Source organism: Haloferula luteola (assembly GCF_014201715.1).
GTDB lineage: Bacteria > Verrucomicrobiota > Verrucomicrobiia > Verrucomicrobiales > Akkermansiaceae > Haloferula > Haloferula luteola.
On the sequence record NZ_JACHFD010000012.1, the window covers coordinates 1 to 57,671 of the forward strand.

Genomic DNA, 57,671 nt, shown 5'->3' on the forward strand with positions numbered 1-57,671 from the left:
ACATTCCGAGCTACGATGCGAATGGCAACATCCTCGCTTGGACGGATGGCAGCGGGACGGTGGTGCAGCGGATGGACTACGATCCCTTTGGAAACACGGTGATGGTTGAGAAACTCGCCCCAGCGTCTACCACCAAACTACCAAGCATCGGATTTTCGACGAAATATCAGGATGAGGAGACGGGTCTTTACTACTACGGCTACAGATACTATGACCCGGTGACAGGCAGGTCGCCATCAAGGGATCCGATTGAGGAAGAAGGCGGGGTGAACCTTTATGGGTTCGTGGGGAATGATGGGATGAATAGATTTGATCGACTTGGCCTGCAAACTAATTGGGCTTGGCATGCCAATATGCCATTGTATCCTTCCGCTCCGGAACCTCCTGCTTCGGTTCTCGCCCAGCGCGATATTAATAGTTATTCCAAGGCATTTTCCGGCACGTTAGTAGGGGAAGTTGCCGGAATTAATTTTGCCTTGGCTAAACTTGAAGGCAGGGTCTCTCAGGCTCGATATATTCATTGCGGTATTCTTGCGTTAGGATATGCAACGGCTAACCCGAGTGCTGCTGCGTTAGATTCTAGTGGAACAAAGAAATTGTATATACGACCAAGTGCAGCAAAGAGTTTAATTCTTCATGAATTAGTGCATGCGCATAATGATGCGACCGGCATGGCAATAGCTAATTCGCTTATGGGCGAGGGGATGGCTTATTTGCTGGCATCTAATATGGATATGCTGGATATATATCTAGTAAAACTTGAAAAGGCAATTACGGAGGGCGTTGAGGAAGATGTAATGAGGAATGCTGTAGCATGGTCGTATTTCTGGGAAAGTCGCGAAACATGGAGCTCAACTGGTTGGGACGACACTGTAGTGTCGGGTACCATATTTCCAAAATCATCTTCTGATTTCACGAACCTGAAAGTGTCATTAAGGATTAATTTTTCATGTCAACCCTTAGCGGATGCATTCAATAGAATCCTCGAACTTAGAGATGGTTGCATAAGATTTCAGCGTAATAGTCTGGCTCTTGAGATTGACGGCAACCACAAATTATCATATGACGCAAATATTAAAATTGGAGTTGAATATTAAATTTCGGAAAAGATGAGATTTCTGGTTTTTGCTACATGCTCATTTTCATGTTTGTCATGTAGTGATAAGGAGGAGGTTAGGGTGAATAGACGTCTGAATCTTCAAGTAGCAGAAGCTAAGTTGAAAATGATGGCGCTAGATAATCGTTCCGCTATTTTGGAGATCCCCGAAAATGGTATTCGGTTAGGTGATATGGTGTCCCCTGTTAATGGGGATAGTGATTATTCTGTCGATGGTTCTGATGATTTTTGGGTTATTCGTCGAGGGCATGTGCTGCTCGTGACTCCGGATAAAGAAACGGTTAGTGAGATCATTTTAATCGATGTGTCAAAGTGAGGCTGATCAACGGCGGATCGGAGTAGAAAACCTTGGCCGTTAACATCTCCAAACGTAGGCGATCCGCGTGAGTGAAAGAAAATGCCTGTCAAAGGGGTCAGTGCCGAATGGCACTGGATTAAGCTCGTTTTCGGCCTCGAGGGTGACGGAAAGCCAGCCGGAGTACGGTAGTTGGAGTTGTGAAGCAACAACCCGTCTTGGCCAACTTTCCGTCGCACGTGTTTGCCACCGCCCGCCGCAGGTTTCAAACCGGCATCCGGCGATTGCGGGAGTCTCTGGTTGGCGAGCCGCTGAGCGGATACGCCGTGATGTTCGCCGATGTCCTTCCCACCGCCTTTCTCAAGCGCATCGACCCGACCCGGCGCAACCGGCATTTCGGCCATCTTCCGGTGTTCTGGGCCTGGCTCGCCCAGATCCTTGAGGGCAATGCTTCCTGCTCGAAGGCCATCGGCTTCATTCAGAGCTGGTGCCGCACCCAAGGGTTGCCGGCGCCGTCCAGCGACACAGGTTCCTATTGCAGGGCCCGGCTCAGGCTCTCCGACGCATTCCTCGACCAGGTGGCTCGTCGGGTCGGCGAGACGCTGGCTCGTGGTGAAAGGGATGGCGAACGGCTGCCACCGATTCTAACGATCTGAGGGACATCCCCAACTTTTCGTCCATACTCAGATTCTACCCAGACGGTGGTGCCCCATTTCCATATAACGCCGACGGCCTCTGCAATTCAATCTGACAAGGGATTCTTGCGTAGCATTCATACTCTGAAGAGCCATGAATGCTACGCTACGCAACTGTCATGAAGGCCCGACGGGGCTTCCGACCACGCTTTCTTTGAAGGATCTCCGGCTCGGATGTTTAGCGGAACTGGATCGGCAGAGCTTTTTTGAGGTGTTCGAGTACGGCCTGATGGGCGTCGTCGATCTCTTGGGTTTTGAGGGTCCGGTCGCCAGCACGGTAGAGCATGCGATAGGTGATCGCCTTGCGATCGGCGGCGAGCTTTTCTCCGCTTGGATCGGTGAAGAGGTCGACGCATTCGAAGGAGACGAGGAGTGGCTGCTTCAGTTTGGAGAAGGCCTTTTCAATCTCGGCATTCGCGAGGGTGACGGGTGCGTCGAGTGAGGCGTCGCGTGAGGAGCCCGGGAATTGCGGGAGGTCGGCGATATCGAGGGAGACCGCAGAGAGCTTGCGCAGCTTGGCGAGGTCGAGCTCAGCAACGAACAGAGGGGCTGGGGAATCGAGTTGTCGTTGGCGAGAAGGTTGAACCATCGCAAACGAGCCGATGTTTTGTCCGGCCGCTTGGATGTCGGCTCCGAGGGCGTAATGGGGGCGATCGCGTGGGTTGAGCTGGACGTCGACGCCTGGAACCAGTGCTTGAACGATGGCCTTGAGGTCGAAGAGATCGATCTTCGATGGCTTTTGTGACCAGGCGGCGGGATAGCGTTGGCCGGAGATCAAGAGGGCGAGGCTTTCGGATTCCATGTCCTTGGCCTTGCCTCCGCCAGCATTGCGGAAGAAGCGACCCATCTCGAACAGGCGGAGGCTTTCCGCGCCTTGGCGGAGATTGCGCTGAGCAGAGGCGATGAGGCCGGGGACGAGGCTGGGCCGGAGCACGGCGTGATCTTCGCTGAGAGGCAGCGAAACTCGGATGGTGTCGCCGTCTTGAAGGGGCTTCAATGGCAAGGCATCGGCGAGTTGAGTGTCGGAAATCAGCTTGATGGTCTGGCATTCATGGAAGCCGAGGCCAGCGAGACGTTGCCGCAATTTCATGTCGGCGTCGTAGTCGTGATCCACCGAGCTCGAGGGAACGAAGGTGCCTTGCAAGCGGGACGGTACGGCATCGAGGCCTTTGACGCGGACAATTTCTTCGACGAGGTCGATGTGCCGTTGGAGGTCGGCGCGGAATGCGGGGACCTGCCATGTTCCATCTGAAGTCTTGGTCAGGCCGAGTCGTTCCAGAATGGTGGCGGCTTCAGCGTGGGAGATGGAAGCGCCGGTGAGTTGGTCGAGCCGGGCGAGATCGAGAGCGACAGGCCGGGTGAGCTGAGGGGCTTCACCCGCGGCGGTGGTTTCCCCGACGACGGTGCCACCTGCGAGCTCCGAGATCCATTGGATGGCGAGGGCGGCGGCAGGGAGGACGCCCTCAGGATTCGCGCCGCGCTCAAAGCGATAGGAGGAATCCGAGGAGAGGGCGAGACGGCGGGAGCTGCGGCGGATGCGAGAGGGGGTGAAGTATGCCGATTCTAGGAGCAAATCGGTGGTCGATGTGGTGACTCCACTGTGTTCGCCTCCCATGATGCCTCCCAGAGCGAGGGCGGACCCAGCGGTGTCGGAGATCAGGCAGTCGTCAGGGGTGAGGGAGTAGCTCTCGCCATCCAGCGCAAGGAAGCTTTCGCCCTCGGTGGCTTGGCGGACCACGATGCTGCCGGAAACCTTGGCGGCGTCGAAGGCGTGGAGCGGATGGCCGAGCTCGTGCAGGACGAAATTGGTGATGTCGACGACGTTGTTGATGGGGCGCAATCCGATGGCTTCGAGGCGTTGCTTGAGCCATGCGGGGCTCTCAGTGACGGTGACTCCGGAAATGCGTGTGAGGGTGTAAAAGGGGCAAGCTTCAGGGGCATCGATCCGGACGGCGTCTCCGGTGGCGGTGGCAAGGTCGGGCAGATCGAGTGCGTGGAAGGGCACTTCGAGCAGGGTCGCCATTTCTCGGGCCATGCCGTAGTGGCTGAGGAGATCGGGCCGGTTTGGGGTGACTTCGACTTCGAGGAGGACGTCACTTTCGAACAGGTCCTTGACCGGCCTGCCGATTTCGGCATCGGCGGGGAGGATCATGAGGCCGTCTTCGGCATCGATCAGACCAATCTCGGAGGCGGCGGCGAGCATTCCCTTCGATTCCACGCCACGCATTTTGGTTTCCCCAATGACGAATCCACCGAGGTCTGCGCCAGGGAGGCAGCAGGGAACTTTGTCGCCGACTTTGTAATTTTTGGCACCGCACACGATCTGGCGAAGCACCCCTTCGCCGGCATCGACTTGAGTGACCTTGAGCTTGTCGGCGTTCGGGTGGGGAACGGCTTCTTTGATTTGGGCGACGACGATCCGATCTGACGGGACCCCCTTGATCTCGATGCCTTCGACTTCGACGCCGGCGAAGGTCAGGAGCTTATCGAGTTCGTCGGGCGCCTTGCCCTTGAGGTCGACGTGGGTGGCGAGCCAATTGAGAGAGACGTTCATGGGATGATAGAGTTCACCGCGAAGGAGCAGATTTCGCTAGATTGAAGGAAGCGGTTTGGAAAGTGGGATCGGGCGGTGGATGCCCAGTGGGGTCATCGTTCGGTAGCAATGGACGAGGGACCCAAGAGATCGGCGGGACGGGTTGAGGCAGGGAGCGAGCGGGTGGTGAGGAGTGGGTGGCCGTGGTGCCGTGGGTGGGTCGTCAACGAATCGAGCCCATGTTCTCATGGGGGGAGTCCTTGGGAGGTGTTGGTTGCGGATGGCCTCAGGCAAACTGCCGGAGGAATCTCACATCATTTTCGATGAGGAGGCGGATGTCTTTGATGCCCCAGCGGATCATGGCGAGGCGGTCGAGACCCATTCCGAAGGCGAAGCCGGTGACCTTTTCCGGGGAGAAGGCGTCGTCTTTGCGTCCGGCGTCGATGCTTTCGAAGACAGCAGGATCCACCATGCCGCAGCCAGCGACTTCGATCCACTTGGGGGCTTGGCCTTTGGCGTGGAGTTTGACGTCGATTTCGAAGCTGGGCTCGGTGAAGGGGAAGAAGTGGGGGCGGAAACGAACTTCTGTTTCGGAGCCGAACATTTCGCGGAAGAAGTATTCGAGGGTGCCCTTGAGGTCGCCTAGGGAGACGTCCCGATCGACATAGAGGCCCTCAAGTTGATTGAAAACAGAGAGGTGGGTGGCGTCGATTTCGTCGCGTCGATAGGCGGAGCCGGGAGCGATGATGCGAATAGGCGGCGCTTGGTTCTCCATGGTGCGGATTTGCACGCTGGAGGTGTGGGTGCGGAGCAATTTACCGGAGTCGAAGTAGAAAGTGTCCTTCTCGTTTCGGGCGGGGTGATCGGCTGGGGTGTTGAGGGCGTCGAAGCAGTGGAATTCGTCTTCGATTTCGGGGCCATCGGCGAGGGCGAAGCCCATCCGTCGCAGGACTTCCAATGCCTGATGGCGGATGAGGGTCAGTGGGTGGAGGGAGCCGTGGTGGACGGGGCGGGCAGGGAGCGTGGCATCGATCCCAGCAAGGGCCTGCGCATCGGCGGCATCCTGGAGGGCGGATTGCTTCGTCTCCAGCGCGGCGGTGATGGCGCTTCGGGAGGCATTGAGGAGCTGGCCGATTTCGGCTTTTTGCTCCTTGGGCACATCGCGCATGCCGGCGGAGACTTCGGTCAGGGTCCCTTTTTTCCCAAGGATGCCGACGCGGGCTTCCTCAAGGGTGCGGGCGTCGTCGGCGGCGGCGATGCGGGCGAGGGCTTCGGCCTGGATGGCGTCGATCTTTTCCTTCATGGCAATGCGGGCGGAGGGGATAGCGAGAAGCGGCCGGGAGGTCAAAGCCCGGTTGCGGGTGTTTGGTGCGGGTGGAGAATGGGGCGGAGTGTCTACCAAGCAGAGGATTGGGGGACGAATGCGGGTGCGTCGGGTATGGGGGCGTCGTAGTAGCGGTGAAAGACGGGGCAGGCGGAGCCGGACATGGGGGGGACGAGCCAGGACCAATCGCCAGGCACCGAGCGACCGCAGGATTCCTCATTTTTGAGGTGCTGCATGAATTGGGCTGAGGCGGTGTGGTGATCGACGATGGCGACACCTGCTTCGCGGAAGGAGTGAAGGACGGCGGTATTGAGTTCGACGAGTGCGCGATCTTTCCACAGCATGCGACGGGCAGAGCGGTCGAGGCCCATGCGTTCGGCGATGACGGGGAGAAGGTTGTAGCGATTGACATCGCCGAGATTTCGCGAGCCGATCTCGGTGCCCATGTAATAGCCCGAAAAGGGGGCGGCGGTGAAGCGGTGGCCGTGGCCGACGAGAGCCTGATCGGAGATGACTGGGAGGGCGTGCCACTTGAGCCTGAGGTCGGCGAACCAGGGGAGTTCCGGATGGGTCAGTGGAACTTCGAGTGCGGCGTCGGCCGGGATGTCGAAGAGCTGTGGGGAGTGCCCCGGGGCATCGATGACGAGGGGAAGGAGATCGAAGGCGCTGCGTTGTCGTGGGGGCTGCCAACCCATTTCGAGCACGCGCTGGGTGAAGGCCACTTGAGCGGGGTCCCCAAGAATGGTGGCGTCGCGGGCGAGGTATCCGGCGTAGCGCAGAAGTTGATGGTTCCAAATGCGGATGCCGCGGGCGCCTTCGGGAGTGGCGGCGAAGAGAGTGATGGTCGATCGGATGCGGCCGCCGTTGGTGGCGTAGCGGAGGTGTTCGATGCAGGCTTCGAAGATTTCAGGGGGAGTGATGGCGCTGCGCGCATCGAGGACTTCGAGGGTATTCCAGAACAGACGACCAATGCAGCGCGGGTGGTTGCGCCAAGCTTCGCGGGCGAGCTGGGTGAGGGAGTCGAGGTCGGTCGTCATGGAAGGGAGTCACGAAAAAACGCCGCCCGGAATTCCGGACGGCGTTTTGGGAATCGGAGACCGGTGACCGATCAGGCGGCGGCACCCTTGTTTTCAAGGGCAGCCTTGGCCTGGGCGATGATGGCCGAGAACGCGGCAGCGTCCTGGACAGCCAGGTCAGCGAGGATCTTGCGGTCGGCTTCGATGCCGGCAGCATTGAGACCTTCGATGAAGCGGGAGTAGGTCAGGCCTTCGTTGCGGACGGCAGCGCTGATGCGCTGGATCCACAGGCGGCGGAACTGGCCTTTCCGCTTTTTGCGGTCGCGGTATTCGTAGATGTGGGCCTTGCGGACGGCATCCTTGGCGTAGCGATAAAGCTTCGAGCGGAATCCGCGGAAGCCTTTGGCACGCAGGATCACCCGCTTGCGGCGGGCGCGCGAGGCCGGGCTGTTGGTGGCGCGTGGCATGGTTGCTTGCTGGTTCGGACAGGCCGTTGGTTGATCTTTCCTCCCGCAGTCTCGCTTGTCCGGTCAGTATCCCGAGTTCACGGGATCAGGCTGCGATGGAGGCCGTCCGAGGCGCGGACGGGGGCGTGGTTGTGCCGCGTAGGCGTCAGGTTCAGGCGAAGGGAAGGTTTTCCTTCACGTTTTTGATGTCAGCGTCGGAAACGAGCGTCACCTTACCCAGATGGCGCTTGCGCTTGCGGTTCTTGCATTGGAGCAAGTGCCGCTTGCCTTGTTTGCGACGCAGAACCTTCCCTGAGCCTGTCACCTTAAAACGCTTGGCGACAGCCTTTCGGGTCTTTGCTTTTCCTGCGATCCGTGGCATGGGGCGGCGAAACTAGGAGGCCGCGGGCGGTTGGCAAGGGAAAAGTTGCTTGTTTTGGGAATCGGGAGGTGGGGTGGGAGCGGTTTGCGAGTCCTCAAGGTCGAAGGTTGTCCCTTGATTGAGCATGGGGATGCCTCCTGGGGAGAGGGCGCGGGCGAGCGTTTCTCCGAGGTAGGACTTGGCGGCAGCGACGGCACCGGGGAGATCTCGGCCGAGGGCGAGGAGGGCGGCGAGAGCTGCGGAAAGGGTGCAACCGGTGCCGTGGCTGGCGGCGGTGGTCATTCGCGGCGCGATGAACCATTGGTGAATTCCAGTGCCATGGAGGAGATCGGCGCATTCGGGGCCGTGGAGATGGCCTCCTTTGAGGAGGACGGCGCCCATTCGGAGCTCGTTGGCGAGTTGGATGGCCGCGCGTTCCATGGCGTCGCGATCGGCGATGGACTCGCCGATGAGGAAAGCGGCTTCGTCCAGGTTGGGGGTGAGCAGTTGGCAGCGGGGAAAGAGAGCGTTGCGGTAGGCGTCGATCGCTGATGGCGGAACGAGAGGGGTCCCGGTGGAGGCGATCATGACGGGATCCACGACGAGGGGGATTTCGGGACGGGACGAGAGGCGATTGGCGACGAGTTCGACGATCTCTGCGGTGGGCAGCATTCCGGTTTTGATGGCGGCCACGGGGTAGGTTTCGAGAAGGATGTCCAATTGATCGCGAACCACGGAGAGGGGGAGGGTGTGGACGGAGCGGACTTCTCGGGGGGTTTCCGCGACGATGCAGGTGGGTACGGTGAGGCCGAAGGTGCGGAAGTGTTGGAAGGTTTTAAGGTCGGCCTGGAGGCCTGCACCGGCAGAGCTATCGGAGCCGGCGAGGGTGAGGGTGATGGGAATTTCAGGCATGGGCGGGGAAAAGGGGTGGCCAGGAGGGCGGGTTGCGTTCTAGATATCGGAACGATGCGAGAGTTGAAAAACCTCAAAGTGAAGGTCGACGACGTGGTTTACATGCCTTCGCTAGATGCACCGGCGTCCAAACCCCATCCCTTCGTTTATTTCATTTCGATTCAGAATCAATCGAAGGAGGCGGTGACGATCCTTGGTCGCAAGTGGGTGGTTCGTGAAGGGGAGGAGACGGTAGTAGTGGAAGGAGAGGGAGTGGTTGGGCAGACTCCGATGCTAGGCCCCGGTCAGCAGTTTTCGTATAATAGTTACCATGTGGTCGCGGAAAGCGGCGAGGCCGAAGGGGCATTCTTCGGGGTGACGGAGGGGGGGGAGGCCGTTTTTGTGCGGATACCGCGCTTTGTGCTCGAGCTGCCAAGTTGGGTGGACTGAGCGATTTCAGCGGATTTCCAGCAGTCGATGCATGGGGATGTCGTGAGGCTCGGTGGGGAGGTGATCGACGATGCGGCAGGGAAAAGTGGCGCCCACTCGTTGGGCAGAGGGGGCCAAATGAAGAAGGCGGTCGTAGTAGCCACGGCCACGGCCGAGGCGGGAGCCATCGCGTCCGAAGCCGAGTCCGGGGCAGAGGATGAGATCGAGGTCTGTGGGATCTCCCGGAGCAAGGTCTGGGTGGGGTTCCCGGATGCCAAAGGCACCGATGCGCAGGTCGTCAAGGTGATGGACTTCATGGAAGTGCATTTCCTGACCATCGACCCGTGGAAGATACCAGCGATGGGGGGAGAGGCCGATGAGGGAAGTGAGATCCGGTTCGTCAGGAAGTGCACAGAAAAGGGCGATGCGGCTGGGAGGCAGCGCGGAGAGGTCGCGCTTTAGAGAATCGGCGAGGAGAAGGGAGGTGTCCTGAGGATGGGGGTCATGTTGAGCGCGGAGCCAAGTCCGCCAGGAGCGCTTGTCGGCGTTCGGGCCGGGAGTTGTCGCTTGCATCGGCATGGGGCTCCGGGAATAGGTTGTCGGCGTGTGGAAGTCAGGGCAAATCGCGTTGATCTGCGTGCTGGGCGCGGAGGTGAGCGCTGCGGAACCGGCAAAGTTTTCTTGGAAGGCGCCAGAGATCGGCGCGGGGGTATTCAGTGATGCTTTGGGGATGCTGGCGCAGGAGCGCGAAGAGTATGCCGAGAGTTTGGCGGCCTATGCGGTGAATCGCATCGTGAAAGAGGGGGCATCGGAGGCTTCGTTGGAGGAAGGGCGTCGGTTTATGGCGTTGTCGATGCAGCTGGCGCCGCGCAATCGCCGGGCCGTGGTGGCCAACTACCAGCTGTCTCGTGGCGTTCTGCCGGCAAAGGTGGAGGGTGGTTATGAGCCCGCCGTGTTGTCGAAGTTGTTGCTGACGCGTGCGAGCCTGCTCAAAGAGCAAGGTGGGCCGGAAAATCTGCTGCTTGCCAGGGCGTTCATCGAATTGGCGGCCGATCTCGACCCTCGCAATGACGATGCAGTGTATGCGAGCGAGCTGCAGCGGCTCGATCACGGTCGGGTCCATTGGCAGGAACTGACCGATGGGGGAGCCAAGGTCTCGGGATCGGAACGCCCGGAGAGACCGTGAAAGTCGCTTGGGTTGCGGGTTCAATGCATCGCATGCTTGCCACGCTCCGGGCCGGCCCTAGGCTCCCGCGGACAGGCAATGAAGATCTGGCTCGACGGAGAATTGGTGGATGAGTCCCAGGCGAAGATTTCGGTCTTCGACCACGGGCTTTTGTATGGTGACGGCGTTTTTGAAGGGCTTCGGTTTTACAACCGGAGGATTTTCCGCCTTGAGGAACACATTCGGCGGTTGTTCGACTCCGCCAAGGCCATCGTTCTCGAGATCCCGTGGACTCAGGAAGAAATCTGTGAATTTACGCGGGAAACCGTGCGGGCGAATGCGCTGGATGACGGTTACGTCCGCTTGGTGGTGACGCGTGGATCCGGTGAGCTGGGGTTGAATCCTTACCTCTGCCCGAAGCCGAGCATGTTCATCATTGCCTCGACGATCAAACTCTACCCTGAGGAGAAATACCGCGAAGGCATGGCGCTGGCGACCTGCGCGACGCGTCGGCCGGCTCCCGCCGCGTTGATGCCCCAGGTCAAATCGCTCAATTACCTCAACAACATCATGGCCAAGGTCGAGGCGATCCAGGCTGGAGCGTTGGAAGGCATCATGCTCAATGAGCAAGGGTATGTGGCCGAATGCACCGGCGACAATGTGTTCGTGATTCGCGACGGAAAGATGATCACTCCCCCGGTTTCCGATGGTGCTTTGGATGGCATCACTCGGCAGGTGATTCTGGAATTGGCTCCAAGCTTGGGAATCGAGGTTACGGAGAAATCGGTGACGCGCTATGATCTCTTTACGGCGGACGAAGTCTTTCTGACGGGATCCGCTGCAGAAGTGATTCCGGCATCGAGCTTGGATCGGAGGACGATTGGTTCGGGGTCGATGGGGCCGTGGACAGAGAAATTCATCGCGGCCTTCCGCGAGTTGACGCGCACGACCGGGACGCCGGTGGACTAAGCTTTTCCTAGCCTGGGACCGAATTCGTTTCGCAAATCACGGAGGCGGTCCTAGGTTTTCGCCAAAGAAATGGACTGCGACAAATGTGGCAAACCAGCGAAGGTTCACCTGACTCAGCTTGTCGGCGGTCAGGTGAAGAAAATCGCTTTGTGCAACGAGTGCGCCAAGGAAAGCGGCGTGACGGATCCGGCGGGCTTTGCCTTGGCGGACCTGTTGCTGGCACCCGGCGCTTCGGCAAGTGCGCCAGCGAGTGCGCCTTTGGCACCCCGTCCGCCCACTTCGGGTCGGCAATGTCCGGAATGTGGCTTCACTCTTGAGGATCTTCAGCGGGTGCGGCGCTTCGGATGTGGGACGTGCTATGAGACTTTTCGGCATGAGGTCGATCAAATGATCCGTGGCATGCACAAGGGGCCTGAACATCGGGGCAAGGTTCCGGACGGGCTCTATGAGCAGCAACAGCGACGCCAGCGCCTCGAAGAATTGCGCAATCGACTGGAAGCAGCCGTGGAGGCTGAAAATTACGAAGAAGCGGCGGGGCTCCGGGATCAAATCCGGGAGCTTGAGGGAAGCAGCCCTGAAGCGGAGAAGCAGTCATGATGAGGTTCTCGACATTGATCAAGCATCCTGCGGACTGGATGACGGGGGGCAACGTGGACAATTCCATCGTGCTGACCTCGCGAATCCGCCTGGCGCGGAATTTGGCCCATCATCCATTTCCGGGTTGGGCGCGGAAAGAGCAACGCCAGGAGGTGATGGGGCTGCTGCAGCCGGCGGTGGAGTCCCTCTCGGTGATGAAGGACTGCTTTTCGAAGCAATTGTCTGACCTCGATTCCGTTCACAAACAAGTGATGGTGGAGCGTCATTTGATCAGTCGCGAGCACGCGGCGCGTGGTGAAGGCAGTGCGGCGGTTATCGAACGCAGGCAAAGTTTTGCGATCATGATCAACGAAGAGGATCACCTGCGGATGCAGGCGATTCGCCCCGGGCTTGATCTTCAGCAGGCTTTTTCGACACTATCGGATCTCGACGACAAGCTTGCCGACGAGGTTGAGTACGCCTTCGACGGCCGGTTGGGGTATTTGACCACCTGTCCCACGAATTTGGGGACCGGAATGCGCGCGTCAGCGATGTTGCATCTTCCTGCTTTGGTCTTGAGTGACCAAATCGGTCAGGTGCTTCAAGCCGTGAACAAGATCGGTTTGGCAGTGCGTGGAATTTTCGGAGAAGGCTCCGAATCGTTGGGGCATTTGTTTCAGATTTCGAATCAATCGACGCTCGGAGAGAGCGAACAGGAGATTTTGGACCGCCTCATTCGGGTCATTTCCCAAGTCGAGAAGAACGAGCGCTATGCGCGGGAGAAGTTGCTCGAAGAGGACCCTGACATGGTGAGAGACAAGGTGGGGCGTGCCTACGGGATGCTGCGCCATGCATGGCTGATTTCCTCGAAGGAGGCCTTGGAGCATGTGTCGATGATTCGCCTCGGTGTCGACCTTGGGGCCTTTCCGGAGGACACCGCGCGGATTTGCGACGAATTGCTGATGGATATCCAACCGGCACACTTGCAGCTACATAGTGGGAGGAAGCTTTCTCCTGAGGAGCGTGATGTGATCCGGGGGGAAATTGTCCGCTCCCGGTTGCAAAGCCTCGAAGCCCCTGATACCGGTAGTCTAGAAAATCAAAACAACGGGGAAATCCCGCCACCCGACCTAGGACTCGCATGAATAATTTCACCCCAAGAGCTCAACAGGTCCTCGCACTCGCCCGAAAGGAAGCGGACCGATTCAATCACAGCTATGTGGGCACCGAGCACCTCCTGCTCGGCCTGATCAAGCTCGGCCAAGGTGTGGCCGTGAACGTGCTGGAACGCATGGGACTCGATCTGGAAACCGTCCGCATGGAAGTGGAGAAGGAAGTAGGCACCGGCAACGGCCAAAAGGTCACCGGGACCATTCCCTACACTCCTCGCGTCAAGAAGGTGTTGGCATTGGCCAACAAGGAAGCGAAGGCCCTGAATCATAGCTATGTCGGCACCGAGCACATTTTGCTTGGCTTGCTGCGCGAAGGCGAGGGCGTCGCTGCCCGCGTTCTCCGGCGCATGGAGGTCGACATCCAGCGGACCCGCAATGAGATCCTTGCTGAGATCGATCCGAACTTCAGCCCGGACTCCGAGGATGATGAGGACGATGACGATATGGATGTCTTTGAGGACGAAAGTCCCGAGGCAGAAACGGCCAGCGAAGGGAAGACGAAGACTCCTGCCTTGCGCGCCTTTGGCCGCGATCTGACCAAGCTCGCCAACGATGGCGAACTTGATCCGGTCATCGGACGCCAAGGCGAAATCGAGCGCGTCATCCAGATCTTGTGCCGGCGCACGAAGAACAACCCGGTGCTGATTGGGGAGGCTGGAGTCGGCAAGACTGCGATTGTGGAAGGTCTCGCTCAGGAAATTGCCAGTGGCAATGTGCCGGAGATTCTGCGCGACAAGAAGGTCATCACTCTCGACCTCGCTTTGATGGTCGCGGGGACCAAATACCGTGGTCAGTTCGAAGAGCGGATCAAGGCGGTGATGGATGAAATCAAGAAGGTGAAGAATGTCATTCTCTTCATCGATGAGCTTCACACCATCGTCGGCGCAGGATCGGCGGAAGGGGCGATGGATGCGTCGAATATCATCAAGCCAGCGCTGTCCCGTTCGGAGCTTCAGGTGGTGGGTGCCACCACCTTGAACGAGTATCGCAAATACATCGAAAAGGATGCCGCACTGGAACGTCGTTTCCAGCAAGTCAAGGTCGACGAGCCTTCGGTGGAGGATGCGATCGAGATCATGAAGGGGCTGCAGGAGAAGTATGAAAGCCACCATAAGGCTAAGTATTCCCCGGCAGCCGTGGAAGCTGCGGTGCGCCTGACAGCTCGTTACCTTACCGGTCGCTATCTGCCGGACAAAGCCATCGATGTTCTTGATGAGGCGGGAGCTCGGGCTCGGATTGGACAAATGACCCGTCCGCCCGAGATCAAGGCCTTTGAAGGAAAGATCGAAGAAATCAACCGTGCAAAGATCGCGGCGATTTCGGATCAGGATTTCGAAAAGGCGGCAGCCCTCCGCGATCAGGAAAAGACCGCGAAGAAGGAATTGGAGCAAACCTTGGAGAACTGGCGGACCAGTTCCGAGGAGACCATTGTCGATGTCGGCGAGGATGAAATCATGTCCGTCGTGTCGAAGTGGACCGGAGTTCCGCTGCAACGAATGGAAGAGAAGGAAGCGGAAAAACTGCTGAAGATGGAGAATCAGCTTCAGGGGACCGTGATTGGTCAGGATGAGGCGGTGGTGGCCATTTCCAAGGCATTGCGTCGCTCGCGAGCTGATCTCAAAGATCCGCGTCGCCCGATTGGATCGTTTTTGTTCCTTGGGCCGACGGGGGTCGGCAAGACCTATCTTGCCCGGAATCTTGCCGAATTCATGTTCGGAGATCCAGAAGCACTCATCCAAATCGACATGTCGGAGTACATGGAGAAGTTCACTTCCAGCCGATTGATTGGATCGCCTCCGGGATACGTGGGCTACGAGGAAGGTGGGCAGCTTTCTGAGGCGGTGCGGCGGCGTCCGTATTCCGTGGTGTTGTTCGATGAGATCGAAAAGGCCCACCCGGATGTCATGAACCTGCTTCTCCAGATTCTGGAGGAGGGGATGGTGACGGATTCCCTGGGTCGTAAGATCGATTTTCGCAACACGATCATCATCATGACCTCGAACGTGGGGGCTTCTTCCGTGAAGCGTCAGACTTCGCTGGGCTTCGGAGCCATGTCCGAAGACGAGGCGGATTTCGAGGGAATGAAGGAAAAGATCATTGAGGAAGCGAAGCGCCATTATCGGCCGGAGTTCCTCAATCGGCTCGATGAGCTGGTGGTCTTCCACATGCTCGAGAAGAAGGATCTGGATAAGATCGTCGATCTCGAAGTCGGCAAGTTGCTCAAGCGCCTGCGTGAGAAAGAGATTGCGATGCAGTTGGATGCATCTGCCCGCGATCTGCTGGTGAAGAAGGGTTACGATCCGAGCTATGGTGCGCGTCCGATGCGCCGCGCCGTGGAGCGGTTCCTGGAAGATCCGCTGGCGGAGGCGATCCTGCGCGGTGACGTGAAGGCCGGGGATTCGGTCAAAGTCGTTTGCCTGGAGGGCAAGGAAGAGCTGCAGTTTGAACCGATCGACACGAAAGCCGAGCCGGATGGCGCGAGCGTCTGAAGGTTACCCACCTCATTTCAGCGGGCTTCGGGACACCGGAGCCCGCTTTTTAGTGTGGCGGGAGGGCTTAGTGACGGGGGTCTTCTGAGTCGGCCTCGGGTTGGAGGGGGCGTTTGAGCGCGCGACGGTATCGGGAATTGCGACGTCGGTAGTCCGCAGGAGTCATGTTCATGGTGCTGCGGAATCGGCGTGAGAACGCGCTGTGATCGTAGAAGCCGGTGGCCAAGGCGATCTCCGTGACGCTCATCGACGTGCCTGCAAGGAGCTCGCAGGCTTTGAGAATTCGGAGTTTGAGGGTGTATTGGCGGGGGGAGGTATTGAAGGTGGCGCGAAAGCGGCGTTCCAATTGGCGGGTGGAGATTCCCAGTTTGGAGGCGAGGTCCTTCATGGAGATCGGTTCGGCGAAGTGCTGCTTGAGGTATTCCACGACGCCGCGGAGGTCGAGGTATGGCTGGAGTTCGATCCGGGTCCGCTCGTAGCTGCGCACGACACCACAGAGGCCAATGATGGCTCCGTGGTCATCGCGAAGCGGGATCTTATCGGTGATGAACCATTCAGGGTCGCCGATGCGATTGGGGAATAGTTCGATGATGCCGTTGAGTGGCTGGCCGGACTCAAGAACCCGCAGATCGTCTTGGCGGTATTTCTCTGCCAATTCGAGAGGGAAGAGTTCGCGGTCGGTGAGGCCGATGATTTCCTCGACCTCGGAGTAACCGCATCGATCCAGGAAGGCGCGGTTGGCCGAGATCAGCTGAAGCTTTTCGTTTTTGACGAAGTAAAGGTGATTCGGGAGGTGGTCGAAGATCTTCCGCTCTTCGCCGGCGCCGAGGCGACGGTCCCATGGGGCGGTGGGCTTCTTGGGGTCCATGTCGGTTTTTTCCATAGGATCGGACCCCGAACATACAAGCGGTCGTCGCGACATCTTTCTACAGTGTCTGTCCACGGGAGGCGGTAGGTCCGTTTCCAAACCCATCACGATCATGTCTGAAAAACCCGTTAGAGTGGCGATTGTCGGCCTTGGATTCGGGGCCGAGTTTATTCCGATATACCAGCGGCATCCCGGTGCTGAGATGGTGGCAATTTGCCAGAGGACACAGTCGACTTTGGACGAGGTCGGCGACAAGTTCGGCGTCGCAAAACGCTATCGATCTTACGAGGATCTGTTGGCCGATCCTGAGATCGACGCGGTGCACATCAACACCCCGATTCCGAACCACGCCGAGCAGTCCATTGCAGCGCTTGAGGCGGGCAAGCATGTCGCTTGTACGGTGCCGATGGCGACATCGGTGGAGGATTGCCGGAGGATTGTCGATCTGGTGAAATCAACGGGCCTGCATTACATGATGATGGAAACCGTCGTGTATGCGCGGGAGTTCCTGTTCATGCGCGAGCTCTACTTGAAGGGAGAGTTGGGCAAGTTGCAGTTTCTGAAGGCTTCGCACCAGCAGGACATGGACGGATGGCCGGGGTATTGGCCTGGGTTGCCGCCGATGCACTACGCCACTCACTGTGTCGGGCCGGTGTTGGGACTGGGGCGGAATGAGGCGGAGTATGTGTCCTGTTTTCCTTCCGGCACGATTCGTGAGGAGATGCACGACTGTTACGGGTCGCCATTTGCGGTGGAGACCTGCCATATTCGATTCAAGGACAGTGATTTGTCCGCTCAGGTTTATCGGTCGTTGTTTGATGTGGCTCGCCAGTATCGGGAGTCGTTTGAGGTGTATGGGTCAAAGAAAGCGGTCGAGTGGCCTTTGGTGGAGCACGAGCCGCTGGTCGTCCACACTGCGAAGCGTCCTGAACCGGAGATTCCCGAGCGGGTCGAGTGCCCCGATTTTGGGCATTGGCTGCCGGAGGAAATTGCGCCCTTCACTCGGGGTGGGGTTTATGGCGGTGAGGAGGGCGGAGATCATTTGAGCTTCACTCAGGGTGCGGGGCACGGTGGTTCTCATCCGCATTTGGTGCATCAGTTCGTCGAGTTGCTGCACGGCAGGGGTGAGGGCTACCCGAATGCGGTGCAGTCAGCGAATATCACCTGCACGGGCATTCTCGCCCATGAATCCGCACTCAAGGGCGGGGAGTTGATCCGCCTGCCTGATTTCACTCTTCAATCTTAACCTTCCATTTCGGAACTGTGATGCGAACCAAAATTCTTCGTTGGCTTCTACCTGTGTTGTTGTTGGGAGCTGTCGTGGCGGCAAGCGTCACGGTTCCGCGAGCGGATGAGTCCGGGCGGCGGCTTGAGGTGCTCTTTTTCGGTGCCCCAACCGCCAATCATGCGGCGCACGATCCGATCACTCGATATCGAATTCTCAAAAAGGGGCTGGGTCTGGAGGGCATCAATCTCACCTACCAAGAGAATCCCGCCGAGGTGTTCCAAGCTGACAACCTGAAGCATTTCGACGCCGTCTTGATGTATGGGAATTGGGACAAAGACGGGGCGATGCCCGCGGCTCAACTCAAGGCCTTGATCGATTACGTCGAGGGCGGTGGTGGTTTTCTGCCGATCCACTGCGCATCGGCTTGCTACGGGGCCTCCCCCGAGTTTGTGAAGCTGGTTGGCGCCAAGTTCAAGGAGCACGGTGGGGAAGAGTTCAAGGTGAAGAATGTCGCGCCGAACCACCCGATTTTGAAGGGGCTTGAGGGGTTCAAGGCCTGGGACGAGACGTACGTTCATTCGGACCATGCGGATGATCGCGAAATTCTGCAAAAGCGACAAAACGAGCCGTGGAGTTGGACGCGGACTCAGGGTCAGGGCAGGGTATTTTACACGGCGAGTGGCCATGACCACCGAGTGTGGGATTTGCCGGAGTTTCATGCCTTGCTGAGGAACGCCATCTACTGGTCGGTGGGTCCGGAGAAATACCGGCAGATGCTGCAGCTGAAGGTTCCCAAACCGGGGGACGAGAAAGTTTCTCTTCCAGGGTATCGTGAGCGGGAGGAGATCACTGTGGCTCAGTCGCCGTTGCCGCCTCAGGAGTCGATCAAGCTCGCTCAGGTTCCGGTGGGGATGGAGATCTCGCTGTTTGCCAGTGACCCGGATATTGTGAATCCGATCTTTGTTTCGTGGGATGCCCGAGGTCGAGCCTATGTGATCGAAACGATCGACTACCCCAACAATCTTCAGGCGGGTAATTTAGGGCATGATCGGATCACGATCTGCGAGGACACCAACGGAGATGGGAAAGCCGACCGATTCGTCCGTTTTGCTGAGAAGTTGTCGATCCCCACCTCATTGGTTTTCGTGAATGGAGGGGTGTTGTGTACGAATGGAACCCAGGTTCTTTTCCTCAAGGACACCAATGGCGATGACAAGGCGGATGTCCGCGAGGTGGTGCTGGATGGATTTCACATGGGAGATACCCACGCTGGCGTTTCGAATCTCCGCTACGGCTTCGACGGTTGGCTGTATGCCACTGTGGGGTATTCTGGATTTAAGGGAACCGTGGGCGGGGAGGCCTTCGACTTTGGTCAGGCGGTGTTCCGTTTCCTGCCGGATGGATCGAAGATGGAGTTTTTGCAGAACACGACGAATAACACGTGGGGGTTGGGCTTCACTGAGGAGTTCGATGTGTTGGGTTCGACCGCGAATGCGAATCCCAGTTGGTATGTGTCGTTTCCGCGTGCGGACTACGAGGGTGCTGGATTGGGGCAGGATCGGACCCCGCGAGCCGATGACAATCCCCTGTTCAATCCGATGTCCTTTGACATCCGCCAGGTCGATCAATTCGATCGCTATACTGCGGGAGCAGGGCATGCGGTCTACACGGCGCGACGTTTTCCTGAATCGTATTGGGACAAGGTGGCCTTTGTGTGCGGCCCGACTGGGAAGCTGATTGGTCACTTCGATTTGCGGAAAACGGGGGCCGGGTGGAAAGCGGAGCAATCGCCGAACAATCTTTTTGCCTCGGCGGATGCGTGGTCGTCACCGGTGTGTGCTGAGGTGGGGCCGGATGGCGCCGTATGGGTGTGCGATTGGTACAACCTAATCATCCAACACAATCCGACTCCCAGCCGGGATTCGGCAGGGATCAATGCGAAGACGGGCAAGGGCAATGCCTACCAAACGCCCCTTCGTGACAAACAGCACGGACGGATCTATCGGATTTACCCGAGGGGTTCGCAGGACGATGTGAATCCAGGGCTTGAGGAGGGGAAACCGGAGACGTGGTTTGCGGCGATGGAGCATCCGAATTTGTTGTGGAGGTTGCATGCGCAGCGGCTCATTGCAGAAAGTGGGAAGTCCGATGCTTTTGTCGCTGAATTGGTGCGTGTGGCGCAGACTTCTGCGATCGCAGCGCCCCATGCGCTTTACCTGTTGGGTCAATGGGGTGCGGTGCCGGATGACCTGGCGGAGGCATTGATGAAGTCACCCCATGCGGCAGCGCGACGTGCGGCGATCGCGGTGGGGTCTCCTGCGGCGCTCAAGGCCGTTTTCGGTTCGGAGGAGGTTTCTTTGGAAGGTCGTGAGCTGGCAGAGATGTGGATCGCGATGTCGCGTTCGGCCGCGGATCCCGAGTTAGGTGGGGCGCTTTTTGCGCAGGCGGTGGCGCGACCGGGATTGTTTGCTGATTCGATTTTGGCGGATGCCTGGCGGATTGCTTCGCGGCGTCAGCGGGCGGGAGTTTTGGCGGCGGCGGAGGAAAAGCCGGCGCAGGATGGGGCCCTGCAGGTTCAGATCGAATTGTTGAAGAAGGCGGGAGGGGCTTCTCCGAAGCAGGAGGTGAAGCGCATGTTCAAGCCGGATGCCGCCATTCACGAGCGGGGCAAGGTTGTGTTTTCGCAGACCTGCATCGCCTGCCACGGGTTGGACGGAAAGGGTGTGCCGGGGGCGTTTCCTCCGATCGATGGATCGGACTGGTTGACCGGGGAGGCTGAACTGCCGATTCGCATTGTTTTGCATGGTCTGCAGGGGCCGTTGAAAGTCTCGGGGCAGGAATACAACAGCGTGATGGCTCCATTGGGCGGGAGTTTGAATGACCAACAGATCGCGGATGTGTTGACCTACGTTCGCCAATCTTGGGGCAACGATGCGGCGCCCGTGACGGTGGATGAGGTGTCGAAGGTGCGCGCCGCGACGGCAGATCGGACCTTGCCATGGACTGCGGGCGAGCTCGGTCATTGAACTCCAGAGGGAGAGGTTGGGAGGGGTCGCACACGATGCGGCCACTCCGTTGACAGAGAACGGGTGTGGACGTTTACTTCGTCCGGGATGGCTTGGATTTCGAAAAGTTGGACGGCGGTTGCAGGAGTATTGGTGTCGTCTTGTTTCGGGCCGGCCGGGGGGTGGCGTGCCGAGGTGGCGATGCAGACCTCGCAGCTGGGCTATCGCAATTGGATCGTCATTTCCGAGGCCTCCTTTCCGGCTTTTAGTCGCCACGGTACTCGCCAAATCAATTCGTATGAATCGGTTCCGGTGGTATTGGACGAGGTGCTCAAGACTTTGGAGCAGACTGAACACGTGCGTCCGAAGGTCTACATGACCCGTGAGCTGCGCTCGGTGGACAATGATTTTGCCCCAGGCGTCGACCAGTTGCGGAGTGATTTGGGGACTTCGTTGCACGGTCACGAGGTGATCGAACTGGAGCAGGACTCCCTGATTACCTTGATTCAGGATGCCCAGCGAAGTTTTGATGTGCTGGTGGTCCGTACGAACACGGCATTGCCCTACTCCAGCATCTTCATCGAGTTGGAGCCGGGGTATTGGGATGGGGAATCAGAGACTCGGCTGCGTGACGAAATGAATCGCCAGCGGATGGATCGACTGGCCAGTCCGGTTCGCTGAGTGCATGGTCCGTCCGCCGATGAAGAAGGACGACAAAATCAAGGCGGAGCGCGAAAGTGCCTGGATCGGGGATGCCGTGCTGGCGCTATTTGCCCGGAGCTGGGTGCTGGCCGAGCGTCACAAAATGGACGGGGAATGGTTTACGGCCATGACCTCCAACGATTTCTTGAGTCAATTTGGTCCGCCGACCCAGGTGGAAGCCGGCATCGGTGCCCTCTATCGGGAAGGCGGCTTGGAGGCGGCGTTCGCTTGGATGGAGTCGGAGCTGGTGCCACGCTTTCGGCAGATGATGGCAAAGCGCAGCTGAGGTCCCTGCGGAAAAACCCCCTGAGTTTTCCAAGGAAATCCTGCTTTTGGGGATTGCCTGATAATCAGGAAATATTACATATTCTGCCCGCACAATCGGTCGGAAGGTTGCCGCTAATCAAGGGATCATGGAGAAAGACAAAGGGAAACCGGGGCTGGTCATTGCCTGCGGAGGAACCGGGGGACATTTGTTTCCTGGTCTAGCCGTCGCCGAAGCTTGGACCGCTGCGGGCGGGAGAGTGCTGTTGTTGGTTTCTGAAAAGCCGATCGACCGAGAAGCGTCCCGAAAGTACGACGCCTACCGGTTTGAGACCATTCCGGCATTGCCCAAGCCTGCGACATTTTCGCCAAGGATGCTCCCGTTTTTGGTGAGCGTTTGGAAGACGATTCGAACTTGTCGGGGGTTGCTGAGAAGTTTTCAGGCAGACGCTGTTTTGGGAATGGGGGGGTTCACCTCGTTGCCTCCCGTGGTGGCCGCAAAAAAGGCGGGCATTCCTGCCTTTGTTCACGATTCCAACGCTCTTCCGGGAAAAGCCAATCGGATCACGAGTCGGTGGTGCGATGAAGTGTTTCTGGGGATGGAAGCGGCCCGCTCACATTTTCCGGGAAAGACCTGCGTGGTAACGGGAACACCGGTGAGGAGAGAATTGACCACTTTACCCGAGCGATCCGCGGCGGCGGCGAAATGGGGTCTCGATCCTCATCGGCCGACGCTGTTGGTGATGGGGGGAAGCCAAGGGGCCAGAAAGTTGAATTCGCTGGTGGCGGAAGCTCCGCTCGATGCGGCGGTACAGGTGCTGCACATTGCCGGGCCTGGAGACGAGTCCCGAGTTCAGGAGGAGGTCGGCGAGCGGGAAGGTTATCGGATCGTCGGTTTTTGCGATGATATGGCCTCCGCCTATGCAGTGGCGGATGCGGTGGTTGCCCGATCGGGTGCTTCAAGTCTCACGGAGTTGGCGGATCTTGGATTGCCCTCCTTGTTGGTGCCGTTTCCGTTTGCCGCAGAAGACCATCAGACCGTGAATGCCCGGGTTTTCGAGGAGGCGGGTGCCGCGATTTTGGAGCAGGAGAAGGACCTTGATGGCGCCAAGGTGGCTTCTCTGGTATCGCGAATGTTGGAACCTCAGGAGCGAACTCGAATGGCGAAGGCAGCAAAAAGTCTTTCGATCCCGGATGCCGCAAAGCGGGTTTGCGAAGCCATCGGTGGACTGATGGAGAAAGGGGGAAGCAACCGATGAACGAGTTTTCCCAACGTCTTACGGATTTGTCCCGCCCCTTGCGCGTCCATTTGGTGGGTGTGGCGGGTTCGGGCATGAGCGGCCTGGCCCTCTTGCTTCTGGGGATGGGTCATCGTGTGAGCGGTTCCGACCGCGTGACTTCGGCTGAAACCGAGCGCATGCAGGGTCTGGGATTGCGATTTTCGACGCCTCATACACCTGAGGAAGTCGAAGGGGCTGATGTGGTGGTGTATTCCTCCGCGATCCGTCCTGATAATCCAGCACTGGCTTCGGCTCGTGATCAGGGCATCCGTCTGATGCGTCGCGCAGAGTGCCTCGCAGCCATCCTTCATACCAAAAAGGGGATTGTGGTGAGTGGGACGCACGGCAAGACGACGACCTCGTCGATGGTCGCTCATGCCTTGCGCGAAGCAGCGTTTCAGCCCAGCCATTACGTGGGTGCGGAGATTCCCGTGCTGGGGCAAAATGCTCGCTGGAATGAAGACGGCGACTGGATGGTGGCAGAGGGCGACGAAAGCGACGGCACCCTGGCGCTCTATCAACCTGCCTGTTCGATTGTTCTCAATGTCGAGGCGGAGCACCTCGATCACTATCGCAATCTCGATGAGATCAAGGAGGTCTTCCGAACCCTCATTCATCAAACGAGTGGTCCCGTAGTTTACTGCGCGGCGGATGCAGGGGCCTTCGATGTGTGCTCGCCCCATGTCCGTGCGGTGAGTTACGGTTGGGAGAATGCGGACTACACGGTGGGTGATATTCGCGAGCTGCGTGGGACCACGGCGTTCACCGTATTTTGTAGGGGCCGCAAGTTGGGAGAGGTGGAACTCGGCATTCCAGGGCGCCACAATGTTCTCAATGCCTTGGCGGCTATTGCGACCTGTGATTCGCTGGGGGCCGACTTCCAGTTGGTTTCCCGGGCGCTCAATACCTTTGCAGGTGCCCGGCGGCGGTTCGAGACGAAGTATCTTTCCCGAGCTCTGAGAATTGTCGACGATTACGGGCACCATCCCACAGAGATTGCAGCCACATTGCAGACGGCCCGCCAATTGAAGCCGAAGCGGGTGGTGGTGTTGTTCCAGCCTCATCGATATACCCGAACTCAGGCACTGGCCGATGATTTTGGACGAGTGTTGGCGGAGGCGGATGAGGTATTCGTGACGGATATTTATCCTGCCAGTGAAACGCCAATTCCCGGGGTGACGGGGCAGACGATCGTGGACGCCGTCAAGCGGCATGGCGGGAACGAGGTGGAGTCGGTCCCGGATTTGCAAACGGCTCATCACCGGGTGGGGAACTCTCTGGAGCCGGGGGATTTGCTGATCACCTTGGGTGCCGGGAATGTCCATGAGGCGGGGCGATCGATCGCTCGGGACTTTAAGATTCTGGAGGAAATGGCCGTCGAACTCAAGGGCGGCGAAGTGGAGGCGAAACTCTACGAGCCGATGCGGCGCCATTCGACCATGTTGGTGGGAGGACCCGCCCAGTTTTGGTTGGAACCGCACACCTTTGATGCCTTTGCGAGCGTGGTGAACTATTGCCGCGAGCGAGGCATGGCGATCCGCGTGGTGGGTCGTGGTTCAAATCTTCTGGTGAGAGATGGAGGCATCCGGGGGGCGGTGATTCACCCCAAGGGTGGGCAGTTCGACGAATGCTACGTCAACGAATCGGGGCAGATCGTGGCCGGCGCTGGCGTGCGTTTGAAGAAGCTGGCAGGAGTGGCGCGGTCGGCTGGAATTGGCGGATTTGAGTGGATGGAAGGAATTCCCGGCAACGTTGGCGGTGCGCTGCGCATGAATGCAGGAGCGATGGGAGTGGAAACTTTCCAGCAAGTGGTGCGAATGACTTCCCTCGACGAGGACGGAGAGATTCGCACGCGCGAGCGTGGTGAGATCGAAGTCCATTATCGCAACGTCCCCGAACTGCGTCGGAACTTTGCTTTGCAGGCGGTCTTTGCGGGCGTGCCCGACTCGGCGGATCAGATCGATGAGCGCTGGGAAGCATCGCGGTTGAAACGGCGTTCATCGCAGCCATTGGCGGCAAGTGCCGGGTGTATTTTCAAGAATCCGTCTGAAATTCCTGCAGGGATGTTGGTCGATCAGCTCGGTTTCAAAGGCCGTGGAGAAGGCAAGGCAGAGGTTTCGTTGGAGCACGGAAACTTCATCGTCAACCGCGGAGGTGCGACGGCCGCGGAGGTTCTCGCTGTGATCGAAAATATCCGCCGCGAGGCGCGCGAGAAGCGCGGAATCGAGTTGGAAACTGAGGTCAAGGTGATCGGGGAAGACGAGTATACTTTTTGAAATGCCATGAGCGATGCATTGATGATACAAGGCACGGTTGCTGTTCTGATGGGCGGTCCCGGTTCGGAGCGGGAGGTCTCACTGGCCTCGGGGAAAGCGGTGGCGAAAGCACTGCGTGATGGCGGCGTGGAGGTGGTGGAGGTCGACGTGAAAGGTCCCGAATTCGAGCTGCCTGTGGGCTGTGTGCTCGCGTTCAACTTGATTCATGGAACTTTCGGTGAGGATGGTGATCTGCAGGCTGAACTGGAAAAACGGGGAATTCCGTACACCGGAGCAGGTAGGGAAAGCAGTCGCATCGCCTTCGACAAACATCTCGCGAAGGAGAAGTTCGTTGCAGCGGGCGTGCCCACACCCGCCTCAGAGACCGTGAATATTGCCCGGGGGGAGAGGCCGGGGATGGCGCTGCCGTATGTGGTGAAGTCTCCCTGCCAGGGCTCGAGTGTCGGCGTCTACATCGTCAAAACTCCTGAACAGGCTGAAGCCGCCTTTGCAGATGTTTCCCAGTATGGGGACCTGGCATTGGTGGAGGCCTTCGTCACGGGCCGCGAGTTGACCGTGGGCATTTTCGACGATGCCGCCTTGCCGGTGGTGGAGATCGTGCCTCCCGATGGCGTGTATGACATGGCAAGCAAGTATCCCTGGCTGAGTGGCGCCCAAGGGAGCCAGTACTTTTGCCCGGCCGCGTTGGACGAGGCGACGACCCTGCGGGTCCAGGCGGCAGCTTTGGCGGCACATCGGGCCCTTGGTGTGGAGATCTACAGTCGGGTTGATGTGTTGTTGGACGGCGATGGGGAGCCATTCGTGCTGGAGGCCAACACCATTCCTGGAATGACGGAAACGAGCCTGCTCCCGAAGTCCGCCGCCGCAGCGGGTCTTGATTTTGGCACCCTTTGTCTGCGCATTGGCGAGCGCAGCCTCGCGCTTGGAGCCAGGTGCTGAATGCCGCTATTCACGAAGTCATGTTTCGTCGACGCACATCCAAAATTCGTAAGCGCCACCAGGTGAAGGTGCTGCGCGCGAACGTGATGTCGCCGAAGATTTTTTGGTTCGATTTCAAGCAGGCGCTGTTTTCCGGATTCCGGTGGCTCTCGTTTGCGGGATTGTTGGTCGCTGCTGGCTGGGGCATCTGGCAGGGCATTCAGCGCGGGTTGTTCGAGAATCCCGAGTTCCGGTTGCGTCGTTTGACGATGAACGAGAACACGGCGCTCAGTGATGAGCGGTTGCTGACGGTGACGGGCATCGACCTTGATGGGAGTCTGTTTGACTGCCGTCCTCGTGAAATCCGTGAGAAGATTCTTTCGCTTCCCGAGGTGCTTTCGGCGCGGGTGACGCGACAATTTCCAGGGAGCCTCGATATTCAGGTGACGGCACGACAACCTGCGGTGTGGGTGGCCTGTTCGGAGCTGGACATTGCGCCGCGCGATCCCGTGACGGGATTGTTGGTGGATTCCCAGGGGATGATGTTTCCCTGCACGGCGGCGATGTGGGAATCGGCGAGCCAACTTCCGGTGATTCAACTGGAAGAAGAGGGGTTTTCACTGGAGGGGGGAATGAAGGTGAAGAATGAGAGCTTTCTGCGGGGAATGCGACTGTTGACGGAAGCGAGGAAAGCGAGTGACGACGCGTCGAGGTGGGTGGACACGATTCGACAATACAAAGGATGGGGATCGCAGTTGGTGACTCGCGATGGCACGGTGGCGACTTTCAGCCACGGAGACCTGGAGCGGCAGATGGGAGATTTTCTGGCGGCTTGCCAGCATGCATCCCAGAAAGGTCGTAAAATTGCGACCATCGAACTGGTGGGGCGACGCAATCTTCTCGTGACTTTTCAGGATGGAAGTGACTCAGAAGGAGTCGCCCATCCGATCCCTGCCCCACCTGAAGAAAACGCTGCGAATCCACCGGTTTCGGATTTGCAGAGAATCCTGGAAAGATAGGAAAAACGGCGACACGACACAATGGCACGCAGCAAAATCCACGTGGGACTCGAAATCGGCACCAGCAAAATTTGTATGGTCGTCGGTGAGGTGAAGGCGGATGGCTCGGTCAAAATTCTTGGCGTTGGCCAGTCGAAGTCGGTGGGAGTCCGCAAGGGGGAAATCTATGACTTCCCGCAGGTGCGAGCCTGCGTGAAGGACGCCTTGGTGAAGGCGGAGGATGCCAGTGATGTGGAGATCGGCAGTGTTTTCCTGGCGGTGACGGGCTCCCATATTCAAGGAGTAAATCACCAAGGGAGCTTTCGCTTACCGGAGGGTGAAGACGCCATCGGCCCGGAGCATGTTCGGGAAGCGAAGGAGATCGCGCGAGCGGTGACGATTCCTCCGGATCACGTCTATCTCCACCACATTGTGCGTCGGTTTGGCGTGGATGGTTACCATCACGCGACCAGTCCGATAGGTCTGACCGGCCGCACGGTCGAAGCCGATTTTCACGTTGTCCACGGGATTCGTTCGCGAATCGAGAACCAGATCAAATGCGTTCGCGAGATGCCATTGGATGTGGATGAATTGGTTTTTTCTCCGATCGCCGCAGCCCAAGTGGCTCTGAATCGGGAGGCGCGTGAACGAGGTGCATTGGTGATTGATATCGGGGGGGGAACGACCGACTACGCGTTGTACACCGATGGATTGATCGAGGCTTCGGGCTGCATTCCGGTTGGCGGGGATCACATCACCAACGACATCCACTTGGTGACCCATTTGCCCTTTTCGAAGGCGGAGCAGTTGAAGGTGCGGGAGGGCGATGCATCGGGAGACCCGGCTCGAGGTGTGGGCCTGATCAAGGTGACCAACGACAAAGGGTTTTCCGAAGCGGAGGTGAAACGCCAATTGCTCAACGACATCATCCGGCACCGTTTGGAAGAGACGCTCCAGTTGCTTTTGCGGCGTCTTCCGGAGGGGGCGATGGAGCGGGTGGGGATGGGCGTGTTTCTGGCGGGTGGAACGAGCCTGATGCGTGGGTTTGGAGAACTGGCCAGTGATGTTTTCAAAAAGGATATTTACCGTCCGGAGCCACCGGAATTGAGTGGCGTTCAAGCAAGTTTCAAGGATCCCCAGTTTACAACGGCGCTGGGCCTGATCCGATACGCTCAGGTCGTGGACAGCGACCGGGCGCCGAAGCGCGGCTTTTTGGGCCGCCTGTGGCCGTTCTCGCGCTAAAGCTTTCACCCTGCCATGATTGAATTCCCTAGAGATCCTCAGAACGTCATCCCCACGTCGTCGGTGAAAATCGTCGGCCTCGGTGGTGCCGGCACCAACATGCTCGACCGAGTCGCCCTGGATGGGCTCGATGGTGCCGAGTTGCTGGCCTTGAATACGGACATTCGGACCTTGTCCTCTTCGGTGGCGAAGGATCGGATTCAGTTGGGACGAAACCTGACCAAGGGACTGGGAACGGGGGGGGATCCCGAGCTGGGACATCAGGCGGTGCTTGAGGCAGAGGACGAAATTCGTGCGACTTTGAAGGGTCGCAAGATTGTCTTCATCTGCGTCGGCCTCGGTGGGGGCACCGGTTCCGGTGCGGCTCCGATTGTTGCTCGAGTGGCCCGTGAGGAAGGTGCTTTTGTGGTGATGTTTGCGACCATGCCGTTCGGTTTCGAAGGGCGCCGCCGCCGTGAGCAAGCCGAGACGGCACTCAATGAGTTGGCGGTGCTGTCGAATGCTTTGGTGACTTTTGACAACAGTCGTATGGGTGAGCTGGTCCTTGCCAAGCAGGGGATTCACGAAGCGTTCGCCGCGGCAGATCGAATGATCTCGGAGAGCATCAAGGCGGTGATTCGCTTGGTGGTGCGACCGGGTTTGATCAATGTGGGACTCGACGATTTGATGAGTGCGCTGCGAACGACCCGTTCGCGTTGCTTGTTTGGTTCGGGGATTGCCCGCGGCAAAGACCGGGCGCAGAAGGCGCTGCGCAATGCCTTGGCGAGTCCTTTGCTGGATCAAGGAGCGTTGCTCAAGGATGCGCAAACGGTGCTGGTGCATTTGTGCGGAGGCGAGGATCTCACCTTGTTCGAGATCGAGCTATTGATGGAGAGTTTGAGCAAGCATGTGCCTGAGAAGGCGCAGGTTCTTTTCGGGGCTGCGGTGGATCCGGGAATGACGGATCAACTGAGCATCACGTTGGTAAGCTCGCTGCCCGAGGAGCGGTTGCGGCGGACGATGCCCGAAGGGGATTATCGTCGGGTTTCTCCGGCCCTTGAGCCCAGTGTGGGTTTTGCCGCAGACGAAGATGAGGACGAGGAAGAAGTCGTGGTGCCGGAAGCAGCGGCCAAAGCCGATACTTCGGTGAGTCCAGCGGAGGTGGAGGAGTTCACGGGCTTCACCCCGGTGGAACCTCAGGCCCGTCCGGCCATGGAGTTTGTGGCAGCACCGGAACCGCCTAAGGACTCAGAGGACGAAGAGGACAAGGAGGAGGCGAGCCAGGAGGAACCTGAAGAGCTCGCGGATTTGCCGGATCTCGACGAGGAAGAGGAAGCCCTTCCTGCGAAGGCCCGGGAGTCGGAAATGCCCTTCGCCGAAACCGATCCGGTGGCGAGGGAGGAAGTGAAGGAGGTGGCGAGCGAGGAACTTCCTGAGAAGCCACGGAAAGAAGAGAAACCGTCCGTGGAGAAAGAGCTATTCAAGCCTGCGAAGCCAGCTGGGCAGGGGGAGCTTAGCTTTGACGGTGGCCCCAAAGGGCGCTTTGAAGGTGCGGATCCGAGCGTGATGGATGGCGAAGATTTGGATGTCCCTGCCTTTCTGCGTCGAAAGCGATAAGCGGAAAATCCGCCCCCTCCGATCGGATAGGTCGAAACTTTTTCCTCTGAATTACGGTTGGTGCCGTATGAATTTCTGCGCAATTGCGGGCGAATGCCCCGCAATTGCGGGAGTTGGCGTTCTGCGAACAATGTGAGATGGGTTAAATCTCGTGTTGCTACGTAGCGCGTTCGAGCCAGGTTTAGTTTAGACACCCCCCTTTCACACACCCCATGTCCCACTTGATCCACGATCGATTTCTCCAGCTTGCGCTGGAGCTTCAAAGCGCCCCGGAGTTTCGCATGGTAGCAGAGGTTCTCTGCCACCGTCTACCGGATCAGATCTCGGGCGGCACGGAGGGATGGCTGATCACCGTCACCGCCAATGGTGAGCGGATTTCTGTGGGCCATGGCCGTGAGGGAGATTCTTGGGGGACAGGGGCTCTCAGTGATCGAGGTTATTCTCAGGATTTTGCCGATCTGGTGACGCAGCTGCGTCCTCAGGATAAGACCCGGCTGGGTCTGCGTGTGTCCGAGCAACCGGAGTTGGCGGAGGCTTGTGCCACCGGTTTTGAAACAGGGCGGGAGTTTTCCGACATGCTTGTGGGACATTTGATGACCAATGGCCGCAATCATTGCTTGCTGGCGATTCCCCGGGAAACTGGACGGTTCGATGACGAGGCGCTGCGTGCTTTCGATTACTTTCTGCTGCTCAGCCGTGCGGTTCTGGATCGTTTGGCTGCCGACAATCTTGGTCGTCAGTTCCGGAAAATTTATTTGGGCTCCCCGCCATCCGCGCACGCTGCGGTGTTCGTGTTGCATGCGAACGGTGATGTGCTGCCGGTCAACTTTGAGGGGATCCGTTTCGCGGAGACTTCATGGGGTGATGATCAGGCGTTTGGACGGATTGATCCTTTCCAGATGAAGCAGCTGCGGACCTCTCTTCAGGCTGCCTGGGTGGATCCTGCGACGGCGGAGTTCCATCCGATCGACATTACCTTTGCGGGTGGTCAACCGGTCGCATTTGTCGGTCTTCCTCGCCCAGATGGAGAGATTCTGTTGGTGCATTTCCCCAAGGACGCATCGGTTTGTGGCGATGAGGCGCTGAGTGCCGTTTTGACTCGGCGCCAAAAGGAGATCATGGGATGGATCGCGGAGGGTAAGACGAGTGCTGAGGTGGCGATCATTCTCAACATCAGTCCGCGCACGGTGGAAAAGCACTTGGAAGCCGTCTTCCAGCGTTTGGGTGTCGAGAACCGCATCGCAGCGGTCCGTCGATATCTCGATCTCAAGGCGGGGATCCTCGACTGAGGATCCCGTCTCCTGAGTGGAGTCAGTATCCCAACCAGGGGCCGAGCCACTTTTCTGCGACTTCGAGCGTCCAGCCTTTGCGCTGGGCGTAGTCTTCGACCTGGTCCTTCTGCAGTTCGCTGATGGCGAAGTAGCGGCTCTCTGGGTGAGAGAACATCAGGCCGGAAACGGCGGCGCCAGGATGCATGGCGCAGCTTTCCGTGAGTGTGACCCCCGTCTTCTCGGCGGCGTCGAGGAGTTCAAAAAGAATCGGCTTTTCGGTATGGTCGGGCTGAGCGGGGTAGCCGGGGGCAGGCCGAATGCCACGATAGAGCTCTTTGATGAGTTCGTTGTGGTTGAATTCGTTCGGGCGTTCGTATCCCCACTCGACCCGAGCGCGATGGTGGAGGAGTTCCGCAAATGACTCAGCCAGGCGGTCCGCGATGGCTTTGATCATGATGGCTTTGTAGGGGTCGGTCTCATTCTCGGAGACTTCCTTGGCCCATTCGTCGGCGCCGTGGATGCCGACGACGAAAGCACCGATGTAGTCGGCAATTTGAGGCTCGTTCGAGTCGGAGGCGCGGGCGATGTAGTCGGCCAGGGCCATGTGAGGCTTCCCGCTGTCCTTGGCAAGTTGTTGGCGCAGGGTGTGGAGCCGGGCTCGTTCGGTGCTACGAGATTCATCGTTCCAAACGATGATGTCATCGGTTACGGAGTTCGCGGGAAAGAATCCGTAGATGCCACGAGCGGTGAAGCGTTTCTCCGCGATGATTTGTTCCAGCAATTCAAGGGCTTCGGCGTAGAGCACTTGGGCTTGTTGCGCGCCTTCGGGATTTTTGGTTTTGAGGGTTTTCGTTTCACGGTCCCAAACGCCGCGGATTTCCCAGGCATGGAAGAAGGGAGTCCAGTCGATGTACTCAGCGAGTTCGCGGAGGGATTGTTCATCGATCACGCGAGTCCCGAGGAAAGAGGGTTTCGCAGGGGCTGCGGTCTCGTCAAATTGAGGAGCGAGGGACCGGGCCGTGGCCAACGAAACGGTGGCTTTGTCCTTCTTGTTGAAGTTTTCCCGTAGTTTGAGGTGCCGGGCTTCGTTGTCGGCGATGAACTGGGCACTGCCTTCTTCCGACAACAGCGAGGTGGTGACGGGAACGGAGCGGGAGGCATCGAGGACATGGACGATCGGGCCGCTGTAGTGAGGTGCGATCTTCACGGCGGTGTGTGCCGGTGAGGTGGTGGCGCCACCGATGAGCACAGGAAGTTGCAGGCCGCGGCGTTCCATCTCTTTGGCGACGTGGATCATTTCGTCGAGTGAGGGAGTGATCAGTCCGGACAAACCGATGATATCGGCACCCTTTTCGAGGGCCGTTTCCAGAATCTTGTCGCAGGGGACCATGACGCCGAGGTCGATGACTTCGAAGCCATTGCAGGCGAGAACGACACCGACGATATTCTTGCCGATATCGTGCACGTCGCCTTTGACGGTGGCCATGATCACTCGGCCAGCGGTGAGGGATTTCTCGGCCTTGATGCGGGCTTCGCTATCGGACAGTTCGGGATCGCCTGCTTGGAGCTTCGCAATGATCGAGATGATTTTCTCCTCTTTCTCGGCCTCCATGTAGGGTTCGAGATAGGCAACGGCCTTTTTCATGACGCGGGCCGATTTCACCACCTGAGGAAGGAACATTTTTCCTGCGCCAAAGAGGTCGCCAACGACGCCCATGCCGTCCATCAGAGGGCCTTCGATGACTTTCAGCGGACGGACGTATTTTTGGCGGGCCTCCTCGGTGTCTTCGAGAATGAAGGAATCGATGCCCCTCAGGAGGGCATGCTCGAGCCGCTTCTCGACCGGTTCCTGGCGCCATGCGAGATCTTCGACTTTGGCTTCTTTTTTGACGCCCTTGAATTGTTCGGCGAAATCAAGGAGGCGCTCGGTGGCCTCGGGATCGCGGTTGAGGAGGACGTCTTCGACGTGTTGAAGCATGTCGGGTTTGATCTCGTCATAGACTTCCAGCATGCCGGCATTGACGATGCCCATGTCCATACCGGCCTTGCCGGCGTGGTAGAGGAAGGCCGCATGCATGGCTTCGCGCACCGGATTGTTGCCACGGAATGAGAATGAGACGTTCGAGACACCCCCGGAAACCTTGGCACCAGGGAGGTTCTGTTTGATCCACTGGGTGGCTTGGAAGAAATCGACTGCGTAGTTGTTGTGCTCCTCAATTCCCGTGGCGACGGTAAGGATGTTGGGGTCGAAAATGATGTCCTGAGGCGGGAAACCGACTTGGTCGACGAGGATGCGATAGGCTCGCTCGCAGATGCGGATTTTGTCTTCGTAGGTGGAGGCTTGGCCCTGTTCGTCGAAAGCCATGACGACGGTGGCGGCGCCGAACTTCATGATGGTGCGGGCCTGTTCCTTGAACTTTTCTTCGCCCTCTTTTAGGGAAATCGAGTTCACGATTCCTTTGCCTTGAAGGCATTTCAGACCTGCGAGAATGATCTCCCATTTTGACGAATCGACAGTGATGGGAACTTTCGTGATGTCGGGTTCCGACTGTACGAGGTTGAGGAAACGGGTCATCATTTCCACGCCATCGATGAGGCCGTCATCGAAGCAGATGTCGATGACGGGTGCTCCGTTTTCGACCTGTTGGCGGGCGACGGAAAGGGCATCTTCGAGGCGGCCCTGTTGGATCATTTTCCGGAACACCGGCGAGCCCGCCACGTTGGTCCGTTCTCCGATCATGAGGAAATTTTTATCCGCAGTGTGGTTGTAGGGCTCGGTGCCGGCGAGGCGGAGCATGGGCTCGATGGTGGGGAGGGGGCGTGGGGAGACTCCCGCCACTCCCTTGGCAATTTCGGCGATGTGTTCAGGGGTATTGCCACAGCAACCGCCAGCGAGGTTGATGAAGCCAGCCCGGGCGAATTCGCCCACCAGCCGGTTCATGTCTGCCGGAAGGTAAGGGAAACCGGTTGGCGACAGCGGATCGGGCATGCCGGCGTTTGGATAGCAGGAAACGTAGGTTCCACAGACGCGGGAAAGTTCCTCGATGAAGGGGCGCATTTGCTCGGGCCCAAGGGAGCAGTTAAGGCCCACGGCAAGAGGGCGGACATGCTCGACCGAGTTCCACAGGGCTTCGACTTTCTGAGCCGAAATCATGGTTTCCCCGCCGCGGCCGACGGCCGCTGAAATGATGATCGGCAAGCGGAAGCCATCTTCCTCAAAGACGTCCGCAGCGGCGACGGCAGCGGCTTTGGCATTGAGGGCATCGAAGATCGTTTCGATCATGAGGATATCCACGCCACCGGCAACGAGGGCGCGGATCTGGCGTTTGTAGTCTTCATAGACTTGATCGAAAGTGACGACCCGGAATCCTGGATCGTCGGGATCGACGGCGGAATTGTTGAGCCCCACGGTCATGGGCCCAATCGCTCCCGCGGCGTAGCGGGGGATACCCGTTTCGGCCGCGATTTTGTCACAAGCCTCCCGGGCCAGTTGGGCAGACTGGAAATTGATTTCGTAGGCCAGGTCCTTGAGGAACGGGTCGTCGAGCACCTTTTGATAAAAGGCAGGATCCTTGCGGCCTTTGCCGGACTCACGAGGGTCTTCGACAAAGAATTCGCTCTGGGCGATTGAAGTTCCGGAGAAGGAGTTGGTTTCAATGATGTCCGAACCGGCTTCGAGAAAGCGCCGGTGAATGTCGGAGATCACATCAGGTCGGGTGAGGCAAAGGATGTCTCCGTTGTTGAGGAGGTCCTTCGGCGCGTCCCGGAAACGCTCGCCCCGGGCGTCCGTTTCCTGAAGCCCGTAGCCACGGATGGTCGTTCCCATGGCTCCGTCCAACATCAGGATGCGCTGGGCGAGGGCGGCTTCGAGTTCGGCAGTGGCGTCGGGGCGCGGCATGGCCGCAAGCTAGGAAATTCGAGCCGAGTCGCAAGAGTCAAATCATCGTATCGTGATTTGATGATGGGTGTTGAGCGTGAAAGCGGTGGCGCGGCGAAGGGCCCTACTGGGCTTGGACGGCGGTGAGGGCAATCGTGTAGAGGATATCGTCGACGGTGGCGCCTCGGCTGAGGTCATTCACGGGTTTGCGCAAGCCTTGGAGCATGGGTCCCATGGAGATGACATTGGCGGAACGCTGAACGGCCTTGTAGGTGGTGTTGCCGGTGTTGAGGTCCGGGAAGATGAAGACATTGGCGCGGCCTGCGACTTTGGAATCGGGGGCTTTGGTCGCGGCCACTTCCGCGATGGTGGCGGCATCGTATTGGAGGGGGCCGTCGATGATCAGTTCCGGAGCTCGTTGGCGGGCGATCTCGGTGGCTTGGCGGACTTTTTCGACATCGCTTCCGGCGCCGGATCCGAGGGTGGAATAGCTAATCATCGCGACGATGGGATCGATGCCGAATGACTTGGCGGATTGGGCGCTTTGAATCGCGATGTCAGCCAGGGTCTCGGCGTCGGGATCAGGATTCACAGCGCAGTCGCCGTAGACCAAGACTTGATCGGGCAGGCACATGAAGAACACTGAGGAAACGGCCTTGGCGTCGGGTGCGGTGCGAATGAGTTGGAGGGCGGGGCGAATGGTGTCGGCCGTGCTGTGAACCGCTCCGGAAACGAGCCCGTCGACTTCATCCATGGCGAGCATCATGGTGGCGAAAACAACGTTGTCGCGCAGGGCTTCGCGAGCGGCGGTTTCCGTCAGGTTTTTGCCTTTGCGAAGTTCCAGAAGGGGGGCGAGGAAGCGATCGCGCTCCGGTTCCGGATCGAGGATCTCGATGAGAGGAGGCAGCTGGAGGTTATTGACCCGGGCCACTTCAAGGATTTGCTGAGGATCGCCGATGAGCACGCAACGGGCGATGCCGCGCTCGGCGCAGCGGACCGCTGCTTGCACGGTCCGGGTTTCCTCGCCTTCGGGGAGCACGATGCGTTTGAGTCGAGTCCGGGCGGTCTTGGAGATTCGATGCCTGAATGCAGGTGGGGAAAGTCGTTTGGCGACGTGGGTGGCGCACCGGTGGCGAAGCCAATTGGCATCGGTGGAGCGTGCGATGGCATCCATCACTTGGCCGATCCGTTCGACATCCTGAACGGGGAGCTCGGGATTGAGGTCGTAGAGACGACGGGCAATTTCAAACGATGAGTCGGGAACTCGAATGATGGGCAGTCCGCCATCGAGTTCGAAGGCGTCCTGGCAAAAGCGCATGACCCTGGGGTCGGGATCCATTTCCGAGGTCAGCACCAGTCCGGCAAGTTGGATCGATCGAGTGGCGGCATGGGCGGCCGCCAAAATGATGTCGGATCGATCGGAGGGGGTGACGATCAGATTTCCCGAGCGTAGGGCCTGCAGCATGTTGGGCACGGTGCGTGCACACAGGGAGATTTTTTTGATGCGGCGACGGGCCATGTCGCCGGGCAGGACGATGGTGCCATTGAGGAGATCGACGACATCACAGACACGGGGCGCGGCGAGGTCGGGATGGTCGGGAACGACGCCGATGACTTCATAATCTCCGGAGCTGCCGGCCAAATGTTCCTGCAAGGCTGTCAGCAGGCTTGGCGAATCTGCCGTCGTTTCGAGGGCAGCGGCCAGTTCGGGTGCCGGAACGTGATTGAGGAGGACGGCAGGTTTGATCCGTCGAAAATGATCCGGGAGTTGGCGGAGGGTGTCGTCGAGTTGGCTGGCGATGGCATCGACTGTCGGAGCTTCGGGCACCGTTACCAGGACCACCTCGGCATTGAGAGCCCGAGCGAGAGCGGCGTTGAGTCGCGTTGCTTGGGGGAGGTCGTGAGTGTGAACGAGGCCTTCGACGATGATGACATCATGGTGGGCCGGCAGCGTTTCGTAGCGGCTGACGACTTCTTCCATCAAGTCGTCGATTTCATCTTTGCTCATGGCCTTTCGGACCGTGGCATTGGGAATCGGTTCTGGAGGGGTGAGGGTGGTGGTGGCTTCCAGATAGGCCGACGAGCGATCGAATTCTTCCGCGGGGTGCGGTTGTCCCAAGGCTTTGAAAAACCCGACGTCAACCCCGAGACGATCGAGGGCGCGAACGAGGCCGATGCTGACGGATGTCAGGCCGACATTGCGTCCGACGGGAACGGTGAGAAAGGTGTGCTTGGGCATGGCAATCAGGCGAGGCCGATGAGCTGCAGAGTCGCGGAGGCAATGGCGAATTCCTCGTTGGTGGGAACCACCAGCACGGCGGGTGCCGTCCCGGGGGGGCTGATGCACCCGGCTGATTCACGACCGTGTATGTCGTTGGCAGCGGGATGGAGTTTGAAACCGAGAGCGCCGAGTTGGGCGACGGTGTCGCGTCGAATGCGGGCGGAGTTTTCGCCAATGCCACCGGTGAAGACGAGGGCATCGGGAGGCCCGCCCAGAGCGGCGCACAATCCGGCAAGTTCGCGGGCGAGCCGAAAAGTGAAAACCTCAATGGCCAAATGGGCGGAGGGATCTCCCTGAGCATCTTTTTCCGCGATCTGCCGCATGTCGGTGACACCAGCCAATCCAGCGAGTCCGGATTTTTGGTTGAGCAGGGCAGTGATTTCCTCAAGGGACATGCCCGTCTGCTGGTGGAGAAAGAGGTGGAGGTTGGGATCGACGTTGCCACTGCGCGTGCCCATCACCAGGCCTTCGAGGGGGGTGAGTCCCATGGAGGTGTCGGCTGAGTGGCCGTGAAGAACCGCCGTCGCGCTGCAACCATTGCCCAGGTGGGCGGTGAGGAGTCGATGTTGATCCTGCGGAAGTCCGAGCTGCTCGACGGCGCGCGCGGCGACCCATGCATGGCTCGTCCCGTGGAAGCCATACCGCCGAATGCCATAGTCCTGGTAGAGTTCTTCGGGAATGGCGTACCGATAGACTCTCGGTTCGATGGATTGGTGGAAAGCGGTATCGAAAACCGCGACTTGAGGGACATCAGGGAAGAGGGCGGTCGCCGCCTCGATGCCCAGGGCATTGGGGATCGCGTGAACAGGAGCCAGCGAGGCGAGTCCGCGAATGGTGGCGAGCACTTCAGGTGTGATGCGGGTCGGTGCGGCAAAGTCTTGGCCGCCATGGACGATGCGATGGCCGATCGCTTCGACCGATTCCAAACCCGGTTGGGCACGCAGGGTATCGAGAGCCGCGCGCAGGCCTGCTTGGTGATCCCCCGGCTCCGCGACGCTGAGGGGAAGGGTGGTGCCATCGGGAAGTCGAAGCTCGCCGGAGGCATGGGGGCCGAGGAGTCTCTCGACGATTCCGTGAGCCACCGGATGAGGGTTGGAGGCGGAGAAAAGGGCGAATTTGACGGACGATGATCCGCAATTGATGACGAGAACTCCCATGTCGCGCGCCAGTCAATCGCAGGAATCCGGGGGGTCAACCGCAATGCCGGACGGGCGGAGGATTCGACAATTTCTGCACAGCTCGGTGGGATTTCGGCGTAGTGGGAGGGCTTGTTCGAGGTTTTGATCGGTGGCTTTCAAGGAGCGCTTGAGAGGTTTTTGAGGGAGGCAGTCGTCTGCTAGAGGTTTCCAAGGATCAACGGGGTTTCTGCGGCGCCATGTTTGATGGGATCCCGTTGGCAGAGTGGAGCTTGAAAGGGGGGGCGCATGGGTGGTCACCGCTGTCGCTTCCAATGCGGGGTCGCGTGTCGCTTCGGTGGGCTTCAGAAACCGGGTTTATGAACGTTGACTCACCCGCTTCCAGGAGATGGTGAGCGGTCGGATGGGGGCAAGATCGGGGATCGTCTGCTCGCCTGCTTTTTTAGGTCAGGAGAAGTCATCGAGATGGGTTGAACCGTTCGTGGGCGGAGGTCTCTGTGGCTTCACGATGGGCGGAGTCGATCTGGATGGAAGGCGCACGGGGGGATTGAGGTCGTGAGAAGGGCGTGCAGGATGGGGGGATGAAGGTGATGGAGGGAACGCGGGAGGAATGGGCGCGCATCGTGCGTCCAGGGTCGCGGGTGTTCATTGGTGGAGGGGCCTCAGTGCCAAGGGAGTTGGTGCGGCGGTTTTTGCAGGCAGCGGAGGGAATGCGGGATGTGGAGGTGGTTCATATCCACACGTTGGGAAAGGTTCCGTGGGTCGACCCGAGGTTTGGAGAGAATCTGCGGACGAATTCGTTTTTTCTAACGCCGGAACTGGGGGATGCGGTTTTGGAGGGAAGAGCGGATTACACGCCGGCTTCGATGTCGGAGGTGCCCAGATTCTTTAGCTCGACGGTGATGCCGGTGGATGTCGCGTTGATCAGTGTGAGTCCTCCGGACGCTGGGGGAAGGGTGTCGCTAGGGGTGAGTGTGGATGTGGTGCGGGCTGCGGTGGCTGCGGCGCGAGTGGTGGTAGCGCAGGTGAATCGGAGGGTTCCGCGGACCACGGGCGACGGTGGTTTGCCCGTGGAAAGGATCGATCATTTTATCGAGAAGGATGAGCCATTGGCAACTTTGGCGAGGGCGAAGAAGGACCCATTGCGCGACAAGATTGGCGCGTATCTGGCGGAGTTGGTGGACGATGGGTCGACCTTGCAGGTGGGATTGGGAGATGCTCCGCGATTGGCGATTTCGGCTTTGCGGCATCACCGGAATCTGGGGATTCACAGTGGCTTATTGTGCGATGAATTGATGGATTTGATCCGTTGTGGAGCCGTGGACCATTCCCGGAAGCATTTCATGACGGGCAAGGCAGTGGTGAGTCACGCGATGGGGTCGAAGCGGCTCTATGAGTTTGTGGCGGAGTGCCGGGAGCTGGAGTTTCGAACCAGCGATTGGGTGAATGAACCGGGGATCATCGCGATGAACCATAAGATGGTGGCGGTGAATGGAGCGCGGCAGATTGATATCACGGGTCAAGTGATGAGGGATGCTGCCGGGCATCGATTTCACGGGGGGATCGGAGCGCAGTTGGATTTTCTGCGAGGGGCGGCGGGAAGTGCCGGTGGGAGACCGGTGCATGTGTTGAGGTCGACGACGGAGGACGGAAGCCAATCGCGAATCGTGGCGAGCCCCCCGGAGGGAACTGTGGTGGCGACGGGGCGGACGGATGTGCACTATGTGATCACGGAGCACGGGGTGGCGAGTTTGCGGGGGAAGAGCATTCGCGAACGGGCTTTGGAAATGATTCAGATTGCGGACCCAAGGTTCCGTGAGGAGTTGATGCGCGGTGCCCATGCGAGAGGTTGGGTTCCCCAATTCGTTTCCGTGGCACCGACGAGCCTGGCACCTGGAGATGGAAAATCCGGAGTGACCTATCGTCGGCTTCGGCTGGGAGAGGAAGGGAGGTCGTTTTTCCTAAGACCTTTGCATGCTTCTGATATCCGGCGGCTGCAGGAATTTTTCTACAGTCACAGCGAGGAGACGGTCCGCCATCGATACGGATACTTAAGAGAATCGATGCCTGCCGATTCGGCTTTCAAGTTGGTGGGTGTGGATCAATCGCGCGATTTGGCGCTGGGGATTTTCGAGGAAATCGGGCTTGGCCGGGAGCCGGTGTTGAGGGCGGTGGGGCGGTTCTACCGGGATGGGGGAGAGGGTGCTGAGGTGGCATTTGTGGTGCACGATGAGACGCGCCGAATGGGCATGGCGGGGGAGCTCTTTGGCGAGTTGGCGAGTGTGGCGAAAAAGCGGGGAATCGAGGAGTTTTGGGCCTCGGTGGTGCCGACGAACTTACCGATGATTCGGTTGTTTGATCGATTTGGCGGGAAGGCGCAGCGGGGGGATGGAGAGTGGGAATACCGGTTGTCGGTGGCATCGGTGCTGCGCAGGGGCCGTCGGGGCCACAAGTCGGCCCAGGGAGGAAAGCGGGAGCAGGTCAGCGTGGGGTGGTTTTGGTCGGAAACGTGCCTGTTGCATGACGGTGGTCCGGGGGAGGTGGAAAATCCTGAGCGCTATCGAGTGCTGGGCCGAGCGTTGGAAGAAGCGGCTGAAGACTGCCGGGCGACTCGATTGAAAGGACGAGAGGCGACGCGGTCGGAATTGTTGAGATGTCACGCGGCTCACTATCTCGATTTGGTGCATATCGATGTGGAGTCTCTAGCAGATCGGCTCCGCACGGGAGACACGGCCGTGTGTGGGGAAAGTGAGAGAGTGGCGAAGTGGGCAAGTGGTGCCGCTTTGGAGGGGGTGGCGGCGGTGATGGATGGGCGGGTGAAGCGTGCTTTTGTGGCGGTGCGCCCGCCGGGGCATCATGCGACAGCCGATCGCGGGATGGGTTTTTGCATCTACAATCATGTAGCATTGATGGCGCGGCATGCTCAGGAGGTCTTTGGCGTGCCACGAGTGTTGATCGTCGACTGGGATGTGCATCATGGAAATGGGACACAGGATTTGTTTTTCGCAGACCCCGACGTGTTCTATTTTTCTACTCATGAAGACGGGATCTTTCCGTTCACGGGCGCGGAGGATGAGACCGGTGCGGGAAAGGGAGCGGGGACGACATTGAATGTTCCGTTGCCGATGGGAGCAGGAGGTCGTGAGGTTTTGGCCGCGATCGAGAATCGACTGGTGCCGGCGATGGAGAAATTCCGTCCAGGGTTGGTGCTGATTTCGGCCGGGTTCGATGCTTTGAGCCTAGATCCTTTAGGCGGCTTGAAGTTGGTGCCAGAGGACTTCGCGGAGTTGACGCGGGCGGTGGTGAGGATCGCTCAGCGCTGGGCGGAGGGGCGAGTGGTCTCGGTTCTGGAGGGGGGGTACGACCCCAACGGCTTGGCTCTTGCGGCCGTGGCTCATTTCAAGGCTTTGGGGGAAGGATAGATGGGCGGAGGCTTTTTTGGGCATCGCTCGTCACCGATATCTTTACATTCGGGGTGAGATGTTAGGATGAGTGGGTGCTCGATTTGGATGCGACCCGTGAGAACGTTCGGCAATGGATCTCGACGAAGGATTTTGAGAACGCGGTGGATGCATACTATCCGATGCCGTCGAGGTGGTATTGGATTTTGGGAGGTGTGTTGACGGTTTCTCCGGCGTTTCCGATCGGGTTGGGGGTGTTGTTCCGGGGTTTCAGGGAGCGCTCGAAGGTGGCGCGTTTGCGGCGAGAGAAGAAAGCTGAGGCGACGGGATGGGAGCCTCTTTTGTGTGGTGTGGTGATGGCGAATGTGGCCCTGCTCCGAGTTCCCGGGAAAAGGGCTCCAGCCGCTTTGTTGGGTGGTTTTGGCGAGCAGGATGATCGGTATTTGGAGGTGATTCTGGAGAAATGTGAGTCTTTGGCTGGGCTTTACGGAAAGGAACCCGAGTCGATCGCTCCGGAATGGAGGGAGGCGGCGGTGATGATCCAAAACGACACTTATCAGCGGGATCGACGCCAACAGCTTCCGGCATCGTTTGCTGATGAGCGTGGCATACAGTTGTTTGATGCGGTGGTGGAGCAGTCCTTGATCCCTGGGTTTCCTCAAGGGTTGCCGTTGGTGCTTTGCCTCGGGCCGGTTGCGTCACCAGGGCCTTTGATCGCGATTCCCTTTTCGTTGGCGGTGATGCGTGAGCGTCCGGAGCGCATGGATTCGCCGACGATCATTCGCCATGAGGTGCCGGTGGATGAAGCTCCAGTGGTGGCGCCTGTTTGTGAGAATCTCGAAGAAATCGATGCTCACTTGATGAAGCATCTTGGCGAGGTGTCGTGGGTGTTTCACGAGATCGTATCGACGACGATTCATTTGGATTTGCACATCATTCCTCCAACCGAGGCGCGGCCATGGAATACGTTGGTAACCACGGGAATGAGCGAAATCCCGATGAATGTGCCGGAAGGCGCGGAGCCGTTTCGGTTGGCGGAGTTGCTGATTCGGCTTCCCGCGGATTGGCCCCTTCGTCACGAGGATTTTGAGAAGGAGGAATTCTATTGGCCGCTGAGGTGGTTGAAGATCCTGGCCCGTTTCGCCCACGAATATCAAACTTGGTTGGGCTACGGCCACACGGTGCCGAACGGAAATCCCCCGAAACCGGTCGTGGATTCGGTGCCTTTTGTCGGAATGTTGCTAGCGGCACCCATGGAGGTGCCGGAGGGGTTCTCTCCGATGATGCTGAGTGATGGCCATCCAGTGCATTTCTGGTCGATGATTCCGATCACCGCCGAGGAGATGGATTTCAAGCTTAAGCACGGTGCCGATGCATTGCTCGAGAGGTTGTTGGCAGCGGGGCACTCGGACCTATTGAATGTGCATCGGGAATCGGTGTGCTGAGGTGAGAGGTGCTGGGGAAGCTGGGGAGAGATGCAGGCGATTTCATCGTGGGAATTCGGATTTCCCTTCCGTCGCAGGACGGGGGTCGGGTAGGGGGTGCGCGTGCAGTTGAGATTGGAATTCGAGGAAACCCGGATCGCGGGATTGGTGTTGGCGAAGGTGGGCAACCCGTCGCGCGAAGAGCCTTTGCAGACCTCGAAGCAGGTCTTCCGCGTTGATGATGAGGATCAACCGCTGCTGACGGGGATCTTTACGAGGCCTTTCCGGACATTGCAGGGCCAGCGGTTTCAGCACCACAGTGCGTTGGAAAAGCACGAGATGAATCAGGTGGCAAAGGCACTCTTTACTGGTCCGGATGGCTTGCTGGAGCAGGGGCAAGCGATCGCGACCCGTCTGTATTCGAAATCCAATCACCCCAATATCAAGTCAGGAGACCTGTGCGTGGCGATGCTGGAGGGGGTGAAATGGGAAGGGGAGGTCAAGCGGGCGCTGTGCATTTTGAAGTCGGAGAGTGTGACTCCTTTCCTCAGCATCGCGACGCGGGATGGTGACTTGGAACTGCATACGGAGCAGGGCATTTACCCGGAGAAAATCGACAAGGGCTGCCTGATTCTTGAGCATTTTGAAGAGAAGGGTTTCTACGTGCTGACGTTTGACCGGGCTGGCCATGAGTCGCGCTTCTGGGTGCGGGATTTTCTGGGAGTGGTGCCGATCGCCGACGATAATTTGTTTTCGAAGAGGGTCGCTGAAATGGCGGTGGCAGCCGTGGCGAGCCAGCCGAAGGCGGAAGCGGCGGAAGACGATTCGCCGCCGTGGGAAGCCAATAAGGCGGCCAGCGAGGCGCTTTCCTACTTTGACGGAAAGAAGAAGTTCAGCCTCCAGGAGTTTGAGGAGCAGGCCTTGCGGACCCCTGAGGCGCGGGCGAAGTTTGCGGAGGAACGTCGCAAGCTGGAGGAAGAGGAGGGGGTGAAGCTGGACGATGAATTTGCGATCTCTAAGCGGGAGGTGAGCAAGGCACGCAAGCTGATGAAGTCGGTGATGAAGTTCGATACGGGGGTGGAAGTGCGCTTGAAACCCAAGGTGGCTTCGGATCCCGAGGGGGTCATCGAGCATGGTCACGACGACGAGCGGGACATGCGATTTGTGAAGATCTATTACCGGAAGGACTACGTGAAGTGATCGTGGCTTCCCGGGGGGAGCGAGGTCGGTCGATTTTTGGTTCCTTGCGGAGCCGGCGAGTTGGCGGTGAAATCAAGCTATTGAGATGAGCGAGGAGGAAACGACCCGTGCGGCGGATGTGAAGCCTGGCCTGAGGCAGGACCTGATGGTGCTGATGAAGGTGCGGCTCAATGTGTTCGTGCTGATCACGACCTTTTTCGGATATCTGCTGGCGTCGAAGGCGTCAGGGATCGATGGATGGCAATTGGCGAACACGTTGATTGGCACTGCATTGGCGGCATTTGGATCGGCCGCCTTCAATCAACTGATGGAGGTGGATCTGGACGCGCGGATGCGTCGAACGGCAGATCGGCCGTTGCCGGCGCGGCGAATGGATCCATTGTTTGCGTTTGCGGTGGGCTGGATGCTGTCGGCAGCGGGAATCATCCACTTGGCCGCGAAGGTGAATCCACTTTCGGCAATTTTGGCGGCGGTGACGGTGGCGACCTATGTGTTTCTCTACACTCCGCTGAAGCGCTACAGCAGCACGAACACTCTGGTGGGAGCGATTCCCGGGGCGATTCCGCCGATGATTGGGTGGGCGGCGGTGCCGGGCCACGGCTTGGACGGAGGGGCTTGGTTTCTCTTCGCGCTGCTGTTTTTGTGGCAGCTTCCGCACTTTGTCGCCATCAGCTGGTTGTGTCGGGAGGAATACGAGGCAGCGGGTTACCGGATGTGGAGCCATGGGGACGTGAGCGGGCGCCGCTGCGGGCTTTTGAGTGCGATTTTCTCTCTGGTATTGGCGGTGTTGCCGTTGTGGCCGTGGCTCGCGGGCTGGACCCCGGGATGGCAAGGCCATGCAGCATTGGCGGCAGGGGTGCTGATGGGATTGATGTTGGCGGCCCTTTCGGGGCGTTTCATGCGCGATGGAGAGAGAGGATCTTTTCGGAAATTGTTTCTCTCCACGCTCTTGTACTTGCCGATTGAGCTGGCATGTCTTGCGTTCGCGTGGGGCTAGGCTAGGGTCCGCGGCCCGATGAACCGCCCTGCTGACCACCTCGAACCCGCCGAGAGGGATCCGAAGAAACTCCGCCGAACGGGCCTGACCTTGGCGGCATTGATGTTGGTGAGCAGCTTGATGGTGTTGATCGCCTACAATCGCCACGCTGCTGAGGTCGCGGCGGATGACCGCCCGGCGTTGATTGCGAGGTTGGACAAAAACTTCAAAGTGTGGCGGCAGGATGAAAGTGAGGCGGGGCTGCTTGATCTGGCGGGAGATGTTTTTGTGATTTCGCCGGTGGCGTTTTCTCAGCCTGAGGGATGGAGCCACACCCGTCCGGTGCTTGAAAAACTGGTGCAGCGGTATGGAGATCGGGAGGATTTCCATATCGTGAACCTCACGGTGGATCCGGAAAATGAGCCACCAGCGAAATTGAGGGAATTTGCCGCGGAGTTGGGAGCGGAGCTGCCGCAATGGTGGTTGGCGGGAGCGCAGAAGGAGAGCGTTCACAAGTTTTTGAAGAACCGGCTGAAGGCCGGATTCTATCCCGTGGAGAAAGACGGCGTCTGGCACTATGATCCTTCGATTGTCGTGGTGGGCCGGGACCGTCATATCCGCAAAGCGACGGTGCGCGCGCGCAAGCCATCGGGGAAAGAACTGAACTACCGGAATCCGGTCGATTTTGACTTCGAGCAAGCCGCGAAATGGGATGCGGAGGGCCGGTCGGAAGGCTTGGAGTCCAGCAATGTCGAGCAACTGGAGAATCTCTTGTATGAGACGATTGATCATCTGCTCGCCGATCCGACGATCGAAGACGAATCATGAAAGGGAAGATTGTGATCATCTATGGGCTGGTCGCCGTGGTTTCGGTGGGCCTCCTGATATTTTTCATGCGCGTGGCGAACGCAGTTCCGGAGAGCGAGTTGCCCCCGGCGAAGGACGTAGGCGCAGCCAAGGTGGAGACGTTTTTCCCCATCGAAGAGAATTTCGAAATGGTTCGGCAAGATGGGGAGAAAGTTTCCATCGAGGACCTGCGAGGAAAGGTGACGGTGTTGACGGAGTTCTTTGCGGTCTGTCCGCATTGTGCGGTGCGCAATGGTTCGGAATTGCGGGAGCTGGTGAAGCTGTATGGAGATGATGCGGACTTTCGGCTGGTCTGCATCTCAGTGGATCCAGAAACCGATGGTCTCGAGGAATTGAAGGCCTACGGGGAGGTTCTCGGTGCCAAGCCGGAGCAGTGGTGGTTTGCATCGGGCGGGGAAACGGCAGCGACCCATCGCTATCTGGAGGAGGTTCTGCGGTTCTTCAAGATCCGCGAGCGGAAGGACCCGTTGGATATCCAATCCAATGGTCGCTATGCCCATGATTTGGGGCTCCTGCTGATCGATCGCGACCTGAATGTGGTCGGCAAGTGGCCATTGGCCGATGCCCGCAGCGAGGAGGGTCGAAGCCGGGATCCACAGCTGTATGAGAGGCTGAAGGAGGACCTGCATCAGCACATCGAAAAGCAATTGGATCATGAGCGAGCGCAGTGAATGGCTGGCCCGTCCGGCGAATGAGGCCCTGGCTCGCAAATGGAAAGGCGTGGCATGGGTGGTCTCGGCGCTGGTTCTCGGACTGGTGGCGGTGATGCAACGGATCCGCATCGATTTGCCGGAAGGCTGGAGTACCGCTCTCTTGCCGCCTTTTCACGCGGCGGTGAATGCGTTGGCGGCGGTGGTCCTGGTGCTGGCCCTGGTCTTCATCAAGCAGGGAAAAGTGGAGGCCCATCGCAAGGCGATGCTCGGAGCGGTGGGATTGTCGGTGCTTTTTCTGCTGTCGTACGTGGCCTACCACATGACGAATAACCCGACTCGTTATGGCGGGGAAGGGGCGATGCGAGGAGTCTACTTTTTCCTATTGATCACCCACATTGTCGCTGCGGCAGTGAGTTTTCCTCCGATTTTGTTCACTTTGATCGCGGCGCTCACGAATCGGTTTGCCGCCCACCGTCGTCTTGCGCGGTGGGTATTTCCGCTTTGGCTCTACGTAGCGGTGACGGGGCCGGTGTGCTATCTGATGCTCCGGCCCTACTATTGATGTCGTTTTAAGCCCTGGGATTTCAGTGGAGATCCATGGGCGGCAGAACGCCAATGTCCTCGCGCAGATCGTCCAGAGGAGAGGACGAGTCGGGAACTTCTGTGGGCTCGGAAAGGTTGAGGGGGCGGAATTGCTCGGAGTGGGAATCGACGCGGAATTCCAGTGCCATGACATCGCGATTGGTTTCAGCGAGCTTGGACTGAAGTTCCTGATTCTGCTGCACGAGAGTTTGGATCATGCGGCGCAGATCGTCATCATTGAGTCCGGTTGAGGTGAGGATGGGAGCCTCCGGGACTTCTCCGGCGGTGCGGGATTCGAGAGTTTGTCGAAGGAGTTGATTTTGCTGCTGGAGGCGGGCGACCCATTCCTGCCAGGAGGCATCGTCGGGCGACTGAGAGTTCGCGGGAGCCGGTGGGGCGACCTTTCCTTGGTGAGCCAGTTCAACCATTTGCTGGACGCTGGCGAAGTGGGAGGCGACGGCCCCGGTCATGATGGCAAGTGCGGCGCAGCAGGCGATTGCAACGAAGTCCGGTTTCATGGTTTTTCCTCGGCAGAGGGTTCTTCGGCGGCAGCGGTGGGCACAGGTGCGGGAAGCGAGTTGAGCAGCTCGCTGAGACGGCGAGATGCGGCAGCGAGTCGATCGGAGTCGGCGTCGAGATGCTGGATCGAATCCATGAGAACGGAGCCCATGGTCGCAGACTGGGCATAGCCTTTCTCTGCGTCGAAGCCGGGTTCGGTGAGGGCAAAAGAGTTGCTGCCATTGGCGTCCGGAACGAGGAGGTAAGGACGGACAGAGAGGGTGACTTCTGTGCCGTTGGCGAGTGTTGCCTGTTGTTCGATTTCGGGAACGCTTTTGGATTCGATGAATCGCCAACCCACGGGAGGGCTACCGAGAACTTTGGGTTGGAAGGGAGCTTTGAGGGAGATTTGGTCTTTGGCGACTTTCAGTGACGAGGCTCCTTCTTGAACCCGGATGCGCACCCCCTTGGGTTCCGACGCGTCCGGAGTGGCGGATGCGGCAGAGGATTCATCGGCACTCGGCGTTGGCTCCGCGGGAATCTCGGGGGCTTCATTGTCGACGGATTCCGTGGGTGGTTTTCCGGTAACCAGAAGGGCTTCCTCTTCGCGGGCGGGTTCTTCTTCCTTGAGAAGTTGGCTCAGCACGGGATCGCGGCCCGAGGTTTCTCTGGAGAGATCTTGGGAGAAGGCCGGGAGAAGTAGGATGACGGGAAGAAGGGCTCTCATCGCTCGTGGAGTTCGATGGTTTCAGAGGACTTGAAGTCGGCCTGGTCGGCCGTGCCATTGCCTTGATTCTCCGGCAGGGTTGGGCTGTCGGCGCGCAGGGCGGCTTCGGGGATCGAGCGAATCATGAGTTGGTCCCAATCCGAAATGAGAGAGACGGCTTCTTCGCGGAGATCGCGGGCTTTTCCCTGATAAGCCGAGATGCGGGCGAAGAGTTGGCGGGCCTCGGCGACGTCGGTGTCCGTCCAACGGATGGTGCCACTTTCGTAGTGGATGGGAACTTCGACGGTGAGTCGTCCGAGTTCGAGATCGTCGCCCATGGCTTGGGGGTCGGGAGCGGTGGCGATGACGACATGCTGCATGCGCAACAAGGTTTCTTCAAAGGGATCGTTCGGTGCAGTGGCAAGTTGGGAGGGAGCCATCGATTCGGTCCGTTGAGAGGACTCCGATGGCGTCTCGAGCGCCGGGGTGGTGGCCGCGGGTGAGGACTCGGCAGGGGTCGATCCTTCGGTGAGAAGGACGGGTTTGGTAAGGTAGAGATAGCAAAAGATGCCGGCCAGGGTGGTGCTGAGGAGCAACAGCCAGGGGTAGGCACTGCCTGAATCGGAGCCACTGCGGCGGTGATTGGGAACGGCGACAGCGGATCCCAGCTCGAGAGTCTGGCGGGAAGTTCGAGGATGGGAATCTGCGAGTGATTCGGGGTTGGTGGGAAGAGGTCGCATCAGGGAGGGGAAAGTTGGGCGGAATCCTCGGGAGCAGGCACAGGAGTGGCCCGAGGTGGGGAGGACATCACGGCATGGATGATGACGGTCTGATTGGAGATCCCGGGGAAACTCGTGATGGTGAGCGTTTCCTCGGTCAAGCGCAGTTGGCGGAGCACTCCGCCTCTTTCACAAGTGGCTTGTACTCCAGGGAGAACTTCCAGCGCCCCGTCATTGCCGCGTTGGCGGCCGATGCCGTCGGATCGGTAGATAACATATTCGCTGGCCGAGGATGGATCTCCCTCCGTTGAGATGCGGACGCTGATGCCATCGGTGAAGGCGCTCAGGACGAGGGGCTCCACGGGCATCCGGACGACCTGGCCCTCGGCAATTTTGATGCGAGATTGCACGGTGAAGTCGCCGATGTGCCGAAAATCGCCTGCCTGAGCCACTAGGGCTCCGGCGATGCCGATGAAAGCGATCACAAGGCGCAACCAGAGTGTTATTCTCCCACGTCCCATACTCCATCGTCGGTACTTCCCGAGGGATCGTAGACGGACCCATCGGCATTGACGACGACCGGGGGGGAAACGGTCACCTTGATATTGCGAAGCTCACCATCGAGGCCTTCGACCTGCGGAAAGGTCGAGGGTCGATTCGGATAGTAAGGGAGGATTAGGTCCCGAGAAAGCGCTGTCACCGAGGTGGTGGGGTGATCGGAGAGGTACATCCGCTGGGCCACGTAGGCGCTGCGAAGAGTTTCCGTGGCTTCTTTTGAGGTCCTCCATTCGTCGACGGCCGATGAGACGAAAAGCCCGGTGCTCATCAATGCCAACAGGACACCAATCACCAAAGTCAGCTCCAACAGGGTGAACCCCTGGGCGCGGTGGATGGACTTTGGTGGAAGCATGACGCGGGATATCTTAGAAATCTTGAGTAATTTCGGAAAGCAAGAAATCCGCGCGCGGCTTCATCCTTGGAGGGTCTCCCATGCTTCGTGGAGCGTTTTGCGGACAGTGGGGTTGTCCCAAATGAGGTGGAACACGTGGAGCAAAAGCGCGCCACCGATGATGGAGAGAACGAGCCAGACCAGCCACCAGGTGACCGATTTCCGGCCTGGGGCGAGGAGCCGGGCATACCAGGTTTTTCGATCGACGACTCGAGTGGCGTAGAGTTGGCCATGCTCGGCGAAGAGCCGGATGAGCTCATCGGCCGCGCGTTCGGAACGGGCGATGAACTTGAATCGGTAGTTTTGGCCGGGGGTTTCAGGGAGAGCTTCGACGCGAATGCCACGAGGCACGGTTTCCGGTTGGCGCAGCGAATAGAGGTGCATTTCGTAGACGAAGGTCTTCCGAAGCCAGCGATCGAAGCGAGTGAGCTGCATGGGGGCAGTGAGATGAAATTTACATCCCGGAGTTCATCATCTTCGGTCCCATCAGGAAGATTGGAAGGAAGGTACCGATGAAAACGGCGGCGATGAGGCCGACGGCGACAAGGAGGACGAGAAAGTTCACGAGTGCGGTGAACGATGCCATGTAGTTTTCGGCATCTTCCTCATACATTTCGGAAAGCATCTCAAGTTGGTGATCGAGAGAGGCCGATTTCTCCCCGATGGAGAGCATGTGGACGACCTGAGAGTCCACCGAGGTGTATTTGGAAAAGGCCGTGGAAAGAGGAACCCCGGTTTTCTCATACTTGTCGGCCGCCTCGCGGAGTTCGCTGTAAAAGGGCGTGCCTTTGACGCTGTTGGCAGAGACTCGGATCGCCTTCGCGAGATTGATGCCATTCGCATGGAGCAAGCGCATCGTGGAAAGGAAGGTCATCTGTCGCAGGCTCATGACAAGCATCCGCAGGAGCCGCCACTTTGACATGAGCAGGCCGAGGAGGAGGTTGCGCAGGGCATCGGAACGCCAAATGGAGACGATGATGCCGATGATGATGGACACCACAATCCACCAGATTTTCTGGGTGGTGTGGGCGACCGCAAACGAGATCGCGGTGAGTCCGTCGGCTTTTTGATTCACCGATGAGAGCATCTCCTCCACCTGCGGGACGATTTTCACCTGAGAGACGATGAAGGCGCCTGTCAGCACGGAGATGACGACGGCGGGCATCATGGTCGCCTTGCGGATCGCCTTGGAGAAGTGCAGTTCGGAAGCGAAACGGGCGGCAAGGGAGGAAAAGGCCTGATTGAGTTGGCCGGCATCCGATCCGGCCTGGATCAGACCGATCACCATGTCGGTGAAGCGGCCGGTTCGTCGAAAGGCCTCGTGAACACTCACGCCCGCGGTGATGTCTTCGCGAATCTGCATGAGGGTTCCAGAGATGACTTTGTCTGGAAGTCCTTGGGCGTAGTATTTCAGGGCGTCGGCCGTGTTGATTTGAGCTCGCAACATGGAGCTGAGCCCACGAAAGACCCCCATGAGGTCCTTTTTGGAAAGGGGCTTGATCTTGGCCTCTTTGGAGAGAGTGATTTCCGTGCTAAAGAGGGACTTCTTCTTCGGCTTAGCGGCGGCACCTGTGGCCGGAAGAGGCGTGGGAGAGCTGGTCTTGCCGTTAGTCATCGGAGTAGGTCATGTCGATCACCTTGGAGACAGCGGCGAGGTCAGTTTTGCCCTCGCGGAGCAGTCGCAGCCCACTGCGTCGGAGGTTCGGGAGTTTCCCTTCCGAAAGGATCTTCATCTCCAGCTCATAGGGAGAGATCTCTCCTTTGGAGAGCATGTCGGAAATCTTGGGAGTGATGGGGATGATTTCCAGAATGGCGGTGCGGCCGCTGTAGCCTGTTTGGCGGCACTCGGAGCATCCACCCGGTTTGGCGGTGAACACAGAGGTTTCGGCCCAGCTGTCTTCGAGGCAAAACACCCGTCGATTGGTGTCGTCGATGCCCTGTTGGCTTTCCTTGCAGTAAGGACAAAGGATTTTGACCAATCGCTGGGCGCAGGCCGCTTTGAGTGTTTGGGCGATCTTCCAACGTTCGATGCCCAGTTGCTCGAAGCGCTCGATGATCTGGGAGGCCCTTGGGGTGTGAATGGTGGTGAGAACTTTGTGTCCGGTGACGGCGGCTTCAATGGCGAGTTCGGCGGACTCGATGTCCCGAACCTCACCCATGAGAATGATATCGGGATCGCTCCGCATGAAGGAGCTGATCATCGGTTTGAATTCCTTGGGGCTTTTCAGGTCGCAGTGAGTGATCCCAGGGACCTCGTCTTCGACCGGATTCTCCAAAGTCAGGATGTTGACTTCAGGCCGGTTGAGTTCGCGCAGGATCGCATTGAGGGTGGTCGATTTTCCAGATCCGGTTGGGCCGGACATGACGATGATCCCCGCCGGGATCTTCATCACTTTGTAGAGTTCGAAGAGGGTTTCTTCATCGAAGGCGAGGGTGCCTTTTCCCAGGGTGACGTTGAGGTGGCCCTTGTCGAGCAATCGCATGGTGGCGTGGTAGCCCCGGTAGGTGCGGTGCCGCTCGTATCGGATGTCGATGGGTCGATGGAAATACGAGATGGTGAAGCGCCCGGAGATTCCTGGTGCCGTATTGCGGATCTCAGTGGGGAGCTTCATGAGGTTGAGCAGGAAGGCATCGAGCCGGTCCTTCAACTTCATGGGAATTTCGATCTTCGGTTGGAGATCCCCGTCGATACGAAAGGTGTAGTAGAATACTTCTTTTTCGACTTTGAAATGGATATCGGACGCTCGTTGTTTCACGGCGTCGGCCATGATGGTGGCGACCAATTGAGCCATCGGCTCGGTATAGTCGGTGGTGACGTCGAAGTCATGCAGGTCGTCATCGGCGTCCTCCACGTCAATGGCTTCCAATTCCGAGCGGCTGGGGCCGGTGTTGGAGGCGACGGATTCGATGGCGCGACTGATCTCGGAGGCGAGGGTGACCACGCGGACGATCTCGAGGTCCGGGAAGCGGGGGGCGAGATATTCTTCCGGGAGCGGGCTCCAGGGATTGGCGATGGCAACGATCAGCTTGTCTCCACTGATGCACAGGGGACTGAAAAATCCCCGAGTGAGGACCGTGGGGTCGCAGTAGGTGTGGAGGGAGCTATCGCAGAACTCCGCGACTTTTGGGAAAAACGGCAAGCCATTGATTTTGGCGACGGCTGCCATGAAACAGTTCCGCGTGACACGGTTCGCTACCTGAGACTGGGGAAGTTCGGAGTACTGGGCGTCGTGGACGGACAGCGCGTGCATGATCCGGCTGCTGATCAGTTCGTTGAAGGAAATGCCGTCGAATTCGATCACAGTCCGAAGTGCTTGCGGGTGAGAAACGCCCAGCTTTCGTAGTCGAGCCGGGCTGAGGTCACGAAGGGGCGGATGGCGAAGCGTTTGTTGACGACGCCCATGATGTAGTCGGCCATCAACAAGCTCGCCACAGGGTTGAGCGAGGCGGTCCCGATGGCATCCGTGTCTTCGGCATAGATCACCGGGGAGCGGAGAACCCGCGACAAGTCGTAGACCTGAGTATAGGCCTCGTAGAAGGACGACGGGGCCATGAGTTTCCCGGCGAAGGGGATGAGCGGAGGCGCTCCGGGAATCAGCGAGGCGAGGCCATGCGAGAGGCGTGCCACCTCAATGCCGAGACGTTCCTCTTCAGTTCCTTGCATGCGGGCCAGGAGGACGAGCAAGTCCTCGGGATGGTCCTCCAGTGGGACTAACAGAAAGCGTTCCCTGAGTTTGCGAATTTCCTCTTCGGTGACCCATCCTGCTTGGCGGAGGGCATCGATGGTCCGGTTGAAACAAACTTCACGCCATTGCTCGATCTCTGCCGAATGGGAGTGATCGCGGGCGGTGAACATGGAGGAAACGCTCATGGAAGGCAGCGTTGGGGAGCTTTAGCGGCGGACGCGGCTGAAGCGGGGTTTGTGATCCGGGTCCGATTGGCGTTGCTGCTCGGCCTGCACCTCTTCGGGTGTGGGATAGTAGGGAGCCTCCTGGGGTTGGAGCCCACGGAGAGCGCGGCGCAGGTTGGGCTCGTGAGCGGGGCCGGGATTGGCGGGATCGACCCAATCGATGTCACGCGTGACATTGAGGGTGCGGTGGATGCGGTTGGAAAGATTGCCGGTGGCGCTGCGGCTGGCTGGGTCGTAGGAAGTCGGAGTGACGATGAACACCAGGCTGGTTTGCTCTTTGACGGTTTCCTTGCTCTTGAAAAAGAAGTTGAGCACCGGCACGTCGCCGAGGAGGGGCACTTTGGTGCGGTCCTTACTCTCGGACTCCCCGTAGAATCCACCCACGACGAGTGAGAATCCATCGGGAATGCGAGCTGTGGAATCGATCATCGATTCGGTCACACGAGGGTATACGTTGGAGGTTTGAGCACTGCGGATTTGTTCGGTGATCTGAGCTGAGCGCGGGCGCAGGTTCATCCGGATGGTGCCGTCCGGGAGGAGAGTGGGGGTCGCCACCATGGAGATGCCGATCTCGCGGTGCTTTTCGGGTGCATTGGAAATATCCGGATCGCTCTCGTCGATCTTGTAGCGTACTTCTTCACTGACGCTGGAGACGTCACCGGTTCCCTGATTGGTGGTCGTGGTGATGATCGGAACGCGGTCGATGATCGAGATGGTTCCCTGTTCGTTGTCCTCGGTGATCAGGGTTGGGTTCGAAATCTGGGTGGCGAGGTTGCCTTCGTTGAGGGCACGCATCACGCCCCGGAGCTGGATTGGGCTGAGAACCAAGTTCTCCGAAGTGCCGTAGAGTTCGGACACTCCCGTACTGGAGGAGATGGAATCGTCATCCCAGACCGACTGGATGCCAAAAATCGAATTGAGGCTTCGGGCCACTTCGAGGGTGGTGCCGGTTTCGCCAAGCGAACCACTCCAGTTCACCCCCACGCGTTCGGCGGCGGAGCTGTTGACCCGAAGGATTTTGGTTTCGACGATGATCTGGCCCTTGGGTTGATCGATTTTTCGGAGCAACTCCTTGGCCTTTTCAATCCGATGGGCGGAATCGATGAGGACCAAAGTGTTGGTTTTGGGCTCGTATTTGACGATGCCAGTTCCCGGGCTGAGGACGTCGCGGACCAAGCCGGTGATGGCCTCCGCATCACTGGGGCGAAGGTAGTTGAGCTTGTAGGTGGCCTCGGTGCTTGGCAACTGGGAAAGCTGGGTCTGGGTGAGGGCGTAGACGGTGTTGCCTTTGGTGTAGAGCATCAGGCCATACATGAAGGCGAGTTCCTCCATTTGTTGGAGAGGATCGCCATCATTGAGGTGACCGGTTACGCGATACTCCGGGGTGGAGATCTTGATGTTGTGGAAATACTGGCGTCCGGCTTCCTTGGCGAGGAACTGGAAGATCTCATTGAGGGGAGCATCCTGAATCACGAAGCCTCCTTCGGATTCCTGGATAGCATTTTCTGCGGTGCCGGGCTCGGCCAATGGGACTTCATCGAGCGGAGCAACGGGCTCGACGGCGGGGGGGGAATCCTGAGCAGGGTCGACGGGAGTGACAGATTCGGTCGGGGGCGCGATGGGCGTGCCTGGCTCGACGACGAGATCTCCCGTGGGAGGTCCCGAGGGGCCCGTGATGGGCGGTCCGCCTGGGAGAGGCGGGGTTTGGGCTTGGAGGGAGAGCGCCGAAACCAAGGTAAGGGTGAGGAGGTGTTTCATGGCGTGTCTGGTAAGGGAAACGTAAGGGAAACGGGTGAGAAACAGGGACAAATAAGCGGTGGGAAATCAGGGGCCGGGAGTCAGGTCGATGGTGGCATCCTCGTCGTTAGGAACCAAGCCGGGGGGCTGAGTGGCGGCACCTCGAGTCATTCCGTCTGGAAGGATTTCGAACTGCTTGATGGCGGTCTCGGAAGATTCCGTGTTCTGGAAGGTGATGCGATTGGGTTCGATGGCAAGCACCTCTAGGGAGAGGATGCCGGCTTCGGTTTTGACCCTGAGGGTATCACCTGCGTGGAAGGTTCGGAAGCCCATCAGGAATTCGCGGCGCGTGGCGTTGATGCCAGTGATGGCGAGGCGATTGACGTAGTCGGAAAGTGGAATCTTGCGAACGGCGGTGGGTCGTTTGCTGACGCGGGAAACCACAGGCTGGACGGGCCGATAGTTGGGGTCCTGATAGCGGCAGAATGGGTCGAGCTTGCGATTCCGCATGTCGAAGGAGGCTGAAACGCTTCGCAGGTAGGCGTCGACATTGAGCACCGCATACCGCGAGGGGGTGTTGACGATTTCCCGATCGACGGTGCCCTCGCCTTCAGGGGCCGGGTTGGGAACGTTTCCGGGGATCGAAAACGATTGGCCCGCCGCGGCGGAGATGAAGAGGGCGAAGAGGAGAGTGGCCGCTTTCATGGTGCCCAGGCGGTGTAAGATGCGTCGATGTTCAGGTTTCCTCCCTGATTGCTGGGACTGATCTTCAGATCCTGAAGTTGCAGTTGGGGCATGCGGGTTTCCAGCTCAAGAAAGGCCTTCTGCATGGAGCGGAAGTTGGCGCGGAATCCGAGGTTCACCTGAGAGGAAGACTGGGCGGATGCGGAGCCGAAGCCACTGCGGTTTTGCGGAGTCGATTGGCTGGTGATCTGAAATTCCTTCGAAGGCAGCTTGGAACTGATATCGCGCAGGTGGGAGGTGATGGTGCTGGCGGTTTCGCGACCGAGCAATTCGTTCCAGTATTCGGAAGCTTCGCGTTTTTGGGAGAGCTGCTTCTCGAGTTGATCCACCTGCTGTTGGTTGCGGTTGAAACCCTTGAAGTGCTTGGATTTGTTCTGAAGGGAAGTCTGCACATGCCCCCTAGCGACAAAGCCGACCGTGAGCACGACGGCGACGATCAACGCGGGCACGATGAAACCGAACACGGTGATGGCGTTCTTGTAGGAGGTCATGGTGCTTTCGGGGAAGGGGTGGGTGGAGGAGCGGTGACGTCGAGCGCGAGGGGGTCATCGGACTCGAAGCGTTGAGTGATGACGAGATCGAAGGAGTAAGGGTAGGTCGTCTCGTCCGAGTCGCTGATTTCTTCCGGCGGCCGGTCCTTCCAGTTCGAGTTTTCCATCGTCCGGATGTTGACCACGATGCTGCGGGTTGGGAAATCGGTGCGGAAAGCTTGGACGCCAGTCACGCGGGAGACTTCGGTGAACGCCGCGGAGATGCCTTGGCTGGTGCTGAAGTCGGTGAGGGTTTTTTCAAGGGCTTCGTCTCTGGCGTATCCGGAGATGTTCCATTGCTTCACGAAGCCAGCTTTTTCGGCGCCAGGTTGGGCCTGAATGGAGACGCTGTGAT

At 58.8% G+C, this 57,671-nt stretch carries 51 protein-coding genes (1 of these 51 running past the window's edge); 27 read left to right on the top strand and 24 right to left on the bottom strand.

The annotated features are described in order from the left end of the window. From HNR46_RS12345 to HNR46_RS12355, 3 genes are all read left to right on the top strand, one after another. Positions 1-1,097, top strand: a 1,097-nt coding sequence (locus HNR46_RS12345; RefSeq protein ID WP_184019234.1) for an RHS repeat domain-containing protein, incomplete at its 5' end; no start/stop codon positions are given. 81 nt (positions 1,098-1,178) lie between these two features. Next, entirely contained in the window at positions 1,179-1,433 is a 255-nt protein-coding gene (locus HNR46_RS12350; RefSeq protein ID WP_184019236.1) for a hypothetical protein, read from the top strand. Between the two features lie 197 nt (positions 1,434-1,630). Beyond that, positions 1,631-2,068: a hypothetical protein gene (locus HNR46_RS12355; protein WP_184019238.1), complete on the top strand. Its 438-nt coding sequence runs from the start codon at positions 1,631-1,633 to the stop codon at positions 2,066-2,068. A gap of 217 nt (positions 2,069-2,285) precedes the next feature. Here the strand turns inward: HNR46_RS12355 and pheT are convergent, their stop codons facing one another. The 6 genes from pheT to thiD form a co-directional block, all read right to left on the bottom strand. Beyond that, positions 2,286-4,661, bottom strand: coding sequence for a phenylalanine--tRNA ligase subunit beta (pheT, locus tag HNR46_RS12360; protein WP_184019240.1), 2,376 nt, complete (start codon positions 4,659-4,661; stop codon positions 2,286-2,288). 265 nt (positions 4,662-4,926) lie between these two features. Next, positions 4,927-5,943 (bottom strand): phenylalanine--tRNA ligase subunit alpha, encoded by a 1,017-nt coding sequence (gene pheS, locus HNR46_RS12365; RefSeq protein WP_184019242.1) that lies wholly within the window; start codon positions 5,941-5,943, stop codon positions 4,927-4,929. Between the two features lie 92 nt (positions 5,944-6,035). Then, positions 6,036-7,001, bottom strand: coding sequence for a nitric oxide synthase oxygenase (locus HNR46_RS12370; RefSeq protein WP_184019244.1), 966 nt, complete (start codon positions 6,999-7,001; stop codon positions 6,036-6,038). Positions 7,002-7,072: 71 nt separating this feature from the next. After that, the gene (rplT, locus tag HNR46_RS12375) at positions 7,073-7,447 is read right to left on the bottom strand and encodes a 50S ribosomal protein L20 (RefSeq protein WP_184019246.1); all 375 of its coding nucleotides are present in this window, start codon (positions 7,445-7,447) and stop codon (positions 7,073-7,075) included. A 151-nt stretch (positions 7,448-7,598) separates the two neighbouring features. Further along, positions 7,599-7,808: a 50S ribosomal protein L35 gene (gene rpmI, locus HNR46_RS12380; protein ID WP_184019248.1), complete on the bottom strand. Its 210-nt coding sequence runs from the start codon at positions 7,806-7,808 to the stop codon at positions 7,599-7,601. Between the two features lie 12 nt (positions 7,809-7,820). Beyond that, complete coding sequence (gene thiD, locus HNR46_RS12385) at positions 7,821-8,699, bottom strand: bifunctional hydroxymethylpyrimidine kinase/phosphomethylpyrimidine kinase (protein WP_184019250.1); 879 nt, start codon at positions 8,697-8,699, stop codon at positions 7,821-7,823. Positions 8,700-8,753: 54 nt separating this feature from the next. Here thiD and HNR46_RS12390 point away from each other — a divergent pair, with 54 nt between their 5' ends. Beyond that, entirely contained in the window at positions 8,754-9,128 is a 375-nt protein-coding gene (locus HNR46_RS12390; RefSeq protein WP_184019252.1) for an ApaG domain-containing protein, read from the top strand. Between the two features lie 6 nt (positions 9,129-9,134). Here the strand turns inward: HNR46_RS12390 and HNR46_RS12395 are convergent, their stop codons facing one another. Then, a complete protein-coding gene (locus HNR46_RS12395) occupies positions 9,135-9,686 on the bottom strand; it encodes a 5-formyltetrahydrofolate cyclo-ligase (protein ID WP_184019254.1) in 552 nt (183 codons plus the stop codon). A 25-nt stretch (positions 9,687-9,711) separates the two neighbouring features. On the opposite strand from HNR46_RS12395, the gene HNR46_RS12400 reads away from it, so the two are divergent. The 5 genes from HNR46_RS12400 (at position 9,712) to HNR46_RS12420 (ending at position 15,478) form a co-directional block, all read left to right on the top strand. Continuing rightward, the gene (locus tag HNR46_RS12400; RefSeq protein WP_184019256.1) at positions 9,712-10,293 is read left to right on the top strand and encodes a hypothetical protein; all 582 of its coding nucleotides are present in this window, start codon (positions 9,712-9,714) and stop codon (positions 10,291-10,293) included. A 78-nt stretch (positions 10,294-10,371) separates the two neighbouring features. Continuing rightward, entirely contained in the window at positions 10,372-11,241 is an 870-nt protein-coding gene (gene ilvE / locus HNR46_RS12405) for a branched-chain-amino-acid transaminase (RefSeq protein ID WP_184019258.1), read from the top strand. A gap of 69 nt (positions 11,242-11,310) precedes the next feature. Then, on the top strand, positions 11,311-11,838 hold the full coding sequence (locus HNR46_RS12410; protein WP_184019259.1) for a UvrB/UvrC motif-containing protein: 528 nt from the start codon (positions 11,311-11,313) through the stop codon (positions 11,836-11,838). Further along, entirely contained in the window at positions 11,835-12,962 is a 1,128-nt protein-coding gene (locus HNR46_RS12415; RefSeq protein ID WP_184019262.1) for a protein arginine kinase, read from the top strand. Before HNR46_RS12410 ends, HNR46_RS12415 begins: the two co-directional genes overlap by 4 nt. Next, positions 12,959-15,478 carry an ATP-dependent Clp protease ATP-binding subunit gene (locus tag HNR46_RS12420; RefSeq protein ID WP_184019264.1) on the top strand — a complete coding sequence of 840 codons (2,520 nt, stop codon included), beginning with the start codon at positions 12,959-12,961 and terminating at the stop codon, positions 15,476-15,478. Before HNR46_RS12415 ends, HNR46_RS12420 begins: the two co-directional genes overlap by 4 nt. Before the next feature lie 67 nt (positions 15,479-15,545). On the opposite strand, the gene HNR46_RS12425 is transcribed toward HNR46_RS12420, so the two are convergent. Beyond that, positions 15,546-16,346 (bottom strand): AraC family transcriptional regulator, encoded by an 801-nt coding sequence (locus HNR46_RS12425; RefSeq protein ID WP_184019266.1) that lies wholly within the window; start codon positions 16,344-16,346, stop codon positions 15,546-15,548. Between the two features lie 112 nt (positions 16,347-16,458). Here HNR46_RS12425 and HNR46_RS12430 point away from each other — a divergent pair, with 112 nt between their 5' ends. The 11 genes from HNR46_RS12430 to HNR46_RS12480 all read left to right on the top strand — a co-directional run bounded on the left by HNR46_RS12430 (position 16,459) and on the right by HNR46_RS12480 (position 31,144). Further along, positions 16,459-17,592 carry a Gfo/Idh/MocA family protein gene (locus tag HNR46_RS12430; protein WP_184019268.1) on the top strand — a complete coding sequence of 378 codons (1,134 nt, stop codon included), beginning with the start codon at positions 16,459-16,461 and terminating at the stop codon, positions 17,590-17,592. Positions 17,593-17,612: 20 nt separating this feature from the next. Further along, positions 17,613-20,600 (top strand): PVC-type heme-binding CxxCH protein, encoded by a 2,988-nt coding sequence (locus HNR46_RS12435; RefSeq protein WP_184019270.1) that lies wholly within the window; start codon positions 17,613-17,615, stop codon positions 20,598-20,600. 87 nt (positions 20,601-20,687) lie between these two features. Beyond that, entirely contained in the window at positions 20,688-21,260 is a 573-nt protein-coding gene (locus tag HNR46_RS12440) for a hypothetical protein (RefSeq protein ID WP_184019272.1), read from the top strand. A gap of 19 nt (positions 21,261-21,279) precedes the next feature. Next, positions 21,280-21,567: a ribonuclease III domain-containing protein gene (locus HNR46_RS12445; protein WP_184019274.1), complete on the top strand. Its 288-nt coding sequence runs from the start codon at positions 21,280-21,282 to the stop codon at positions 21,565-21,567. A 127-nt stretch (positions 21,568-21,694) separates the two neighbouring features. Continuing rightward, complete coding sequence (gene murG, locus HNR46_RS12450; RefSeq protein WP_184019276.1) at positions 21,695-22,804, top strand: undecaprenyldiphospho-muramoylpentapeptide beta-N-acetylglucosaminyltransferase; 1,110 nt, start codon at positions 21,695-21,697, stop codon at positions 22,802-22,804. Next, positions 22,801-25,101 (top strand): UDP-N-acetylmuramate--L-alanine ligase, encoded by a 2,301-nt coding sequence (gene murC / locus HNR46_RS12455; protein WP_184019278.1) that lies wholly within the window; start codon positions 22,801-22,803, stop codon positions 25,099-25,101. Before murG ends, murC begins: the two co-directional genes overlap by 4 nt. A gap of 6 nt (positions 25,102-25,107) precedes the next feature. Then, complete coding sequence (locus tag HNR46_RS12460) at positions 25,108-26,040, top strand: D-alanine--D-alanine ligase (protein ID WP_246418071.1); 933 nt, start codon at positions 25,108-25,110, stop codon at positions 26,038-26,040. A gap of 20 nt (positions 26,041-26,060) precedes the next feature. Beyond that, on the top strand, positions 26,061-27,038 hold the full coding sequence (locus tag HNR46_RS12465; RefSeq protein ID WP_184019281.1) for a cell division protein FtsQ/DivIB: 978 nt from the start codon (positions 26,061-26,063) through the stop codon (positions 27,036-27,038). A 21-nt stretch (positions 27,039-27,059) separates the two neighbouring features. Continuing rightward, positions 27,060-28,259 carry a cell division protein FtsA gene (gene ftsA, locus HNR46_RS12470; protein ID WP_184019283.1) on the top strand — a complete coding sequence of 400 codons (1,200 nt, stop codon included), beginning with the start codon at positions 27,060-27,062 and terminating at the stop codon, positions 28,257-28,259. Between the two features lie 15 nt (positions 28,260-28,274). Further along, on the top strand, positions 28,275-29,855 hold the full coding sequence (locus tag HNR46_RS12475; RefSeq protein WP_184019285.1) for a cell division protein FtsZ: 1,581 nt from the start codon (positions 28,275-28,277) through the stop codon (positions 29,853-29,855). Between the two features lie 212 nt (positions 29,856-30,067). Further along, positions 30,068-31,144 carry a response regulator transcription factor gene (locus HNR46_RS12480; RefSeq protein WP_184019287.1) on the top strand — a complete coding sequence of 359 codons (1,077 nt, stop codon included), beginning with the start codon at positions 30,068-30,070 and terminating at the stop codon, positions 31,142-31,144. Positions 31,145-31,166: 22 nt separating this feature from the next. Here HNR46_RS12480 and metH read toward each other — a convergent pair whose 3' ends face one another. From metH to HNR46_RS12495, 3 genes are all read right to left on the bottom strand, one after another. Beyond that, positions 31,167-35,024, bottom strand: a complete 3,858-nt coding sequence (gene metH, locus HNR46_RS12485) for a methionine synthase (RefSeq protein ID WP_184019290.1) — start codon at positions 35,022-35,024, stop codon at positions 31,167-31,169. Positions 35,025-35,127: 103 nt separating this feature from the next. Next, positions 35,128-37,242 carry a phosphate acetyltransferase gene (gene pta, locus HNR46_RS12490; protein WP_184019292.1) on the bottom strand — a complete coding sequence of 705 codons (2,115 nt, stop codon included), beginning with the start codon at positions 37,240-37,242 and terminating at the stop codon, positions 35,128-35,130. Between the two features lie 5 nt (positions 37,243-37,247). Further along, the gene (locus tag HNR46_RS12495) at positions 37,248-38,441 is read right to left on the bottom strand and encodes an acetate/propionate family kinase (RefSeq protein ID WP_184019294.1); all 1,194 of its coding nucleotides are present in this window, start codon (positions 38,439-38,441) and stop codon (positions 37,248-37,250) included. Between the two features lie 560 nt (positions 38,442-39,001). Here HNR46_RS12495 and HNR46_RS12500 point away from each other — a divergent pair. From HNR46_RS12500 to HNR46_RS12530, 7 genes are all read left to right on the top strand, one after another. Next, complete coding sequence (locus HNR46_RS12500) at positions 39,002-41,842, top strand: GNAT family N-acetyltransferase (protein ID WP_184019296.1); 2,841 nt, start codon at positions 39,002-39,004, stop codon at positions 41,840-41,842. 74 nt (positions 41,843-41,916) lie between these two features. Beyond that, entirely contained in the window at positions 41,917-43,266 is a 1,350-nt protein-coding gene (locus HNR46_RS12505; protein ID WP_184019298.1) for a suppressor of fused domain protein, read from the top strand. A 102-nt stretch (positions 43,267-43,368) separates the two neighbouring features. Beyond that, on the top strand, positions 43,369-44,445 hold the full coding sequence (locus tag HNR46_RS12510; RefSeq protein WP_184019300.1) for a nucleoid-associated protein: 1,077 nt from the start codon (positions 43,369-43,371) through the stop codon (positions 44,443-44,445). 85 nt (positions 44,446-44,530) lie between these two features. Continuing rightward, positions 44,531-45,442, top strand: coding sequence for a heme o synthase (gene cyoE / locus HNR46_RS12515; RefSeq protein WP_184019302.1), 912 nt, complete (start codon positions 44,531-44,533; stop codon positions 45,440-45,442). Positions 45,443-45,460: 18 nt separating this feature from the next. Beyond that, positions 45,461-46,249 (top strand): thioredoxin domain-containing protein, encoded by a 789-nt coding sequence (locus HNR46_RS12520; RefSeq protein WP_184019304.1) that lies wholly within the window; start codon positions 45,461-45,463, stop codon positions 46,247-46,249. Then, positions 46,246-46,959 (top strand): SCO family protein, encoded by a 714-nt coding sequence (locus HNR46_RS12525; protein WP_184019306.1) that lies wholly within the window; start codon positions 46,246-46,248, stop codon positions 46,957-46,959. The genes HNR46_RS12520 and HNR46_RS12525 overlap by 4 nt, the downstream gene beginning before the upstream one ends. Next, the gene (locus tag HNR46_RS12530) at positions 46,943-47,503 is read left to right on the top strand and encodes a DUF420 domain-containing protein (RefSeq protein ID WP_184019308.1); all 561 of its coding nucleotides are present in this window, start codon (positions 46,943-46,945) and stop codon (positions 47,501-47,503) included. The genes HNR46_RS12525 and HNR46_RS12530 overlap by 17 nt, the downstream gene beginning before the upstream one ends. 22 nt (positions 47,504-47,525) lie before the next feature. On the opposite strand, the gene HNR46_RS12535 is transcribed toward HNR46_RS12530, so the two are convergent. The 13 genes from HNR46_RS12535 to HNR46_RS12595 all read right to left on the bottom strand — a co-directional run. Then, complete coding sequence (locus tag HNR46_RS12535; protein ID WP_184019310.1) at positions 47,526-48,041, bottom strand: hypothetical protein; 516 nt, start codon at positions 48,039-48,041, stop codon at positions 47,526-47,528. Further along, positions 48,038-48,748, bottom strand: coding sequence for a hypothetical protein (locus HNR46_RS12540; protein ID WP_184019312.1), 711 nt, complete (start codon positions 48,746-48,748; stop codon positions 48,038-48,040). The genes HNR46_RS12535 and HNR46_RS12540 overlap by 4 nt, the downstream gene beginning before the upstream one ends. Beyond that, on the bottom strand, positions 48,745-49,467 hold the full coding sequence (locus tag HNR46_RS12545; protein ID WP_184019314.1) for a hypothetical protein: 723 nt from the start codon (positions 49,465-49,467) through the stop codon (positions 48,745-48,747). Before HNR46_RS12545 ends, HNR46_RS12540 begins: the two co-directional genes overlap by 4 nt. Beyond that, positions 49,467-49,931, bottom strand: a complete 465-nt coding sequence (locus tag HNR46_RS12550) for a hypothetical protein (RefSeq protein WP_184019316.1) — start codon at positions 49,929-49,931, stop codon at positions 49,467-49,469. Before HNR46_RS12550 ends, HNR46_RS12545 begins: the two co-directional genes overlap by 1 nt. A 17-nt stretch (positions 49,932-49,948) precedes the next feature. Then, a complete protein-coding gene (locus HNR46_RS12555) occupies positions 49,949-50,356 on the bottom strand; it encodes a type II secretion system protein (RefSeq protein ID WP_184019318.1) in 408 nt (135 codons plus the stop codon). Between the two features lie 60 nt (positions 50,357-50,416). Beyond that, positions 50,417-50,830, bottom strand: a complete 414-nt coding sequence (locus HNR46_RS12560) for a hypothetical protein (protein WP_184019320.1) — start codon at positions 50,828-50,830, stop codon at positions 50,417-50,419. A 19-nt stretch (positions 50,831-50,849) separates the two neighbouring features. Beyond that, positions 50,850-52,010, bottom strand: coding sequence for a type II secretion system F family protein (locus HNR46_RS12565; protein WP_184019322.1), 1,161 nt, complete (start codon positions 52,008-52,010; stop codon positions 50,850-50,852). Further along, the gene (locus HNR46_RS12570) at positions 52,003-53,697 is read right to left on the bottom strand and encodes an ATPase, T2SS/T4P/T4SS family (RefSeq protein WP_184019324.1); all 1,695 of its coding nucleotides are present in this window, start codon (positions 53,695-53,697) and stop codon (positions 52,003-52,005) included. Before HNR46_RS12570 ends, HNR46_RS12565 begins: the two co-directional genes overlap by 8 nt. After that, positions 53,694-54,266: a hypothetical protein gene (locus HNR46_RS12575; RefSeq protein WP_184019326.1), complete on the bottom strand. Its 573-nt coding sequence runs from the start codon at positions 54,264-54,266 to the stop codon at positions 53,694-53,696. Before HNR46_RS12575 ends, HNR46_RS12570 begins: the two co-directional genes overlap by 4 nt. A 21-nt stretch (positions 54,267-54,287) precedes the next feature. After that, positions 54,288-56,063, bottom strand: coding sequence for a secretin N-terminal domain-containing protein (locus HNR46_RS12580; protein WP_184019328.1), 1,776 nt, complete (start codon positions 56,061-56,063; stop codon positions 54,288-54,290). Positions 56,064-56,129: 66 nt separating this feature from the next. Continuing rightward, positions 56,130-56,747, bottom strand: a complete 618-nt coding sequence (locus tag HNR46_RS12585; protein ID WP_184019330.1) for a hypothetical protein — start codon at positions 56,745-56,747, stop codon at positions 56,130-56,132. After that, positions 56,744-57,277, bottom strand: a complete 534-nt coding sequence (locus HNR46_RS12590) for a hypothetical protein (protein ID WP_184019332.1) — start codon at positions 57,275-57,277, stop codon at positions 56,744-56,746. The genes HNR46_RS12585 and HNR46_RS12590 overlap by 4 nt, the downstream gene beginning before the upstream one ends. Continuing rightward, positions 57,274-57,671: the 3' end of a hypothetical protein gene (locus HNR46_RS12595; RefSeq protein WP_184019334.1), read on the bottom strand. 1,354 nt of this gene lie beyond the right edge of the window; only the last 398 of its 1,752 coding nucleotides appear in the window; its start codon lies beyond the right edge, outside the window; it ends in the stop codon at positions 57,274-57,276. Before HNR46_RS12595 ends, HNR46_RS12590 begins: the two co-directional genes overlap by 4 nt.

Excerpts from the sequence above, each read along its gene's own strand:
- ilvE (WP_184019258.1), top strand. The coding sequence starts at position 10,372 with ATGAAGATCTGGCTCGACGGAGAATTGGTGGATGAGTCCCAGGCGAAG.
- HNR46_RS12525 (WP_184019306.1), top strand. The coding sequence starts at position 46,246 with ATGAAAGGGAAGATTGTGATCATCTATGGGCTGGTCGCCGTGGTTTCG.
- HNR46_RS12555 (WP_184019318.1), bottom strand. The coding sequence starts at position 50,356 with ATGCTTCCACCAAAGTCCATCCACCGCGCCCAGGGGTTCACCCTGTTG.
- HNR46_RS12440 (WP_184019272.1), top strand. The coding sequence starts at position 20,688 with ATGGCTTGGATTTCGAAAAGTTGGACGGCGGTTGCAGGAGTATTGGTG.
- HNR46_RS12500 (WP_184019296.1), top strand. The coding sequence starts at position 39,002 with ATGAAGGTGATGGAGGGAACGCGGGAGGAATGGGCGCGCATCGTGCGT.
- HNR46_RS12565 (WP_184019322.1), bottom strand. The coding sequence starts at position 52,010 with ATGACTAACGGCAAGACCAGCTCTCCCACGCCTCTTCCGGCCACAGGT.
- HNR46_RS12535 (WP_184019310.1), bottom strand. The coding sequence starts at position 48,041 with ATGAAACCGGACTTCGTTGCAATCGCCTGCTGCGCCGCACTTGCCATC.
- HNR46_RS12415 (WP_184019262.1), top strand. The coding sequence starts at position 11,835 with ATGATGAGGTTCTCGACATTGATCAAGCATCCTGCGGACTGGATGACG.
- HNR46_RS12585 (WP_184019330.1), bottom strand. The coding sequence starts at position 56,747 with ATGAAAGCGGCCACTCTCCTCTTCGCCCTCTTCATCTCCGCCGCGGCG.
- cyoE (WP_184019302.1), top strand. The coding sequence starts at position 44,531 with ATGAGCGAGGAGGAAACGACCCGTGCGGCGGATGTGAAGCCTGGCCTG.
- pheS (WP_184019242.1), bottom strand. The coding sequence starts at position 5,943 with ATGAAGGAAAAGATCGACGCCATCCAGGCCGAAGCCCTCGCCCGCATC.
- HNR46_RS12460 (WP_246418071.1), top strand. The coding sequence starts at position 25,108 with ATGAGCGATGCATTGATGATACAAGGCACGGTTGCTGTTCTGATGGGC.
- HNR46_RS12465 (WP_184019281.1), top strand. The coding sequence starts at position 26,061 with ATGTTTCGTCGACGCACATCCAAAATTCGTAAGCGCCACCAGGTGAAG.
- HNR46_RS12475 (WP_184019285.1), top strand. The coding sequence starts at position 28,275 with ATGATTGAATTCCCTAGAGATCCTCAGAACGTCATCCCCACGTCGTCG.
- rpmI (WP_184019248.1), bottom strand. The coding sequence starts at position 7,808 with ATGCCACGGATCGCAGGAAAAGCAAAGACCCGAAAGGCTGTCGCCAAG.
- HNR46_RS12435 (WP_184019270.1), top strand. The coding sequence starts at position 17,613 with ATGCGAACCAAAATTCTTCGTTGGCTTCTACCTGTGTTGTTGTTGGGA.
- HNR46_RS12390 (WP_184019252.1), top strand. The coding sequence starts at position 8,754 with ATGCGAGAGTTGAAAAACCTCAAAGTGAAGGTCGACGACGTGGTTTAC.
- metH (WP_184019290.1), bottom strand. The coding sequence starts at position 35,024 with ATGCCGCGCCCCGACGCCACTGCCGAACTCGAAGCCGCCCTCGCCCAG.
- murC (WP_184019278.1), top strand. The coding sequence starts at position 22,801 with ATGAACGAGTTTTCCCAACGTCTTACGGATTTGTCCCGCCCCTTGCGC.
- HNR46_RS12540 (WP_184019312.1), bottom strand. The coding sequence starts at position 48,748 with ATGAGAGCCCTTCTTCCCGTCATCCTACTTCTCCCGGCCTTCTCCCAA.
- HNR46_RS12395 (WP_184019254.1), bottom strand. The coding sequence starts at position 9,686 with ATGCCGATGCAAGCGACAACTCCCGGCCCGAACGCCGACAAGCGCTCC.
- rplT (WP_184019246.1), bottom strand. The coding sequence starts at position 7,447 with ATGCCACGCGCCACCAACAGCCCGGCCTCGCGCGCCCGCCGCAAGCGG.
- HNR46_RS12425 (WP_184019266.1), bottom strand. The coding sequence starts at position 16,346 with ATGGACCCCAAGAAGCCCACCGCCCCATGGGACCGTCGCCTCGGCGCC.
- murG (WP_184019276.1), top strand. The coding sequence starts at position 21,695 with ATGGAGAAAGACAAAGGGAAACCGGGGCTGGTCATTGCCTGCGGAGGA.
- pta (WP_184019292.1), bottom strand. The coding sequence starts at position 37,242 with ATGCCCAAGCACACCTTTCTCACCGTTCCCGTCGGACGCAATGTCGGC.
- HNR46_RS12580 (WP_184019328.1), bottom strand. The coding sequence starts at position 56,063 with ATGAAACACCTCCTCACCCTTACCTTGGTTTCGGCGCTCTCCCTCCAA.
- pheT (WP_184019240.1), bottom strand. The coding sequence starts at position 4,661 with ATGAACGTCTCTCTCAATTGGCTCGCCACCCACGTCGACCTCAAGGGC.
- HNR46_RS12590 (WP_184019332.1), bottom strand. The coding sequence starts at position 57,277 with ATGACCTCCTACAAGAACGCCATCACCGTGTTCGGTTTCATCGTGCCC.
- thiD (WP_184019250.1), bottom strand. The coding sequence starts at position 8,699 with ATGCCTGAAATTCCCATCACCCTCACCCTCGCCGGCTCCGATAGCTCT.
- HNR46_RS12430 (WP_184019268.1), top strand. The coding sequence starts at position 16,459 with ATGTCTGAAAAACCCGTTAGAGTGGCGATTGTCGGCCTTGGATTCGGG.
- HNR46_RS12560 (WP_184019320.1), bottom strand. The coding sequence starts at position 50,830 with ATGCAGCTCACTCGCTTCGATCGCTGGCTTCGGAAGACCTTCGTCTAC.
- HNR46_RS12575 (WP_184019326.1), bottom strand. The coding sequence starts at position 54,266 with ATGAGCGTTTCCTCCATGTTCACCGCCCGCGATCACTCCCATTCGGCA.
- HNR46_RS12370 (WP_184019244.1), bottom strand. The coding sequence starts at position 7,001 with ATGACGACCGACCTCGACTCCCTCACCCAGCTCGCCCGCGAAGCTTGG.
- HNR46_RS12420 (WP_184019264.1), top strand. The coding sequence starts at position 12,959 with ATGAATAATTTCACCCCAAGAGCTCAACAGGTCCTCGCACTCGCCCGA.
- HNR46_RS12410 (WP_184019259.1), top strand. The coding sequence starts at position 11,311 with ATGGACTGCGACAAATGTGGCAAACCAGCGAAGGTTCACCTGACTCAG.
- HNR46_RS12520 (WP_184019304.1), top strand. The coding sequence starts at position 45,461 with ATGAACCGCCCTGCTGACCACCTCGAACCCGCCGAGAGGGATCCGAAG.
- HNR46_RS12495 (WP_184019294.1), bottom strand. The coding sequence starts at position 38,441 with ATGGGAGTTCTCGTCATCAATTGCGGATCATCGTCCGTCAAATTCGCC.
- ftsA (WP_184019283.1), top strand. The coding sequence starts at position 27,060 with ATGGCACGCAGCAAAATCCACGTGGGACTCGAAATCGGCACCAGCAAA.
- HNR46_RS12530 (WP_184019308.1), top strand. The coding sequence starts at position 46,943 with ATGAGCGAGCGCAGTGAATGGCTGGCCCGTCCGGCGAATGAGGCCCTG.
- HNR46_RS12445 (WP_184019274.1), top strand. The coding sequence starts at position 21,280 with ATGAAGAAGGACGACAAAATCAAGGCGGAGCGCGAAAGTGCCTGGATC.
- HNR46_RS12545 (WP_184019314.1), bottom strand. The coding sequence starts at position 49,467 with ATGCGACCTCTTCCCACCAACCCCGAATCACTCGCAGATTCCCATCCT.
- HNR46_RS12480 (WP_184019287.1), top strand. The coding sequence starts at position 30,068 with ATGTCCCACTTGATCCACGATCGATTTCTCCAGCTTGCGCTGGAGCTT.